Genomic DNA, 54,379 nt, shown 5'->3' on the forward strand with positions numbered 1-54,379 from the left:
GCGACTTGGTGCTGACCCGGACCAGCCCGACGAGCGCCACGATGCCTCCCGAACGTTCAGAAAACGTGTTCAACAACCGGTGTCGACACTACCAGTTGATGAACGGGTTTCCGAACATTTCGGCCTGCGGAAACGTTCGCGGATCCGGCGAGGTGTTCGGGTTCGGCAGACGATCGTTTGTCACCGAGCTCCCCGTGAGTAGGTGCGTCTGGTCGGTGGTGATCGGTTCTGCGCGGTGCCGATCGGTGGTGATCGGACCTGCTGACCTGCGTATTTGCTTGTGTTGGACTGGCTTTCGTTCTACTTCGAGCGAAACGGAGGATCAGTGATGTGGGCCGAGATCGGTAAGACAGTGCGCAAGGCGATGGACGGGTGGCCGGCGTTGTGGCGGTTCGTGGTGGTTGTGCTGGTGTTGACTGCCGCGGCGGTCGTGTTGGTGTCGGTGGGTGCGTGATGATCGGTGTATCGGTGAGGGGTCAGTGAGCGAAGATGGTGGTGATGATTGCCAGCGATCCCGGTGCGCGTGCCCGTTTGGCCGCCGACTTGAACGAGCTGAGGGCCCAGGTCGGTGGGCCGAGTTTTCGTGTGATGGCCGCGCTGCTGGTGAAGGCGCACAGGGACGCAGTGAGTGCGACCACGTTGCGTGATGCGGCGACAGCGGATGCTTCCGTGCCGCGGCCGGTGACGGTGTTCCAGTTCGTGACCGCGTGCCGTCTCCACGCCGGCACCGCCCGCCCCGATATCGATCCGGCGTGCTTCGACCTCGAGGACTGGTACGGGCGGTGGAAGAAGATCGGGGCCCCACCCGATCCCGCCGCGGCAGGCCAGCTGGCCTCCCTCGAATCTGTTGCCGGTGAACCGGATCGAGCCCAGGACACGGCCGGAGTCTCCTCGTATGCGGCGGCCGGCGTCCCGGGGGAGTCGGGGCGTGTGGTGGTGGGCCGGATCCCGCGCCGGGCACCGCATTTCGTGGACCGCACCCAACTCGAGGACCTGCGTGAGGCGTTGCGGACCGCCTCGGTGGCGGTGGTGGTGACCGGGATGCGTGGTGCCGGGAAGACACAGGTCGCGGCCGCCTATGCCCGGGAGGTGATCGCCGCCGGGGACACACCAGTGGTCGGCTGGATCAATGCCGAAACCCGCGACAGCCTCTACATCGGTCTCGTTGAGCTCGCCGCGCGTGTCGGGGTGGCTGACCCCGAGGGCGATTCCGCGGTGTCGGCGCGCAGGGTGCGCGAGTATCTCTCCGAGCGGCAGGCACCAGCGTTGCTGGTGTTGGACAATGCCACCGACCCCGACTTCCTCGACAACCTGCTCCCCTCGGGCGGGGCGACGCGGGTAGTGCTGACCAGTACCGATCGCGCGTTTGCCCAGTTCGGGGCATTGGTGGACGCCCGGCAGGGATTCGAGCGAGACGAATCGATCCGATACCTGGACGAGGCGACCGGCTTGCACGACCCGGACGGTGCCGACGGTGTGGCCGCGGATCTGGGTGATCTGCCGTTGGCGTTGTCCGCGGCCGCGGCCACCCTCACCGGCCGCAGGCTCGACTACGGCCGCTACCGCCACCTGCTGGCCGCCCAGCCGATGCCGCAGGCGCTGCCGCGCCGGCGCGGCAGCGCCCATCCGCTCGCGGTGGATCAGGCGTTGCTGCTTGCGATCGCGACCGCCGAAACCTCCAGCGGTGACCCGCAATCCGACCAGGTTCTGCGTTGGCTGCTGGGGGTGATGGCGATGCTGGCCCCCGACGGCATCGACTACACCCTGCTGCCCGCTCCCCACGACGACCCCTCAATGGTGGATGCGGCAGTCCAGCGGTGTGTGGAGGGATCGCTGCTGACCTGGTCCGGCACCGGGACCGTGGTGGTGATGCACCGGTTGCTGGCCCGCGTCGTCCGCGAACGCGCCCACGCCACACACACTTTCGGTCAGATCACCGCGGCGGCCGTCGCGGTGATCGCGTCATGGCAGTTCCCGGAGGATCAGGCATTCCAGCGACGTGTGGAAGGCTCACGCCTGATCGATCACATCGACGCCGTGTGGGCCACGATCAGCGGCACACTTGAGGACCTCAACACCACAATTCTCACCGACATACTGACCGCTCGCCGGTGGGCTACCCGGCAACTGATCAAAGCCTCAGACACCACACGATCGATAACCCTGGCCTACCACACTCTCTGCGACCATGAGCGAGTACTGGGCGCCGAGCATCCCAACATCCTGGCCTCCCGCAACAATCTGGCCTACGCCTATGAGTCGGCGGGCCGGTTACCCGAGGCGACCGCGTTGTACGAGCGCACCCTCACCGATCGCGAGCGAGTACTGGGCGCCGAGCACCCCGACACCCTGGCCTCCCGCAGCAACCTCGCCGGCGCCTATAGGTCAGCGGGCCGGTCACCCGAGGCGATCGCGTTGTTCGAGCGCACCCTGACCGATCTTGAAGAGGTACTGGGCACCGAGCACCCCTACACCCTGACCACCCGCAACAACCTGGCTGGCGCCTACAGGTCAGCGGGCCGGTTACCCGAGGCGACCGCGTTGTACGAGCGCACCCTCACCGATCGCGAGCGAGTACTGGGCGCCGAGCACCCCAACACCCTGACCACCCGCAACAACGTGGCCTACGCCTATGAGTCGGCGGGCCGGTTACTTGAGGCGATCGCATTGTACGAGCGCACCCTCACCGACAGTGAAGGGCTACTGGGCGCCGAGCACCCCAACACCCTGGCCTACCGCAACAATCTGGCCGGCGCCTATAGGTCGGCGGGCCGGTTACCCGAGGCGATCGCATTGTTCGAGCCCACCCTCACCGATCGCGAGCGAGTACTGGGCGCCGAGCACCCCGACACCCTGAACACCCGCAACAACCTGGCCAGCGCCTATGAGTCGGCGGGCCGGTTACCCGAGGCGACCGCGTTGTACGAGCGCACCCTCACCAACAGTGAAGGGCTACTGGGCGCCGAGCATCCCGACACGCTGACCTACCGCAACAATCTGGCCGGCGCCTATAGGTCGGCGGGCCGGTTACCCGAGGCGACCGCGTTGTACGAGCGCACCCTCACCGATCGCGAGCGAGTACTGGGCGCCGAGCACCCCGACACCCTGACCATCCGCAACAACCTGGCCGGCGCCTATGAGTCGGCGGGCCGGTTACCCGAGGCGACCGCGTTGTACGAGCGCACCCTCACCGATCTTGAAGGCCTACTGGGCGCCGAGCACCCCAACACCCTGACCACCCGCAACAACCTGGCTGGCGCCTATAGGTCGGCGGGCCGGTTACCCGAGGCGATCGCGTTGTTAGAGCGCAACCTCACCGACAGTGAAGAGGTACTGGGCGCCGAGCACCCCAACACCCTGACCTACCGCAACAACCTCGCCAGCGCCTACAGGTCAGCGGGCCGGTCACCTGAGGCGATCGCGTTGTTCGAGCGCACCCTCACCGACAGTGAACGAATACTCGGGCCAGACCATCCGACCACCAGTACAGTGCGCAGAAATCTGACTTCGGCTCGCAAAGGACGCTGACTCGCCGTAATTTTTCGGAGTCGTTCGTGGGTATCGCCGATTCTGTCTATCTGGGGTACACCCCATCACCACAAGCCCGACCGGGGCGGAATGCGTCAGATTGAAGTCGGTTTCCGAATTTCCTGACACATGTACGTTAGGATCTTAGAGTTCAATCTGACATTTCGAGCGTGAGAGAGGTCCTGTCATGCGGGTCGGCTATATCCGAGTGAGCTCGGTCGATCAGAACACCGTGCGGCAACTCGACGGGATCGAGGTCGAGCGCACCTTCATCGACAAGGCCTCCGGCAAGGACACCGCCCGGCCGAAGCTGGACGAGATGCTGGCCTTCGTCCGCGACGGCGACACCGTCCTCGTGCACTCGATGGACCGTCTCGCCCGCAATCTCGACGACCTGCGCCGGCTGGTCCGGTTGCTCACCGGCAAGGGCGTGCGGGTGGAGTTTGTGAAGGAAAGCTTGACCTTCACCGGCGAGGACTCACCGATGGCGACCCTGCTGCTGAGCGTGATGGGCGCCTTCGCCGAGTTCGAACGCTCGCTGATCCTGGAACGCCAGCGCGAAGGCATCGCCGCGGCCAAGGCCCGCGGCGCCTACACCGGTCGCAAGCCCGCGCTGACCGACGCCCAGGCCGGCCAGCTGCGCGAGCGTGCCGCAGCGGGTGAGTCGAAGTCGTTGCTGGCCAAGGAATTCGGCATCAGCCGCGAAACCGTCTACAGCTACCTGCGCGCCGACACCGTCACCGGCTGAGCCACGGGCACGCCACTGCTCGAAGCGCCTTCGGCGACGTGGCCGCGACGAAGGAGACGTTCGGGTTCGTCAGACGATCGTTTTTCGAACACAAGTTGTGCGCCTGCGGAGGCCAACTAGATGTGCCATCTCATGAGGTTGGTGGCGCCGGTCTGGTCGGAACACTTCACGCTCGCGCCGCGACGCTCAGGAACGCGCTCAATCGCGTGACCGACACCCTGCCTTCGACGACTGACCCGGCCAGATTGTTTCCGATACCGCCGAGTGCCCCTACCAGCAGGTCGGCGCAGGGTTACTCGGAAAGCCGAACGATCAGGGCTGATCGCGTCGCATGAACGCCAGCGTGTACGCGAAGTTGTTCTGCTCCTTGTCGCGATCGAGCATGCTCACCAGACTCCAACCTTGACGCTCCAGCCATTCGATGGCGTCCGTCATGGCCACGATCGGCCCGAAGAACGACTGATCGAAGTCGGCCATGAACGAAATGAACTTCTGCTGGAGCGGCGCCTTCGTGCTCAGTACCAGGTATCGCCGCGAATACAACCGCAAATCGAACGCGCCGTTCAGCAATGCGTAGACATCGACAATCGGCGATTGCGGGTGCGGAGTGGTCATGGCCCCATCCTGCATCACGATCTCTCGCCGGATGTGCGCGTTGGTTGGTGCGGCTCGGGGCCGCATGGGGTCGATCCTGCCAGGTACCCCCACGAGGCCAGCAGGCGACCGCCGTCGAGATTCACCGATGAGCGACATCTTGAGATCACCTTCGTGGAACCAGTGTCATGAGACACCACAACTAGACGGGGCCGCAACGGCCGGCGGCCAGTCTTGAGGTTCGACGTCGGGGGCGCCCTCGCTGGGCGGTTCTGTGGCCCTTTTGTCGTTGATATGTCGATAGATTTCCGATCTTGCAACCGTTCGATGTCAGTCGTGCCGGTCCAAGCGCTTCGTCTTTTACGGTGTCATTCCTGGTGGGAGCCGTTCTCGAAGCGAGGTGATCGGGATGGTTGCACGGAAGTCTGAAGTCTTTCCCGAGCGCGACAACACCGTCGCCCACGACTGCGACAACCCTGGTTATCGGGCATGGTGCGCCGGCCACGCCGCCGCGCTCGATGAGTTCCTCACCGTGGACGCCGCGGCCGTGGGCGCCCTCCCCGATCCCTGGACCCTGACCGGGCTGCAGGCCGCGATAGCGATGGCGCGCACCGGATTTCCCGACCGCGCTGCTGTGCTCGCTGACGAGAACCGCATGTCGATCGACAGATTGGGGCGCTTCGTCGGTGAGGTATTCGTCCGCCGATTCGACGGCTGCTGGTGCAACGTGCTCGACACCGCACCCGCCGAGACGGAGGTCTGGCCGATGATCCGCTGCCACGGCTACCTCGCCGGAATCAGCCCGCACTGCGAGGTGGAGCTGGCCATCGTGGAGGGCCGCTCCGGCGGCCCGGCCGCCACCCGGCGCGGCATCGTGGCCGAACTGTTCGTCAGCGTGGCGGCCAAACATCTGGCCTGGACCACCGCCGATCGACTCTCAAACCCGACAACAGCGTGCTGGTGAGCACGCGGGCGTACCGGTACCCGATGTCCTCGGTGCACGGCGGGAGCCCACCACCCACGAGACGTTCGCGAAGGTGCTGAAGTCCTACGGGCGTTTGACAGCTCATCGTTTTCCGAACACTCCCGCATCGTCTCGGACTCGGCACCTGACCCGCCCCGCCACACGCGTTGTGGCTCTTGCCGGTTGTATCGTCCGAGGTGAGGACATTTCGGTCGTAGGTTCGGTGCTTCGTGTCAGCCGCTCGTGCGCGCTCTGCGCGCGAGGAGCGGCAATGTCGGTGCGGTCTACGGATAGGAGTGTGCGATGGGGTCAGCCTTACCGACCAAGGCCGAGTCGCTCGGCGACAAGGTGAAGGTCAGTGGAATCGTCCGGAACAGAGAATCCACCACGGTGACCGTGGAGCTCTACGTCGCCGACGGCAACGGGGGTGGTACTGGTAAAGCCGAGCTCAAGGGGCTGAAGGTCGGCGACACCAGCAGCGACTGGTCACTGGTCGTGCCGTCCAACATCAGTCCCGGCCCCTTCCGCGAGGGCGGCGTGGTGATCGTGAGCACCACCATGCGCGACGCGGCTGGCGCAACCATGTACAACGAGACCGCTGAGTTCGAAATGGACAGGCCTAAGGCCCAAGCCGAGCGCGATGCCGCGGCCGTATTGCTGGCCCGCAACGCCGCCGCGCCTGCTAAGTGGGACGAATGGCGGCGCGCCGTCAGTGCGGAGTATGAGAAGCAGGCAGGCAAGGGCCTCACGACCGCCGACTTCAGCAAGTGGGACGATTCTGCACGCGACTGGACCTTGGATTGCTACAAGGAGTCCGGCCGGTTCCCCGATCCCGCGTGGGTGGCGAAGACCTATCTCTCCACCGGTCAGTGGCCAGCCGGCTGACGATCCCGATCGGCGTGACCGGCTCGGTCACGCCGATCGGTGACCGGCCAGTGGCACCGTCGGCCCGCGCACGCTGCGACTCGATCTCCATCGTTTTCCGAACGCCCCCGGAGGGTGCAAAGCGTGGCGTCGCTTACACGAGAGTTGGCGGCCATGCTTCAGGAAGGACATTGCTGGGATTCAGGGACACCTCCTGATCCCAATCGAACTGAGGCGGCGGATCCCACTCTCGGGGTTCTATGAACGACACGTCGTTCGTACCAAAGTCGGCGCGATGGAATTTCACTGCGCCAGAGAAGGTCGCCTTCCTGAAGCTCGTGTAGCCGGCGAAGGTTGCCTTCCCGAAGTTCGTGTTGCCGGAGAAGGTCGTGCCTATGAAGTTCGCGGTGCCGGAGAAGGCCGATGCTTCGAAGTGCATGGTGCCCTCGCAGCGCACATGGTTGAAGTCCGCGTCTTCTAGATAGGCGGTGCGGAAGTCGAAGGTGTTCTTGCGCCAGTCTGGGGTGCTGCTGTCACGTAGATGCTCGGCGATGACACGAACGATGGTCTTGCGGACCTCCCGGTCGTTCTGCCGATACTCGGTGGTTTCCTCCAGATCGACCTTTTCGTCCTGCTTGGTTTTGGTGACGAGCTTGGTGCGCCCGGACCCGCCGTGCGCGGTGTCATAGGGCAGGCGCATGTAACCGCACAGCACGTCGATGCACTGCTGCCGGTTGGATCCGGGGGATTCGTCGGCGACGCCAGCCATGGCGTAGACCCCGGCGATGCGGACCGCGACATCGGTCGAACCCAGCTGGGCGGCAGCGGCGCCGAAGCGCTCGACGAACCGGTTCTGCTCCAGATCCCGCTGACGGCGATAGGCCACCACCAGTGCGACCGCGCCACCGACACCACCCACTACGGTCAACGCCAACTTGGTGATATCGATCGGCGCGGCCTGGTTCTGATTGGTCACAATCACCCGCGACAGCAGCCACTGCGCCGCCACCGCGATCCCGGTGATCAGGGCCAGGGTGACCGCAGTGAACAACCGCACCCGCCCCACCCGGCGCCCCGCCCTCACGATCGACTTCTTCGTCCACACACCTGCGCGACGCACCCACCCGAACATGACCAGATTCTGCGGGAGACCGTCCGGCGACGCGGCCGAATCTGCCTGTACAAGCATCGTTTTCCGAACAGCCCGACCGCCATCGGAAGGGGCGCGGGTACCTCCACAAATCGCCGCCCAACCCCATGGAATTCGGGGCTCTCGGCGCACTGAATCCGCCGGATGTTTTGAAATGGAAATGATTAACTCTTCGCCGACGGGGCCGAGCGGTTCGGGCCCGCGCTCGACCGAAGGGTTCTCCTGCATGCGCACTTTCCTTGCGGCAGTCGGCATTGCCACCGCGCTGACCGTCGGAGCCGGGCAGGCGGTGGCCGCGCCGCCGGCCTTCGCCGACGCGCCAGCCCCGGTCGCGGAGACCGGTTCCTCCAGCGGGTCGGTCGGTCTCCTCAACCCCGTCCTCGCCCTCCTGCTGTGCTTGTTCTCGCCTACCGGTTGCACCGTCAACACGGACGGCGGCAACGTGTAGCACCGCCGGCGCGCCGCCCCGGATTCGGGTGGTCCGGGCGTCTGGCGGTGGGCCCCTCGGACGGCAACCAACTCGCTGTACTCACCGGACGCGACCCCGCCAGCGTCGAGCGCGTGCTCCGTAAACTCACCGCCGACGGTATCGGCCACTTCAGCTGATCACTTCGCGATCAGGTGACGCCGAACCGCACCGAGCCAGGGGTGCGGCGGCGCGCGGTACGCGCTGCGCCGAGCCGCTGGCCCGAGTAGCACAGGATGGGAGAGACGTCGAGGACGGCATCGTCCTCTGAGCATGTCGCGCCCTCGCGTTCACTCGGGAACGGCGGATCGCCGCCGTATCAACGGGTCCCCGAGCGGGTCGTTCAGCTCGAGGTCGCGCCGGGCCGGGATCGGAGGTCCGATACGAAATCTCCTCCGCCGCAGCCCGATACGCGGAGCCGTAGAAAAAGCAATCGAATTCGATCATCGAATTCGGGGGCGGAATGAAGATCAAATAGATTTACCTCGGCAAAATTCGCTGTTTGCCCATTGTTAACGGTGATTATTCGCACAGAACCAGGAGTGGTTTTGCGGGTTTCTTCTTCATAACATTTTGGTGTGCGTCGTGATGGCGTCGTTATCTGGACTGTGAAAGGAAGCTCCCTACATGTTCTCTCGCAAGATTGTTGCCGCCGCGACCCTCTCGGCCGCCGCCCTGTTCCTCGGCCCGGTCGCGGCGGCCTCCGCTGCCGGCTCTCCCGCCACCGGCGCGGGTACGGCAGGCTCGTCCTCTGGTTCGGCTGACGCCGGCTCGTCCTCGGGTTCGGCAGGCTCGTCCTCCGGTTCTGCCATGCTCGACTCCGGCAGCTCGGCACTCGACAACGGCAGCCACGCCATCATCAACATCCTCAGTCTGATCAACGGCACCGCGGGCCAGTCCAAGTCCGGCTCCTGATTCGGGGTGCGATGCCCGGCTCTGAGGTATCCGACGCACCCTTCAGCATGATGGTGGGCCGGGAGGGGTGCGCGACCTCCCGGCCCACCAGGTGCTCATGTCACGACCAAACCGATTGCTGTGTCGCTGATTTCGCGTAGCCGTCGGCGTGTCGCCGGATCGTCTGCCTCGCCAGCTTGGCGCGGCAGTAGGCGGTGTACGCGTCTCCACATACCGGCCGGAAGGTCTCAGGCCTGGCGGAAACTCCCGCTGCGGCGCGCGACCGAAGCGGTCGTCGTCGGATGGCTGCCCGGCCACGCCGGCGGCGAGGTGTTCGGATCCCTGCTCGTCGCCGCCCACGACCAGGACGGGCAGTTGGTGCTCCTCGGCGCGGTCGGGACCGGGTTCTCCGACTCCGCGCGCCGCTCGCTGCACCTCGAGCTGCTGGCACTGTCCACCGCGACGCCGCCGGTCGCCGGCACGGTACCGTCGTCGATCGCGGTCACCGCGCACTGGGTCACCCCGCGGCTGGTCGGCGATATCGCCTACCGCGAACGCACCGCCACCGGCCTGCGCCATCCATCCTGGCGCGGACTGCGATTCGACCGCGCACCCGAGGGCATCACCATCCCCGAGACCAACTGATCCACCCATCCACACGCCGCTGGCAATAGCCTTCCGAACGCCGTCGAATAGGCACCAGGACGCGCTCCACCCGGCATTTCAGTGCGTCCGGCCGGCCTCGGATCGGCTCGGCCTGTTGATCTTCGCCCCGCCCGCGCTGGCCGGTTCGGTCAGCGCGGTATGCGGCAATGTAGTGCGTTCGGCGAAGGACACAATCTGCAGAGTCGGGGTGGTGGGTCGGTGGGTCCCGCGACCCACCGCCTCAGCCCACCACCTCAGCCGACTGCCGAAACGACAGCGGTGTCACTGATTTCGAGCAGGCGACGGCGCGCCTTCGGATCGTCGGCCTGCGCGTGCGGATGACTCTGCCTGGTGCCGTCGAAATACCGGCCTGTCGTCTGCGACAGGCCCGGATCGCAGATCAGCCGGAGGGTCGCGTCCGCGCCTTCGGTGAGAGTGCTGAGCGGCGTCACACCGGCGTCCAGCACCATAGTCGTCGGCATGAGAGTGGCCGGGTGCAGGGCGTTCACGGTGACACCGGTTCCGTCGAGTTCCTCGGCGTACTCGATGGTCGCCATGATCATCGCCAGCTTGGCTCGGCAGTAGGCGGTGTACACGTCGTAGCCGTGCTCGGGGGTCGGATCGTCGAGGTTGATCTCCTGCTGCCCGGCGGAGGCCACGTTCACCACCCGCGCCGGTGTCGCTGCCTGCAGCAGCGGAAGCAAGCGCCGGGTCAGCCGATACGGAGCCAGATGGTTGACCGCCCACAGTAATTCGTTGCCATCGGCGCTGAGTTCGCGTTTCCCGTCCGACCGACCACCGGTGCCGGCATTGTTCACGAGAACATCCAATCGTGGAGTGCAGGCGATGATCTCGTCAGCCAGCCGGTCCACCTCCGCGAGTCGTGACAGGTCGGCCAGGATGATCAGCGGAGCGTGCCCGCTCGCGGCTGTCACCTCGGCCGCGACCGCTGCGGCCCGATCGGGGTTGCGGCCGTGCAGGATCAGCCGGGCACCTGCTGCGCCGAGCCGCACGGCGAGTTCGCGGCCGAGTCCGTCCGTCGCACCCGTGATCAGCACGGTGCGATCGTCCATGCGGTCGATATCGTTGTCGCTCATAGTTTTTCCTTGAAGTCTCATGTCCGGTCCTCGGTCCGGATACTGACCGAAGTTGCGGTCAGGTCGAGCGCGACATGTGTGCCGAGACGCGTGTGAACGACCCGCGGCTCGCCGGTGGCCGGCATCGGTATGCCGTTCACGATGACCTCGGCCCAGCGGACGATGGCGTCGCCGTCGCGCTGCGAGTGACGAATGATCTCGACATCACAGGGGATCGACTCGGTCATCGACAACGAATCCGCGTTGGCGGCGGAACCGGCGATTCGAACCGAATTCACTGCACTGTCTCCGCCGTGGTGACGAGCGTGGCTCGGCCCAGGATGTGGCCGGCGATGGCGAATCCGAGCAGTGCTGGCGTGGAGTCGGAGGCGATGCCGATGTCATCCACATCCAGAGCGTGCACGGTGACGAAATAGCGATGCTTACCGTGCCCTGCCGGCGGTGCCGCACCGATGTATCGAGGTAGGCGCGCGTCGTTCGGCAATTGGAAGGAGCCGACCGGCAAGCCGCTGCCCGCGTCGTCTCCGGCGCCCTCGGGAAGGGTCGTGGTCGTGGCCGGGATGTTGGCGACAGCCCAGTGCCAGAACCCGGAGCCGGTGGGGGCATCGGGGTCGTACACGGTAACCGCGTAGCTCTTGGTACCCGCTGGGGCGCCAGTCCAACTCAACTGCGGGGAAATGTCTTTACCGCCGGGGGCGCCGGAGGACCACTGCGCGGGTGGCCAGGCGGCACAGTCGCTCACTGTGGTGCTGGTGACCGTGAACGCGGCTGCCTCGGGGAGGCGTGCGAAGGGATCGTTTGCGCTCATCGTGTCGCGCCTTTCGAGTCGTACCGGATGTGCAAGATCGACGATAACAGAAATAATCGATGATTTGTCAAATCGTCTATGATCAAGTGATGACTCGGACAATCCCCAGCCCAACCCAGCCGGCGAAGCAGATGCTTTCCGAGCAGGTCTACGCACAACTGCGGAACGCGATCATGCGCGGCGAGTACGCGCCCAGTGACGCGCTCAAACCGCAGGATCTAGCCAAGCGACACGGTGTGAGCCTGGCTGTGGTGCGCGAGGCGCTGGTGCGGCTGGTTGGCGAGGGCCTGGCCGAACGGCTGACCAATCGCGGCTTCGCCGTACCAGCTCTTTCCGCTCACCGCTGGCAACAGATCGGGGAGGCCCGCCGGACCATCGAGCCAGTCCTGCTACGCATGTCGATCGAACGTGGTGACGTCAACTGGGAAGGAGACGTACGGGCTGCCCACCACCGCTTGGCGCGCACGCCGGTATTCACCCCGCAGAACGGCGAGTACTACAGCGAAGAATGGGCCGAGGCCCATCGGGCATTCCATCGCACGCTCTTGGAAGGGTGCGGCAATGCGGTGTTGCTGGAAACCTTCGACCGGCTGTGGGTCGCGAGCGAGCTGGCCCGCCGCTTGTCAGCACACCGTGACCTTGAGCGCGACGGCATTGACGAGCATCGCCGATTGGAGGAGGCGGCGCTGGCACGTGACACCGACACCGCCGCCGACATACTGACTCAACACCTCACCCTGACAACGGCCGCACTGACAGAGCAAGAAGGCTGACTCGTCCGACGAACAGACTCAATTCGGCATGTGCGGATGTTTGAGGCGTCATGTAGCCGATGCCATGGACGCGGTGGCCGTGTTCTTCCCCGAGGTCGGTCACGTCGCAGCGGCAGGCTTCGCTGATCCGCAAGCCGAGCAGTCCGAGCATGGCGACCAGCGCGAAGTCCGGCGGGTTGTCCGAGTCGCGGGCCGCGCACAGCAGCGCCTCGAACTGCAGATGCGAAAGCCCAAGCGTCGGTGACTCGTTCGATACCCGCGGTCGGCGCACGTACTCCGCCGGCGAGCGGTCCAGGACTCCGTCGATGACGCAGGTGCGGTAGAAGCCCGCGACCACTGCCAGGCGACGGGCGATGGTCGCGGGTTTGAAGCGGCGGACTTCCTGCATCCACCGCATGTACCGTTCGATCTCGGTTCGCGCGACCGCGAGCGGGGTCAGTTGGTGGTCGGTACACCACTGGAAGTACAGGCGTAGATCGGATTTCGTGTGGATCCGCGATACCGCGGAGAAGCGGGCGAGGTAAGCCAGGGCGGCCGGCCGGAGCACGAGGTCGTCACCGGCGAAGGTGACATCGAGGTCGGAGGAGGGAGCCATCCTTCACGATGCCGCGGTCCCGGCGAACCGCCCGAGCAGACGCGCGGGACGCGGCATGAGCGTGCGAACCTATAAGGGACCGTCCTTTGCCTGTCGGAGGTTTGCATGTCAGTTGTGCCTTCGGTGATCAGTGCAGTGGCGGCATCGCTAGCGGCTACGTTGGCGGGAATTACTCTGTATATTTCGGGCCGACGCGAGAACCGAAAGTGGCTGCGCGAGTCCTTGATTGATGCCTACGTGGACTACTTGGACGCCAGCTTTCGTAGCGGCGGCGCGTATGCGCGAATTGCCCGAGTCGAAGGCCACGACGCCAGCCTGTTCGCGGAGTTGCGAACGCGAACCGACGTGGCATACGACGCCCAAGGTGTTGTGCTCACTCGACTTCGCCTCATCGCACCAAGGAGTGTCGTGTCGGCTGCTGAGGAGCTCCACCTCGCCGACTATGGCGTCAGGCGCGCCACCTTCGACCGGCCACAGCCACCGACCGACGATGATGAATGGATCGCCGCCCGAAATGAGCAACACCGCTCTCGGGAAAACTTCATCCGCGTTGCCAGACAGTCGCTCCGGCTTGGGCAAGGTAGTGCCATCACAAGGGGATTCGAGTTTCCGGGTCCATGACGACCAGAACGGCCTCAGCGTCACGCTCATCGGCAGTAGCGGACGTTCCGCAGGCATCGGATCGGCTCTGCCGGTTGATCTTCCGCTACGCGCGCTGGCCGGTTCGGTCAGCGGGGTAGGCGGCATGTCAGTGCGCCGCAGCCGGACGACGGTAGACGCGGAGCGGTTCGGCGAGCAAGGAATATCGCGGCTGTGAACCGCACAGCATTCGGCATTATGGTGCGATCGATGGACACGCGGCAGCGCCCGCCTTTCCTGATCAGGCTGCGTCGCGGAGAGTGCGCCGCCTGCCCTGACGCAGGGCCAACACATCCCCTGCTCATGGAGCGGCTTCTCCACAGCCGGCACGCCCGCGGATTCCCTCCAAGCCGTGAGGTCGGTGATAGCGTGTCGCTACCGCGCTGACCAGCGAAGACCGCTCGAACCTGAGCCCCTTCGAGCGAATTCGACGACCAAGGAGGGCAGTATGGCCACCGGCACCGTGATCTTCTTCAACGCCGACAGGGGATTCGGAATGCTCTCGCAAGACGGAGGGGGCCCCGACGTCTACGTGCACTTCTCTGCCATCCTTGGGTTGGACCCCCGCCCGATCGAGGTTGGCCAGGCAGTGACCTTCGATGTGGTCCAGGGGCCGAAAGGTCCGCAAGCCGAGAACGTCATTCGTCGGTGAGGATTCTTGATCGGTCGAGCGCCCTGGAATCGGCAGTAGCGGATGTCTTTGGGTCGCAGTCGGTCTCGCTGCGGACCACACGCGCCGGCCGATCCTGTCAGCGCGGTACGCGGCATGTGCGGACATCCAGATCAGCGCCGCCTATCAAACACCCCTGCCAGCGCGTTACTCGCTACGAGATACCGTGCCCCGAATCTGAGGCGTGTCCGTTCTGCCGTAGTCGTCATAGATGTAGGTCGCCGAAACCACCCGGCTACCGCCGGTCTCACACTTCGGATCGCGTATGCGAGTAAACGCGAACCGGTTGCCTGTACCATCCCGAGACAGCAGCAATTCGGTTGCCGGCGGACCCGACCGAAATGGCAGCTCGTCTCGGAACGAGATCGCGGTCGGCGGGGTGGTTTCGACGCTGCCCATGCCGTTCCGCAGTGTGACCACGACCCCGAACCGAATGTCGGGCGTATCCTTCGGCGGATACGACTGTGTCGTCGCGTGGCCCTTGTAGACGGTCGCCCGTCCCTCGTCGGTCCAGTCCGACAAGTTCCTCCCGCAATTGGGATCGGTGACGAGCCCAGCCAGGACACCGGCCGGAGTGCCGGTGCCCGCGATCAGCGGCGGAATCGTAACCGCCGCACCGACGATAATGGCAACCACCAGCACTGCTCCGCCTCGCATCGAGGCGGCGCGCGTCCGACCGGATCGGTTGCTATACAAGTGCAAGAAAGCTGCGGCGAACGCTGCGGCAAGTGCGAAGCACGCCGCGACGAGGCTGATGTCGAGGTGTCCGGGTAACTCCGGCCTGTAGTCGGACAGGTACAGCTCGGTTCCCACCCACTGGGCGAACAAACTGGCAACTATCCCACCCGCGATGGTGCCGCCAGGCGCGAACCGGTATGGTATCAACCCGAAAATGGCAGTGACGGCCAACAGCGGGCTGATCACAAGCAGGAACGGCCCATAGACCATGAGGCTGGCCGCGAAGCGGCCGCCCGCTTCGAGATCGAACCGTGGATCGGCTGCCGGCTCCGAGTACAGTCCGAACGCGATCGCCGCCCATGCCACAGCCAGCGCGCCGACGGCAACACCCTGCAATATGTCCGCGAGAAGGTCCAAGCGATTCCACGGTGTATCACGAGTAGACACGCGGTCACCGTATCGACCAGTTGTGTCCGATCCGTCGACCAAGTGTGGAGAGATCGTGTGGGTCCGGTAGAGAATCCAAAGTCGCAGAGCCCCAACCCATTCAGAGGGGTGCCGCGAGCGCAGCAGGATCGGCGGCCTTAGGGCCGACCGAGTTCGGCGAGCACATCTGGATCGATGCGGCCACGGTTGCGGAGGCGGCAGACCGTATTGCTGACGCCACCGGCCTGCTACTCACCCCCAACATCGATGGGCGACTGCGGAACAGGCCTCGACGTATGGCCGTAACCTTGAGGCACGTCCGCGTCTAACGCTGGAGTCGTGCGGCATTCGGCAATAGCGGATGCTCTGCACCGCACGAGGTTCCGGCCGCCGCAGCGTCATCGGCGAATCCGACTGAAGCGCGGTATTGCCTCGCACCTGTTTGCAATGCTGGCGGCGGTGGCCGGTCCAGCGGATTCTGCGGTCACCTGGTTGCCGGTAGCGACCCTGCGAGCGCATGCACAACTCGGGTCAACTCGTCACACAGCGCGGTCTGTGTCCGGTCTTCGCTCAACCATGCCTCGAAGGTCAGTGTTCGCCCTCCCCTGTCGGGCTGATTGGCCTCGACCGGCAGTTCGAACATGAGGGCGCAGACGAGATTACTTTCGCGCCAACGCACTTGGACTCCGTGGCGGTCCCCGATGGTCACAGGCTTCGGCCCGACATAGGCCGAGTCTTCGTAGGCCGACCATTCGAAGGGGGCGACGCTGGAGGAGACCTGCAGGCGGTACCAGCCGCCACTCCACATGCACGCTGCTCTGGTACCGGAGTCGTCGGTACGACGTGCCGAACGCACGTCGAGTCCGGCGTCGGTGAGGCTGCCGTAGGAGATCTGGCAGGGATCCCATGCCGGTGCGGCAACCTTGGTCGTCGAGGGCGTGGGGGTGTGATGGATCAAGGAGGGTCTGGTCAGCATCGCTCTCGGCAGAGTCGACGGAGCTTGCCGGGCAATGGATTTCGCGATCGCTTCGGTGCCGGTGTGCAGGTCCGACCGCAACTCCGGTGAGTCGATGATCGGGTCCGTCTCGGGGACTCCGGACCAATCCTTGCCCCACGTGCCGACGGTGACGATGAGGTTGTCGATGCTGAACTTCACGCTGACCTGGGGAGGTTTCCCTGTGCTCTCATCGACCCAGGTGATCGCGGCGTCTCCGACACCGTCGATGGGTGTGGGTTGCGGACTGCCCTGCAGAGTCGATCCAGGCACATAGTCCATCAGGCGTCGAGCAGTCCTGCTCGTGCCGAAGGTTTCCAAAGACAGGTAGTAAGAAATCGAAACGTTGCGCCACATCGGTGTTCGGTACGCCGTGACGGGCTCACGCTGAATCGAGCTACCGAACTTCACGACACAGCCCAGATACTGACTGGCAGCCGTGGCATCTCGATCGGCGTCCGCCGATTCGACGAGGGAACCGTAGGCCTCGCCCGCGAACGTCTTCAGTTCTTGTTCGGCATGTTTCAACGCTTCCGAGCAGCGAGTGGGCAGCTCCGAGAACCCCACCGTGGACTGTTGCTTGGCGCCCGAAGAACAGCCGGTCACCCCGACCATCAGAAGTAGCGAAAGCAATACTGGCACAGCGCGACCGCGACGTATCCACATAATTGAAGGCCCTCCCCGGCTGAGCCGCCCCTGAGCGACAAGATGTCGAGTGTGTCTGGAGGCGAGGGGCCTGTCAAACCCGTTCGACCCCGGTCCTCGTCACGGCAGAGTGGTGTTGGCCCACCCTGTTTCAGTCGACGGCGGGAGGAATCATCGGTGTCGGCCGGTAGCCGGGGCGGCGACTGCCGCGCTGCTTCGTGAGCGCGGTGCGCCTGATCAGTCGCTGAGTTCCTGGATGAGATCCAGGGCCGGGTAGAGAACGGGGCGCAGTGGGCGGAGTCTCGACAACGCCACGATGCGTTCGACGAGGGGGGCGGTGCGGCGGATCAGCAGTCGGGTGCGTTGCTGGTCGGGGCTGCGGTCGTGGACCCAGAACAGGACGATGCCCATGTGGGCCAGCCACAGCAGATTCGGCAGCTCGGCCAGCAGGCGCTTGTCGCCCTTGACGTCCGTGCCGATGACCAGGTCGCCCATGATGGCGGTGGATGTCTGTCGGGCGGGCCGGCTCTCGTCGCTGAACGGGCTGAGTGGGCTGGTGGGTTCGGCGGCGATGGCGAAGAACTTGCCGCCGAATTCGTGGTAGGGCGCGGCTACGTCGACGAAGGCCGATTCCATCTCTTGCCATCGGTCGGCGAGGGAGTCGCTGCGGGGGGTCTGCTCGACCCGCTGCTGGTGGAGGGCCTGGATGTGCTGGTAGAACCCCTGGACCAGATGCTCTTTGGATGCGAAGTAGTAGTAGGCGTTGCCGACGCTGACACCGGCTTCGCCCGCGATCGCGCGCATGGTGGTCTTCGTGTAGCCGTTCTGCTCGAACAGGCGCAGGGCGGCGTCGATGATCTGCTGGCGAGTTTCCTCGCCGCGCGCGGTCGCGGGCTCGGGGCGGGGCATGGGGCTCAGGCTAGTTGGGCGGCGTCGAACGCAACCGGCGGGACACCGGCCTGCTGCTCCTTGTGCCGGCTGCGACGGATCTTGTTCAGGGCGATCAAGTTCGCGAAGTGCATGGCGCCGAGTACGAGCAGGACCCGGCCGAGTTTCATGGCGAGTTCCTCGATCGCGACGCGCGCGTCGTCGACCGGGACATCGATGCGCAAGGCCAGTGCCACGAATCCCGCGTTGACGAGCCAGAACCCGATGACCAGCAGATGATTCACGGCCTCGGCGAGGTCGGTGTCCCCATTCATGACATCCACCAGAAACCGCGCGCCGGTGCGATGCAGGACCCGTGCCACCCAGAAGGTGACCGCCAGACTGACGATCGTGTAGGTCGCGTATGTGACGACGACAAGGTTCATTTCCCCAGCTCCTCGCTGATTTGAACGTGTTCAACTACGAGGCTAGGTCATTTATTGAACGTGTTCAAGAGTGAGTGTCGCGACAAGGACGTAGGGTGGGTCCGTGGAGTCGGACGGCAAGCTGGAGGACTTACGGTCAGTGCTCTCATGCGTTTTCGAGAAGCTCGGCGCCGAGAGCCTCACCGAGCCCGACCGGGTCGAGTTGGTGGCTCGCGCCGAGATCGTTCAGGACCAGATCGACGCGATCCAGGACGTCATCGACGACGAGGAGGGGCTGCGATGATCCCGTCCATGGATGAGTCCGTCGACCCGCGGATCAGGGATGCGGCCCTGCCGTTCCTTCAAGGACGGACCTCGGTCTTCGATTTCCGCGGCGACTTCCGCGCTGCCGTGCAGGCCATCACGAAAGATCGCCCTCTGCGTGGACTCGAGATCGATCTGTTCGATGTGCTCGGGGAGTGGGAGGCGACGATCGTCGAACGTCGTCCGGATGTCGTCGATCGGATGCGCCGCATCGCGAGGGACGCGGCGGCAAGTCAGCACGAGGTTTGAGCCGTAAGCGGAATTGCCCACGTGGTCAGGCGTTCCACCATTCGGCAGTGCCGCAGCCGACTTCGAAGAACCACCATCCCTCTTCCACACCTCGGGTCAACAGCGTCTTGATCCCGGCAAAGTCGGCGGAGGAACTGACACGCCCGACGGCCCAGTGGAGCCCGTCCGAGTTCGTCACGAATCGCACGACGTCACCCTCCGCCACACCGTCCTGCAGGAAGGGGACATTCTGCACGAGGGCCGTATCCTCGCCGACCCGTATCGCCCACAGGCCCTCGGTGTCCTGCGGGAGCCATCCCTCACGAGGCGTGAATCGGAACCAGACCTTGATCTTGTCGACAGCACTGTCCATGAAGGTCATTACGACATCCCACACCCGGACGTGGGGGTCTACTCGGCTTCTGTGTATCGCTGGAGTGCCCGTGAGTACTCCGCCATGGAGTACTCCAAGTCGGTTCGCCCGGCATCGTCCGGGGCGAGTAGTGGCAGCTGTTGGGCGGCGAACTCGGTGACGGCTTGCCAGACAGCGTCCAGGACCTGCGTGGCGTCCGTGTCGGTGATCTCGACGCGGCGAGCGCGAACGCGCATCCTCCGTTTCATGAGGGTGAAGTTGAGTCGGAAACCCGAGGACATTGCCAGGTAGTCGAATCCGCCACGTCTCCGGTCCATCAGCGTGCACAGCTCGCCGAGCAGCATCGAGACAGACAGGAAGATCATCATGGACCCGGCGCCGTCGTCTCTGGACGAGGCATCACCCAGATCGCCGACGACGTCCATGTCGCCGAAGTCGAACCCGGTCGGCCCCAGTTCGTCGGGATCGTCTTCGTGGCGCGAGAACTCGAAGATGATCATTGAGCCCCTTACAAGTGGTGACCGGCCTGGTGGCCTGAGTCGGCGGCGGCTTACGGGTGGTCGAACTCGCCGTCTTTGACTCCCAGGGTGAAGGCATCCCATTGCCTCGGGCTGAAGGTCAGGGCAGGGCCGGTGGGGTTTTTGGAGTCGCGGACGCCGATGTTGCCGGAGTGGAGGAAGGCGACTTCGACGCATTCGCCCTGGGGCTGGCTGTAGCTGCTCTTGAACCAGTTCGGCACGGGTAGTTCACTATTCACGCTCGTACTCCTTTGCCAATCGCGTCACCAGGATCTGGCTTGCTTTGGCGTCGAGGCTTGCTTGGGTGATGGTGCTGTAGGCGCGTTCGTGGAACTCCACGTCGTCGGGCTTGCGGAGGTAGATCCCGCCGACCACATTCTCGAGGAATACCGTGCGCGGCTCAACGGGGGAGCCGTCGGTGGTCGTGCCGAAGTCGAGGATCACGAAGGGTGGCATGCTCGCGCCGCAGGGAAATCCCGCCTCGAAAGAGAGGATTCGCAGATTGATGTTGGGATGGAGTGCGCACATCTCGGTCAGGTGCCGAAGCTGAGCAGCCATGATCGCGGGGCTGCCGACTCGGTGGTGCAGTGCGGCTTGGCCGATGACGACGTCCATCGCGACAGGATCGGGGCGGGTCAGAATCGCCTTGCGGTGTGTCTTGATCTCGACGCGGCGTTCCCACTCGTCCGGCCCGGCGTTCGGTAGCGCCCGCTGGATGAGAGCCAGGACGTAGCTGGGAGTTTGGAGTAGGCCGGGGATCAGGTTGGGTTGGTGCGAGCTGATCGCCTCGGCCGCGGTTTCCTGCGCGACATAGACGTCGAACCCTTCAGGAATCAGGTCGCCGTACGCGTGCCACCACCAGTCCTTCTGGGCGGCCTGCATGGCGAGTCCGACCGCACCGTCGATGAGGTCGTCGTGAAGACCGTAGAGTTCGCAAATCGCCCTGACATCACGGGGATTCGGCTTCGCCTTCATCCCCTTCTCCAGTCGATACAGGGCGGTCTGACTCATTCCGGGCACCTTCGCAGCGGCCTTCTCCAGGCTGTAGCCGGCGTCCTCGCGCCATTGTCTGAGCCGTCGCCCGAGTTGATGGAGTGGCAGCGTCTGGCCCACGCTCGGCATGGTGCTTCCTTCCGTTTCGAAAGGGCGCTTGCTTCGTTCTGGAACGATGGTCGCACGTAAAACGGGAGGTGTCATGGGGTTTCGGAAGTTTCAGTTCGCATCTTCCGATATGCCGTGACTCTCGGTCGCCCGCGTCTCAAGCTTTGAGCACCGATCCGGAAACCTCTGGAGGTGTCGTAATGCATTGGGACATATGGGCGTTGTTGTCGATCCTCGGGCTCTGCCTCGGCGTCATCGCGTGGGCGGTCTGGGGCTTCTATCGCGATAGCCATCCGGGTGGTGGTACCCGGTTTCTTCGGGTCGCGCTGCTCGGAGGTGGAGGACACCTCGAGCTCCCGGCCAGGGGGCAGGCCGGATGGTGGCATCAGGGGAGGCATCGGGCGGCATGACTAGTGCGGAGTTCGCTGTGTTGAGGGTTTTGAGCGGAGCTGAGGGGCGGATGTCGGCTGTGGAGATTCAGCGGGCGGCGGCCCTGACCGGGTGGAGTACGCGGAATGCGCTGGCGCAGTTGGTGGCTCGCGGACTTGTCGTGCGTGGCGGTCGCCACGGTGTTTGGCTGATCAGTGAGCGTGGTCGGCTGGCGGTGGCTATCAAGCGGAGGCAGTTCGGGTGAATGTTCAGTGGGGAGAGGATTCGGCTACTCGGCGAGGAGCTGTTCGATCACCCATTGCGCCGCTTCGGGTTGCATGGGGAGGGTGGCGTGGCTGGACAGGCCCGCTTGGGGGTACAGGTCTTCGAAGTAGTCGTTTTCTACGCGGGGGTCGTTGATGAAGGAGGCTGGGCCGGGTGGGGTGAGGACTTGGTCGCCGTGGGTGGCGAGGACCGCGTAGATGACGCCGGGGACGGTTACTCCGTCGGCGAGGAGGGCTTGGGTGACTTGGGATCCGGCGAGGCAGTCGAGGGCGCCGGGGAGGTCGAGGGCGCCGATCGGGGTGGCGGCGGTTGTGCCTGTGGTGACCGGTGCGAGATACGTTGCGCGGTCGACGTGGGGGCCGCCATGGAGGAATTTCAGGTAGTAGTTCGCTACCAGGGCGCCCGAGGAATGGGCAACGATGTCGACGTGGGTCGCTCCGGTGGTGGCGAGCAGTTTCGTGACGAACGACTCCAGTTGGCTTGCTGACTCCGCTACGGGTGCCGCTGCCTGGATCGGGCCGATGATGCCGTAGCCGAAGATGAAGGGGCAGCCGCCGAGATCTCTTATGCCGGTGGTGATTCCGGACATTTGCGTTTCCAGTGTGCCGCCGATGTCTCCTACTGCCCCGAATCCGCCCAGCACCACAACGGGATTCGGTTGTTCCGGTGATGGAACACAGTCCAGTGCTGGTTCGAGTGTGGTCGAGGTCCGGGCGGCTCCGAGGCGATGTCGCGGCTCGGCGAGTTGCCCTGTCCCGCTGTGCTGGGCCGGCCCGGACATGATCACGTCGATCGGTGCGGGTCCGGGCGATGCCCCGGCGGGCGCGGTGCTCAGGCCGATCGCGGCCGCCGTGACCGCGACGGCGCCGACTCGAATCCACGTCTGTCTCGCTCTCGGCGCCCCGTTCGCTCTCGGCGCTGCCGGTCTCGCATTCCTCACCGAAATACTTCGGCGGGCGGCCGCGTTCGGACGACTGGTTCAGCGTGTCGGCGGCGTGCCCTACGCTCCCGGGGATCGGAAGGAGTGTGCGGTGAGCAAGCGCGGATGGCTGTTGTTCCTGGGTATGGGCGTTATCTGGGGCGTGCCGTACGCGATGATCCGGGTGGCGGTGGGGGAGTTCGATCCGGTGTTCGTGGCGTTCGGGCGGACCCTGCTGGGCGCGCTGGTGCTGCTGCCGGTCGCGCTGTTCACGAAGGTGCTGTGGCCCGTGTTGCGGGAGTGGCGGTGGGTGCTGGTCTACACGCTCGTCGAGATCACCGGGCCGTGGTTGCTGATCGGGCACGCGGAGACCCGGCTGACCAGTTCGACGGTGGGGCTGCTCATCGCCGCGGTCCCATTGATCGCGATCGTGATCACCACCCGCCTCGGGCACGAGGGTCTGGATCCGCGCCGGATCCTCGGCCTGGTGATCGGCTTCGCGGGTGTGACCGCACTGGTCGGTCTGGATATCGATATGTCGAATCTGGGCGCGCTGGCCGCCATCGGGGTGAGCGTGATCGGCTACGCCCTGGGCCCGATCATCATCGACCGCAAGCTGAAAGAGCTGCCGCCGATCGGCGTGGTCACCGCGTCGCTGGTCTTCGCGGCCACCCTGTACCTGCCGTTCACGCTGTGGCGCATGCCGTCCCATTTCCCGGCCGGCGCGACCTGGTCGGTGGTCGGGCTGGGACTGCTGTGCACCGCGCTGGCGTTCGTGGTCTTCTTCGCCCTCATCGGCGAGGTCGGCCCGTCCCGCGCGACCGTCATCACCTACATCAATCCGGCCGTGGCCCTGCTGATCGGCGTCTCGCTGCTGAACGAGCCGCTGACCGCCGGCATGGCGATCGGTTTCCCGCTGGTGATCCTGGGCTCGATCCTGGGCACCGCGCGGGCCAAGCGGCCCGAGGACGCCGTCCCGGTCCGCGCCTAGTCCTCGGACTCCTCGGAGTCCTTCGCCGCGGCCTCGTCCAGCTTGCGCTGCTTGCGCGCCCCGCCCTTCCGCTCGATCCGCGGATCCTCGCTGACCTCGTACCGCTTCACGTACTCCCCGAGGAACGCCTGCAAGGTGGCGGTCGCCGGAATGGCCAGCAGCGCGCCCACCGCCCCCAGCAGCGCCCCGCCCATGATCACCGACAGCAGCGCCACCGCCGGATTCACGTCCACCGTCCGCGCAGTGATCCGCGGCTGCAGCACATAGTCCTGAATCCACTGGTAGACCACCACGAACAGCAGAATCCACACCGCGTCGAGCGGTCTGATGGTGAGCGCCACCAGGATCGGCAGCACGCCCGCGATATAGGTTCCGATGGTCGGCACGAACGAGGCCACCACACCGAACCAGATGCCCAGCGCCAGCGCGTTCGGTATGCCGAGCAGCGCCAGGAACGCCCCGTGCGCGACCGCCGAGATGACCGCCAGCAACGCCCGCGAATACAAGTACCCACCGGTCTTGTCGATGGCCAGGTCCCAGGCATGCAGCACCGCACCCTGTTTCGCGGGTGGCAGCAGCGAGCACACCGAGCGCCGCAGTTTGGGCCCGTCAGCGGTCATGTACACGCTGAACAGTGCGATGGTGATGAACTGCGCCAGCCCGCCCAGCACCGTGCTCGACAGCCCCCACACATTGTTCGCCGCCCGCTCGGCATAGGAACTGATGATGTCCGAGTCCTTGAACAGCCGATCGCGCAACTGATCCAAGGTGAAATTCTGGTGGAATACGCGATTGACCCAATCCACCAATTCGCCGACCAGTCGCGGCAGTTCGCTCACCACATGGGAGACGGTCTCGACCAGGAGCACGCCCAGCGTCGCGAGGAATCCCGCGGTGCACGCGAACACGATGATGAACACCAGCCCGGTGGCCAGCCCGCGATTCACGCCGCGCCCGGCGAGCCCGTCCACCGCCGGCTCCATGGCGAGCGACACGAAGAACGCCACCGTCATCATGATCGCGATCCCGATGAGCTGGTGGGCCGCCCAATTGGCGAGTTCGAACAGTCCGAGCAGGGCCAGTGCGAGCACCATGGCGCGGGGGAGCCACGCGGGCATGGCGGTCCGCTGCGGCGAGTCTGGGTTGTCGGCGGCCACGGGGCCAGTCTCGGTTACCGGCGGGTCTTTCCGGTTACGACCCACCGAAGCAGGTCAAATCGAACAACGGGTGGCCAAATCAGACAAATCTGGACGGTCTGTTTACTTCTGGTGAACGGAAACGAGACCCATTCGGAGAGAAAGGTTTTCCCGCGATAGTGTGCAGGCATGCGGGAGGGCGGCCAAGATATGCGAGTGCGCACGAAATTCTCCAGCGAACTGATGGCGCTGACCGAGGAGCTCGCGCATATGGCGCAGCTGACACAGGAGGCCTCCGAGCGGGCCACGACAGCGCTCCTCGGCGCCGACCTGACGGCCGCGTACGAGGTGTTCGCGCTCGAGGAACAAGTGGAGATCGAGCACGCCAAATGCGAGGACCGGTCGGTCATCCTGCTGGCCCTGGAAGCCCCGGTGGCGCGTGACCTGCGCCAGGTCATCACCGCCATGCAGATCGCCGACGACCTGCTGGCCGTGAGCCGATCGCTGAGCCGCGTCGCCGACGTAGTGGTGCGCCGCTACCCGAACCCGGTGGCCCCCGAGCAGGTCCTGGACCTACTGGTGGAAATGTCCGGCGCGGTCACGCATCTCGCTGGCAGCTCGGTGAGAGTCATTGCGGCGCAGAACCCGCCGCGCGACCGGGTGCTGATTCCGCGCGACGAGAACCTGGAGCGCCTGCGCGGCCGCCTGGTGGAGCTCGCGGCCGACGACGGCTGGGCGCACGGCTCGGCCATGGCCATCGACATCGCCCTGCTGGCCCACCACTTCGAGCGCGCGGCCGACCACTGCGTGCGCATCGGCCGTCTCATTCGCTTCTTCCACACCGGCATTCCGCTCTACGCGCAAACGGAGGCGTAACCACCACCTCCTGTGAGGGGCCCCGATCGGCGGGAGTAAGCTGCCCGAATTGCTTCATGGCGAGGTCTTTTCGAGTAGCACCGCACGCACGGCAAGCCGAAATCCGACAAGGGCCCCAAACATGCCAAACAGCTCTACCCAGGCATCGGTATCCACCCCGTCGCGGGTGGCAGCACCGGTCCGGGTCGCACCGTCCATCGAGAAATCAGCGCCGAGCGAACCCTCGGCGCCGGCCGAGAGAACGCTCTCGCACCGCCAGATCATGACCATCCTGTCCGGTCTGCTGCTCGGGGTGTTCCTCGCGGCGCTGGACCAGAACATCGTCAGCGTGGCGATCGTCCGCATCGCCAACAGCCTGCACGGCTTCGACAAACAGGCCTGGGCCACCACCGCCTACCTGATCACCGCCACCATCTCGACGCCGCTCTACGGCAAGCTGGCCGACATCTACGGCCGGAAACCCTGCTACCTCATCGCCATCGGCGTCTTCGTACTCGGCTCGGTGGCCTGCACCTTCGCCACCTCCATGTACCAGCTGGCGGGATTCCGCGCGCTGCAGGGCGTCGGCGCGGGCGGGCTCATGTCGCTGGCCTTCACCATCATCGGCGATATCGTGCCGCCCCGCGAAAGGGTCAGGTACCAGGGCTATTTCATGATGGTCTTCGGCATCGCCACGGTGCTGGGCCCCGTCCTGGGCGGCTTCTTCTCCAACGCCGACCACATCCTCGGACTGTCCGGCTGGCGCTGGGTGTTCCTGGTGAACGTCCCGATCGGCGCGCTCGCGCTGGTGGTGGTCGGCAAGGTGCTCGACGTGCCGTTCGAACGGCACCGCCACCGCACCGACTGGCTCGGGGCGATAACCCTTGCGGCGGGCACGGTTCCGCTGCTCATCGTCGCGCAGCAGGGACGCGAATGGGGGTGGAGGTCGCAGCACGCGCTGCTCTGCTACGGCATCGCGGCCGCCGGGCTGACCGCCTTCCTCATCGTCGAACTGCTCATGAAGGACTCCGCGCTGATTCCCTTGCGGCTGTTCCGCAGTCGCACCTTCAGCATCGCCATCCTGGGCGGGTTCATCGTCGGCGTCGCCATGTTCGGCGCGATCGTGCTGGTGCCGTTGTACTTCCAGGTGGTGCGCGGATACTCGCCCACGCGCTCCGGTCTTTTCATGCTGCCGCTGGTGCTGGGCATCATGTTGGGCGCGCAACTGTCCGGGCTGGTCACCAAGTTCACCGGACGGTACAAGGCGCTGCCGATCCTGGGCTCGCTGATCATCGCCGCCGGATCGGTGCTGTTCGCGCTGGTCCGCTTCGACAGCCCGCTGTGGCAGCCGCTGCTATACTGCGGCGTCATCGGTTTCGGCCTGGGCGGCTGCATGCAGACGCTGATCATCGCCGCCCAGAACGCCGGACCGCGCGCCGACATGGGGGTGTCCACGGCGTCGGCCACGTTCTTCCGGCAGATGGGCGGCACCCTCGGGGTCGCGGTGTTCCTCACCATCCTGTTCAACCTGCTGCCGCGAAAGATCATGGCGGCCTTCGGCGGTCAGCTGCCGCCGGGCTTCGACGCTGCGCAACTCGGGCGGATCGAGGCCAATACCAGCGGCATCGCAGATCTGCCGGAGCAGGTGCGCACACCCATTCTGACCGGATTCACCCACGCCATGGGCGGGGTGTTCGCGGTAGCCGCCGCGGTCGCGGTGGTGGCGGCGGTCGTACTGCTGTTCATGAAAGAGATTCCGCTGCAGGACACTCCGGTACCGGTCGTGGTGCCCGAGGAGGAGTTGGTCGAGCCGGAGCTCGAGCCGGAGCCGGAGTTCGACGCGGAGCCGGAGTTCGTGCTCGAGGAGGCGCCGGGGCTGTCGGTGTCGGGCCGAGTGCACCGGGAGGACGGGCAGTCGGTGCCCGACACCGTGCTGACCCTGATCGACCAGCGCGGACGCCAGGTCTCGCGGGCCGTCGGCGACGCGGACGGGGAGTACCTGATCGGTGCGCCGCGGACGGGCGGGTACGTGCTGATCGTATCCGCCTACGGCTATCAGCCCGCCGCGGTGAGCATTTCGGTCGGCAACCGCCCGCATCGGCTCGATGTCGCCCTGCTCGGCTCCGGCGAGGTGTCGGGCGTGGTGCGGTCGGCGGGCCGGGGCGCGCCGCTCGGCGACGCGACCATCACCCTGACCGACCACTTCGGTGACGTTGTCGGCTCGGCCGTCACCACCGCCGACGGCGACTTCATCTGCCGCGGCGTGCTGGCCGGGACCTACACGCTGGTCGCGGTGGCCGAGCACATGCGGCCGTCCGCGGTCACCCTCACCGTGCCCGACAGCGGAATGCTGCGCCACGACATCGAACTCGCGCCGCGCGCGGTCCTGGCCGGATCGGCCTGCAACGAGCGCGGTGACGGCATCCCCGACGCCCAGATCACCGTGCTCGACGAGGCCGGAGACCTGATCGCCGTCACCCGCACCGACGACACCGGCCGCTACGTGGTGCCGGATCTCGTCGAGGGCCGCTACACCGTGATGGCCCGAGGCTATCCGGCCGCCTTCAGCCGGGTGACCGTGGCGGACGGCGAAGTGGCGCACGATGTCCTGCTCGGGTACGAGCGGATGGAGGCGGCCAGCGTCGACCGCCGGGAGATGGTGGGCGCGGACCTGCGGGAGGTGGCGGGCGCGGACCTGCGGGAGGTGGCGGACCGGGTTTGAGATTTCGGCGAGCAGGACGAGGGTCCAACTGCTAGGTTCCGCACTGAAAACAGTCCCCTCTTCGGTATTGGGACTGATCCAGGGGAGACCAGACATGAAGACCTCGCGCGCACTGCTCACCGCCGCCGCCCTCGCCGCCGTCCTGCCCGCGGGGGCCGGGTCCGCCGAACCACCCGCCACCACGGTCAACGAGTATGTGGCCCTGGGTGACTCCTGGGCCGCCGACGCCACCCTGAGCCAGCTCAGCACCGCGTTCACCCCCGCGCCCTGCGCGCAGAGCGCCCACAACTACGCCAAACAGGTGGCCGCGGCGCTGGCCGTGCCGGTCTTCCGCGACGCCACCTGCGGCGGTGCGGTCACCGCCAATATGACCCAGCCGCAGCAGACCGTGCTCGGGTCCAACGCGCCGCAGTTCGACTCGCTGACCGAATCCACCGACCTGGTCACCCTCGAAATCGGTGGCAACGACGCGAATCTGGCGGCCATCGTCACCGACTGCATCACCCTCGACCCCGCCATCAGCCCCTGCCTGAACTCGATGGTCGCCGACGGCGCCGACCGGATGTCGCAGAACATCGCCCGGACCGAGCCGCGCGTGACCGCCACCATCGCGGGCATTCGCGAACGCGCGCCGCACGCCCGCATCCTGCTGCTCGACTACTTCGAGGGCATCGGCCTCGACGGCGGCTGCTGGCCGGTCATCCCGATCTCCGACGGCGACGCGGTGTGGCTGGGGCAGAAGCTGATCGAACTACACACCATGCTCGAACGGGTCGCCTCGAGCACGGGAGTCGAATTCGTCGACACCTACGCGGGCAGCGCGGGCCACGACGCCTGCAAGCCCGTCGGCACCCGGTGGGTGGAGGGGCTGCTGCCGTTCTCCGGCAACCCGGTCGGGCTCGCCGTCCCCTTCCACCCCAACCAGCTGGGCGCGGACTATCAGGCCCGGCGGGTGCTGGAGCAGCTCGCCGCGTCCTGACCGCTCAGTTCCTAGGGCGGATCCACACCCGGTTGTCGTGGAAGACCGCGCCACCGCCGAAATCCGAATCCCGTTCGGCGACGGTGGCGTTGACGGTCGCGCCGCCGGAATGCTTGGCCCAGCGGCCCTTCGGGGTCGCGGCCACACCCGGGCGGACCATGTCCGAGACCTCGGCGAGGGCCTCGAAACTGCCGCGATCATTGCCGACCGTCACCGGATCACCGTCGGTGATACCGCGCGCGGCCGCGTCGTCCGGATGGATGGTGACGCGGAGCTCGCCTGCGCGGCGGCGTAATTCGGGATTCGAACCGAACCCGGTATTGAGGAAATAGTGTGACGCCGCCGAGATGAGCACCAGGCCGTCGCCGGGATCCGCGGGCGGGGTGTATCCGGCCACCGGATCGTGTCCCACCGCCGCCACCTGGTCCGAGACGAAGCGGAGCTTGCCGTCGGGCACCGGGCCCGGCTCGATCTTCAGGAACCCGTCCGCGCGCAGCCGGTCCACGTCGTACTGTTTCAGCAGCTGGTTCGCCAACTCCTCATCGGACTCGTAGAGCGCCGGCTCGGTCAGCCCCATGCGCCGGGCCAGCCGCCGGAAGGTCTCGGTGGTGGGCAGGCATTCGCCGGGCGGGGCCACGGCGGGCTCGTTCCAGACCAGATACAGATTGCCGTAGGCGGCCAGCACATCGAGGTGCTCGGGCTGCATGGTGGCCGGGAGGACGATATCGGCGTAGTCGACCGTGTCGGTCGGGAAGTGTTCCAGCACCACGGTGAACAGATCCTCGCGCGACAGGCCCTCGACCACCCGGCGCTGATCGGGGTTGGAGCCCACCGGATTCGCGCCGATCACGAACAACGCGTGCACCGGCGGACCGTCCGGGTCCAGCAGCGCCTCACCCATCCGGGTCATCGACAGCGTGCGCACGGGATGCGGCAGCAGATCGAAACGGGTCAGGGCGTCGATGTCCAGGCGGAAGTGGCCGCTGGTCGAATAGTGCAGCCCGCCACCGGGGATCGCCCAGTCGCCGGTGACGCCGGGCAGACAGGCCAGGGTGCGCAGCGCCATACCGCCGCCCGCGTGCCGCTGCATGCCCTGCGAGGCGCGGATGGCGGTGGGGCGAGTGGTGGCGATCCGTTCACCGAGCGCCATGATGCGCTCGACCGGCACGCCGGTGATGGCGGCGGCCCGCTCGGGCGGGTACTCGGCGATGCGGGCCCGGAATTCGGGCCAGCCCTCGGTGTGGTCGGCCAGGAACTCCTCGTCCTGCGCGCCCAGCCCGACGATCACGTGCATGAGGCCGAGCGCGAGCGCGGCATCGGTGCCAGGCAGCGGCGCCAGATGTTCGTCACAGCGTTCGGCGGTCTTGGTGCGCACCGGGTCGATGGCGACGGTGTACGCGCCGCTGTCCTGGATGAACTTCCACACATGATGGCCGGAGGTGAGCGGATTGGTGCCCCACAACAGGATCAGCTTCGACTTCGCCAGGTCCTCGGGATCCATGCCGCCCGACGTGCCCAGCGTGTACCGCAACCCGACCGTGCCCGCCACCGAGCAGATGGTCGGGTCGTGCCCGGACGCGCCCAGCGTATTGAAGAAGCGCCGCCCGGAAAGACCCTCCAGCCCTTGGATGAAACCGAGGCTGCCGGTGCCGTGGAACGGCCACACCGCCTCCCCGCCGTGCTCGGCGATGATCGCGGTGAGGCGGGTGGCGATCTCGTCGAGCGCCTCGTCCCAGCTGATCGGCTCGAAGCGGCCCTCGCCCTTGCGGCCGACGCGGCGCAGCGGACGGGTGAGACGTTCAGGGGAGTGGACCTGCTCGAGGTAGCGGTTCACCTTGACGCACAGCGCGCCCCGGGTGACCGGATGCTCCTTGTTGCCGCGCAGGCCGGCGGCCTTGCCGTCCTGGACGTCCACCACCCAGGAGCAGGCGTCGGGGCAGTCGAGGGGGCATGCTCCCAGTACCTTCACGTACTAGATCGTATGCAGGTGCTCCGACACCCGCGAAAGGCGAGGATACGGCCGGTTTTCCACTGCGACACGCCTATGCCGTCATGTGACGACACGCGGTCGAGCTGGGGTAGTCTCGGCCCGCGGCTAATCAGCCGCAACAGGAGTGCGGGGGCGGAAGTGCGCGGTGGAATGGGAGATTCATGATCACCCCCGGCCGAGGTCTAGTCGGTGTCGTGTCAGGATGCGCGGCGCTGCTGACCGGCTGCGCGCACGGCGGACACGGTGAACCCGCGCACGCGCACCAAGCCAATGCCGAGCAGTCGGTCGGCGATACCGCCGAAATGCAGCGCAGCGCCTTCGTCACCGCCTGCGCGGGCACCTCCGCGGGCTGGCAGGCGACCGCCGTGGTCAGTAACCGGGATGTGGTGGAGCACCGGTATCTGGTGGTGATCAGCTTCCAGACACCCGAGTCCGCGGATCTGGAACGCACGCGCACCGAGGTATTGGTGGCGCCCGGCGCGACCCAGGACTTCACCACCGAGACGCTGCTGGATCCGGTGGCCCGGCCACAGACCGTGCGGTGTGTGCTGCGCGGTGTCGAACAGTTCTGATCGATACTCGCTATTCGGGCGCGGGACGGATGGGTCCGTCACGAAAGTTGCGCGGGGACAGGGGCGGACGCCTAGGATCACCAGCGCCGGCCATGCTCCGTGGGCCGCACCAGTAGGAATAGCTGAAGGATCACTGACCGTGCGTGGGTGACCAGGCGCGTTCTCCGGATGTGGATTTGTCGGTGCCATGGTGCATGCTCTTGGCACGCAGCTGTCCGCCCAGTCCGCCCCGGAGTGCCCATGTCGACCCGTACCAAGCCACAGCCCTTGTCGGATACCGAAATTCGGGAGATCGCCGCGGAAATCGACGCTGGCAGACCGCCTATGGTGTGGTTCACCGCGGCGGCGGTCGGTGTCCCGGAAGGTCGTTCCGGCAAGGTGATGTCCCTCGGCGATCCGTCCGAGGGCGATTTCCTGCAGGTGAAGCCGACGGGCTCGAAGGACGTGCTGTCCTTCGGTCCCACCGAGGTGACCCTGTCCAAGCCGGCCCGGCAGAACCCGGCCAAACCGGCCGCCGCCAAACCGGCGAGTGCAACCCCCAGAACGGCAACCAGGAAGGAACCGACCGTGACGATGTCGTCCCCCGCGACGATGCCGGCCGCCGCGCCGAGCACCCCGCCCGCTCCGGAAGCCACCCCGCAGCCGGCGGCCGAGCCCGCCGCCGAGGCCAAGAAGGCCTCGCGCCCGGCCCGCAATGCCGCCGCCACCGCGTCGGCCGCCCGCAAGCCCAAGGCTCCCGAGGTGACGGTCACCCTCAGCGGCACCGCCGAGGGCGAGTGGACCCTCGATGTCGTCAACGGCAAGAAGCGCACCATCCGCGGCCTGGCCGTGCCCAGTTCGGCTGTCTCCCAGGCCGCCAAGATCCTGCACCCCGAGGTGTCGGAGGTCGTGGATTCCATCCTGGACTCGGTGCGTGCCTCCCAGCTCGCCAAGGTCGAGCAGCTGCAGGCCGAGCTGGAGTCGGCGCGTCGGTTACTGGAAGACCTGGCCTGAGGACGAGGCGTTCCAGCCTCAGGGCTGACGGCCCAACCCTTTTCGTGTGGGTTGGGCCACAACTCCTACCGCTTGCTCACACCGCGGATTCGCGTTGCCAGGTGCGAGGGCCCGCCTCCGGGCGGTTGCGGCGCAAGTCGTCGTGGAAGATGTAGCCGAGGGAGTATTCCTTGGCGTGGTACATGGCCGAATCCGCCTCGCGCAGTAGCTCGTAGACGGTGGTCTCGGTCTCGCGCGGTTTGGAGCACGCGATGCCGATGCTGGCCGCGATGCGCACCTCGGCCGCACTCAACTCGAACGGTTCGCCCAGCGTGGCCAGCAGGCGTTCGGCCAGCTGTAGAGCGTGCGGCCGGGCCAGCGGGGCCAGCACCACGAATTCGTCTCCGCCGTAGCGGGCGGCCGCGTCGTCGCGGCGGATCACCCGGCGGATCCGGGCCGCCGCATTGGCGATGAGCTCGTCACCCACCGCGTGCCCGTAGTTGTCGTTGACCCGCTTGAACCCGTCCAGGTCGATGAACAGCAGCGCCAGGGGCTGTCCGGCCCACCGGTCCCGATTACGATGCAGCGCCCGCAGCAGGGCGGCGCGGTTCAGGAGTCCGGTGAGCATGTCGTGGTCTGCCTGATACTGCGCGCGCCGCTCGCTGCGGGCGCTGCGTTCGATGGCGCGCTCGCTGCGTAGCAGCACTCCGGCTAGCAGTAGCGCGAACAGCGACGAGACCACGATGCGGTCCAGGGCGTCCAGGCTGGAGCCGACCACCGGCACCAGCGAGGCCACGATCATGACGATGGCGATGATGCTGGCCCGCTGCCGGGACCGGTGCGGGTGGATGTCGCGCGGCCCGCCGAGCACCACCATGCTGGGGTGCAGCGCGGCCGCGCCGATCAGCGTGAATCCCAGCTGCAGCGGCAGCAATTGGATCTGGCGGCCGATCACCGCCGAGCCCGCGGTCTCCAGGTTGTAGGCCAGGTCACCGGCGAGGATGACCAGCATGGCCAGATGCACCAGGCGCAGTGAGGTTTCCGAACGCGCCGAGGTGATCACGGAATGCACGATCACCGTGAGCAGCAGCGCGTCCACGATCGGGTCAGCGACGCAGGTGACGGTGGTGAAGTCCAGGTCCCGGGACATGTGCAGCACCGGCGAGATGAGGAAGGTCCACGACAGCAGCAGCGCGCCCAGTCCGATCAGCCCGGAATCGAGCAGCAGATCATGGTCGGTGCTGTTCTGGCGCGGGCGCAACCACAGCACCGCGGCCACCCCGACACAGCAATAGCCGCTGAGGGTGAACAGGTCGTCGAACGGGTGCCGCTGGGAGTCGGAGACATGACGCAGCGCGGTGCCGATGGCGAATTGCACGGCGGCCGCGGAGAGCAGGTACCACGGCAGCGGATGACGGGGCCGGAACTTGCGCACCCCCATGCCGATCATGGTGAGGCTGATGGCCACCGACACGAACAGCGTGCCCAGCGCCACCGCCTTGGAATTGATCACCAGGGGTAGGCCGAGAATCAGTACGCCGCAGATGAACAGGACCGTGCGCCAGCAGATGTTGAAGCGTCGCGGCCGTTCGGCCGGTTGTACTTCTGTTCCCACCAGCCCCCCTGTCCGAGCAGTACTCGAAAAGACACCGCCGATCATCAACCGTGTGTGTTGCGGTACGAGCATAGGTCCCCGCGCTGCGGTGGCAGAGTGCCCGGTCGAGAAAGGCGCTGCCACTTATTGGGCAACCGAACCGATCATGACATGAAAGCAGGCGGTCCGGATGGGAGTTCGGCGAACCCGCAGGGCCGCTTTCGGGAGACTCGCTATGCTCCCCGCAGATCGAACCGTACGCCCCGCACGCCCCGGTGAAGAGGAGCCCGACACGTGGAATCGATGGCGGGACGCTGGTGGGCACCCGGGCGGGTCAACCTGATCGGCGAGCACACCGACTACAACGACGGGTATGTCCTGCCTCTCGCGCTGCCGCTGGGTACGACCTGCACCGCGCGGGCCAGACCGGATGGCGTGCTGCGCCTGAGATCTGCGCAGGCGCCCGGTGACACGGTCGACACGACAACCGCGGACCTGTCCACCGCGGGCTGGTCCCATTTCCCGGCGTGGTCCCGCTACCCCTTGGGCGTGATCCGCGAATTCGAGCGCCGTGGCCACGAGATTCCCGGCCTGGACATCGACCTCGACAGCACCGTCCCGATCGGCGCGGGCCTGTCCTCCTCGGCCGCCCTGACCTGTTCGGTCGCCATCGCCGTGCGGGACCTGTTCGCCCCCAGCGTCTCCACCGCCGACCTCGTCGACATCACCCGCACCGCCGAGAACATCTACGCGGGCGTCCCCACCGGCGCCCTCGACCAATCCGCCTCCCTGCTCTGCATCCCCGGGCACCTCCTCTTCCTCGACACCCGCACCGGCAAGACCGAACACATCCCGTTCGACCTCGCCCGCTACGGCCTCACCCTGCTCATCGTCGACACCGGCGCCCCGCACCGCCTCATGGACAGCGCCTACGCCACCCGCCGCGCCGAATGCGCCGCCGCCGCAGCCCAACTGGACGTCCCCACCCTCCGCGACGTCCCCACCGCCGCCGAGATCGACCGCCTCCCCGACCCCGTCCTCCGCCGCCGCGCCCGCCACGTGATCACCGAAAACGCCCGTGTCCTGCGAATAGCCGAACAATTGCGCGCCGGAGCCGACCCCCGCACCATCGCCCCCCTCCTCACCGCCGGCCACACCTCCCTGCGAGACGACTTCGAAGTCTCCGCCCCACCCCTCGAAACAGCGGTGGCCGCAGCCCTCACCGCCGGCGCCCACGGCGCCCGCCTCACCGGCGCGGGCTTCGGCGGCAGCATCCTCGCCCTGATCGACGAAGACCGCGCCACCCCGGCGTCCCGCCTCATTCGAGAGTCGCTGACCGCCAAGGGATTCCCCACCCCGCTCATCTTCACCGCCACCGCCTCTGCCGGTGCCCACCGTCTGTCCTGACCGCGGTCCAGGCACCCCGCCCTCCGGCCGTGCAGCACCCGGACGGTGTGCCCGCCAGCCGATCCCTGATGCGGTGATCGGATGGCGGGCAGCGGTTTTCGGGTTACTTGGCGGGCTTGATCGACGGCTGGTTGATCGTCGTGAAGTACTGGACGGCGGCGGCGATGGCGAACGGGGCGGTGACGAAGACCTGGCCGGCAATGGTGCCGAGGAAGCCGACCGCGGCGGCGCCTGCGATGCAGCCGGCGAGGGGGCCCGCGCCGAACATGGTCAGCAGGGCGCCGGTGAGGGCGGTGCCGGCGACGCCGCCGATCAGGCAGCCCAGGGCCGCGCCGCCGAGACCGCCGGTCAGGGTGCCGATGGTGGCGCCCATGGACAGGGTGCTGGTCATGCGGCTCCAGGCGGCCTGCTCACGCTCGTAGTCGGTCTTCCACGGGGCGCTGTTCTCGAAGGGGAGGGCGACCGGCTTGTAGGTGGCGTGCGCGAGGTCGATCTGCGGCGTCAGGGTGGCGACACGGTCGTGGATCTCGGTGGCGATGGGGAAGACGAAATCGTCCACGCGGAGGGACAGTTCGGTTCCGGCGACGGTGGTGCCGTCAGCGGCCTTGATGGTGAACACGCCGTTCTCGACGCCCATGGAACCGGCGTCGGTGCGGATGACCACGTCCTTCTCACCGGCAGTGGCGGTGTAGTTGATGGCGGCGTCCGCGGGGGCGGGTGCGGCGTTCACGGTTCCGGCGGTGACACCCAGGGCGGTGGTCACGAGGGCGGCGGACACGGCGAACTTGTTGAGCTTCATCAGTTTTCGATCTTTCGTCGGTGCGGGTCAGAGGCCGCACGGGAGGCGCAGGTCGCGTTCGCGAGCGCTGCGAAAGGGTGTCAGGGGTCGGCGGCACGGCCCGGAGGCCGTGTCGCTCAGTGGATTTCGGTGACTAGGCGGTCTTGGCGCGCACGCGGGCTCCCACACCCACGAGCACATCGATCACCAGGAACTCCAGCAGCGGGAGGCCGATCATCGGCGCGAACCAGCCGACCACCGCGGCGGCGGCCGCCAGCGGCAGCAGCACGACCACCGGAGCCTGCGCGAACGCGCGGCGCGGAGCCTTGCCCACGGCGAGCTTCGATTCCTTGGTCGGGCGACGACGCCACCACATGAGGTAACCGCGCACGATCACCGTGCCCAGCCCGATCATCACGGCCAGCAGCAACAGCTGATTGACCAGACCGAACAGCAGGCCCATGTGGAACTGGATGCCCCAGTTGGTGAGCTTGGCCATCAGCGGCCAGTCGGCGTAGGGCAGCTTGGCGGTGACATTGCCGGTCGGGCCGTCCACCGCGATGGCGTCGCGGGTGTACTGGCCCGGCCGCCGCAGTTCCTGCGCGACGAAAGCCATGCCGTCCTTGGCCGGAATGCTGATCTCCAGCGGCCCGTTCAGACCGTTGGCACGGGCGACGCCGTACACGGTGTCGGCCAGCGCCGCCTTGCCCGCCGGGGGCGTCGCCGCGGGCGCGTTGCCGTGCCCGTCGTGCTCGCCGCCCGCGGGCTTGGCGGGACCGGTCGATCCCGGCAGCTTCGCGTTCACCGCGGGGGTCTGCCAGCTCATCGCCTTGCGCAGCTCGGTCACGTTCTCGCCCGCGTACTTCGACCAGGTCACACCGGTAGCCGACAGCAGCAGGATCACCGGCAGGATCCAGACGCCCACCACCGCATGCCAATTCAGCGTGCGCGCACGGGGCCGCGACCGATCCGGGCGCACCAGCCAACCGGCCGAGCGCTTCTCGCGCCGCGCCCGCACCCGCCGGTACCAGAGCACCAGTCCGGCCAGCGCGACCAGCCACATCCAGGAGGCCGCGATCTCGCTGTAGAAGCGGCCGACCTTGCCCAGGTGCAGGTCCTTGTGCAGCTTGTCGATCCAGGTGCGCATCGGCAGCGCGCCGGAGCTGCCGTACACGACATCATCGCCGACCGTCTGCGCGGTGACCGGATCGACGAAAACAGCACGACGCTCGGATTCTCCCAGCGACGGATCGCTGAAGATGACCCGTGTGGTGTCACCGGCGTTCTGGCCGGGAGCGACGGCCACCAGCGCCAGCGCAGGCTCGACCGCCTGCGCGGCCGCGATCTGCTCCTTCAACGGCTTGGCCGGGCCCGTCGAATCGGTATGCAGCAGACCGCTGGAGGTGATGTTCTCCAGCGTCGGCGAGATCGCGTACAGCGCGCCGGTCACGGCCGCGATCAGGATGAACGGCGCCACGAAGACGCCGGCATAGAAATGCAGCCGCAGCATGAGCGCCTGGAAGGCATTCCCCGCGCCGCGTTTCGGGGACTTCCCGGACGCCGGTTCCGGCGTCGGGGCAGGGGAGGGCGGCGGTGTCGTCTCGACACCGCTGTCAGTGATTGTCACCAGTGGTCTTTCGGGTTCGAGTGAACACCCGGGCTGCGGAGAACCTGGACACGTCGATGCGGCGCCGGTCCGGGCAGCCCATGACCCCCTCGTAGCGCGCACGCGACTGCCACCGCGGCGCACACCGGTCATGGGATACCGGGACGCGGATGTCATCACCGCGACGGTCGCGGGAACACAGCGATGTCACACGGACGCGAAAGTCCGTGTGCCCGGGTGAAAGTAAGGAATCAGCCTCGAACGAGCGCGGGTGGACCACGCGTACGGAAGACGTCGGCCGCGAAGATGCGCAGCACGACCAGATCCCGGTGCGGGATGGGCAGCAGCGGCGGCCCCGACAGCACCGGCAGTGAAACAGGCAGCGGCAGCACCCGGGCCAGCACCGTGGTGCCGATCCGATAGGCCGCCTCCGCACCGAGAATGACCACCGCCGCCACACACGCGGCCGTGATGTGCGCGGCCAGCATGGCCGGACTCCACATCGAGGCGGTGCGATGCATGTGGTGCATGCTCCCCGGCGAACCCCACATCATGGCGAAGTGCCCGAGCAGCTGTCCGCCGATCAACGCGACCACCAGGCCCGCGACGGTGGAGCGCAGCGCGTGCACGCTCGCCACCGCCGCGCCGACCGCGGCCGAGGCGGCGACCAGCAGCGTCAACGGCCCCGATTCCAGGGGCGCGGCCCCCGAGATCCAGCCGTGCGCGGCCATCGCGAGCGCCCCGGAAACCGAACCGGCCGCCGCACCGCGCAGCACCGCAGCGTCACTGCGGATTTGCGCCGTACGGCGGCCGGATTCGAAACTCACGCGCTGATAATAGCCACAGGATTCCCAGCGAATTCCCAGCCCCGGGCGAAAGCGGCCGGGGCGCGCGGGGATTCGGCTAGTTCTCTGTGACCTCCATCTCGATGAGCGGCTTGCGCAGCAGCTTGCCGGTGGCATTGCGCGGCAGCTCGTCGAGGAAGATGACCTCGCGCGGCACCTTGTACCGGGCCAGGTTCTCCTTCACGTAGTCCTTGATCTCCTGCACGTCGCGCTTGGACTCCGGGCCGGGGACCACGATGGCGCGCAGCCGCTTGCCGAAGTCGCGGTCGTCGACGCCGACCACGGCGGCCTCGAGGATGTCGTGCCGGTTGGACAGCAGGTTCTCTACCTCCTGCGGGAAGACGTTCTCGCCGCCGGAGACGATCATGTCGTCGTCGCGGCCGTCGATGAACAGCAGCCCGTCGGTGTCGAAGTGGCCGACGTCGCCGGAGGACATGAGGCCGTCGACGTACTCCTTGGTGCGGCCGTCGGTGTACTGCTTGAACGAGTGCCCGTTCTCGATGAAGATCGTGCCGGTCACGTTCGGGGCGCTGATGCGCTTGCGGTTCTCGTCGTACAGCGCGACGCGGATACCGACCGGCGCCTTGCCCGCGGTGGTCGGGGCCTTGCGCAGCTCGCTCGGGGTGGCCACGGTCATGACCGCGCACTCGGTGGAGCCGTACACGTTGTAGAGGGTCTCGCCGAAGTAGTCGAGGGTGCGGGTGACGACGTCCGGCGGGATGGCCGAGCCGGCGGCGAAGATCACGCGCAGGGTCCGCTTCGGGTCGTACTTGGCGAGGGTCTCCGGCGGCAGGTCGAGGATGCGCTGCAGCATGGTCGGCACCACGGTCAGGCCCTGCGCCCGGTACTTCACCAGGTTGGCGAGGGTGGTCTCCGGGTCGAAGCGGCGCTGCTGGAACACCACCCGGTTGCCCAGCGCGATCGACAGCGTGAACTGCGACAGGCCGGTGGCGTGGAAGATCGGGGCGGCCATCACCACGGTGCTGTTGCGCGGCAACGGGATTCGATCCAGGAACTGGGCCGTGATGAACGGCGACACCTTGTCGCGCGGCGCGCCCTTGGGGGTGCCGGTGGTGCCCGAGGTCAGGATGACCATGCCGCCCGGCTTCTCCGGCGGCGCCAGCGGCGCGGTGGACTGACCGGCCGCGACCGACTCGATGGTCGGGATCGACGGGTCGGCATCGTCCTTCTCGTCGACCCAGGTCAGGATGCGCGGAATCTCGGCCGGGATGGCCGACATGAGGTCGAAGAACTCGCTGTCGTGCAGTACCGCCTTGACGTTCTCGCGGGCGGCGACATCGGTGAACTGCGGCTTGGCGAAGCCGGTGTTCATCAGCACCGCGCGCACGCCCAGCTTGCCGGCGGCGACCAGGCTCAGCACCATGCCGCGGTGGTCGCGGGCCAGCACGCCGATGACGTCGCCGGGGCCCAGGCCCCGTGCGGCGAGGCCGCGGGCCAGCGCGGTCGACTGCTTGTCGAGCTGCTCGAAGGTGAGTTCGCCGCGCTCGTCGACGATGGCCGCGGACTTCGGATTGGTGTTGGCGGCGTGCACGACCGCGCCCGCGAAGGGGCCGAACTTCAACACGTTGATCGCCGAGCGCACCGCGTGATCGGGGCGCAGCGGATTGAACAGTCCCCCTCGGACCATCGCGTTGACGCTCAGTGCGGTATCGCCGGCCTTGCGTAGAACCGTGCCCGCCGATGGAAGTGACATGGGTACAACCTTCCGCGATCCCCCTGGCCGGACGAGTCCGCCGACGGACCACAACATCGAGATCCAGTGCGGTGCTAACCCTAGCAAGCACAGGCAGCGAGGATGTGGCCGAGGTCTCCGTTACTCGCGGTTACGAATAAACCTCGCAGCTCGTGGTGCGAATCCCAGGATTGCCACCGTGTCGCGGTGATCGGGACCGGGAAGGTGTGTGTAGGCGCCGCCCCTGATTCAGGCCGCGGGCGGCTCGTATTCGACCAGGACGCGGCGCAGCAGTTTGCCGGTCGCGTTGCGGGGGAGATCGTCGAGGAAGAAGACGTCGCGGGGCACCTTGTAGCGGGCCAGATTGCCCTTCACGTGCGCCTTGATCTCCTCGGCGTCGAGTCGCACGCCCGGCTCGGGAACCACGAACGCGCGCAGCCGCTTGCCGAACTCGACGTCGTCCACGCCGACCACGGCCGCGTCGAAGATGTCGGGCCGCTCCAGCAGCAGGTTCTCGACCTCCTGCGGGAAGACGTTCTCGCCGCCGGAGACGATCATGTCGTCGTCGCGGCCATCGATGAACAGCAGTCCGCGGTCGTCGAAGTGCCCGACGTCGCCGCTGGACATGTAGCCGTCGATGACCTCCTTCTTACGGCCGTCGGTGTAGCCCTTGAACGGGGAACCGGAGCGTATGAAGACGCGGCCGGTGACATTCTTGGCCAGCACGCGGCGGCCGTCGTCGTCGAACAACGCCACCTCGCAGGTGAGCGGGGCCTTCCCGGCGGTGCCCGGGGCCACGGTCAGATCCTCCGGCCGCGCCACCGACGCGATCGCGCACTCGGTGGAGCCGTAGAGGTTGTAGAGCACCGGGCCGAACACCTCGGCCGTGCGCGTCGACAGCTCCGGCGACAACGCCGACCCGGCCAGCACGATCCCCTTCAGCGAGGATGTGTCGTACTTCTGGCGAATCTCCTTGTCCAACTCCACCATTCGATGCAGCATGGTCGGCACCGCCACCAGCATGTCCGCCTTGTGCTCGGCGATCAGGCGCAGTGTGCGCTCGGCGTCGAAGCGGCGGGCGGTCACCACCTTGTTGCCGAACGCGCACCCGGTCAACCAGGTCGCGAAGCCGGTGGAATGGAAGATGGGGGAGACGATCACCATGGTGCCCCGCTGCGGGAAGTCGATGCGGTCCACCATCTGCACGGTCGACAGCGGCCCGGTGCGGTCGCGCGGCGCGCCCTTGGGCAGGCCGGTGGTGCCGGAGGTGAGGATGATGAAGCCGCCCGGTTTCTTCGGCGCGGGCAGCGGCGTCTTCGCGTTGGACTCGATCAGCTCGTCCAGAGTCTTTGCATCGGAAGGTATTTGGGCACCCTCGTCGACCCAGGTCAGGATGCGGGGCAGGTCCTCGGGCAGGGCGTCGAGCAGGCCGAGGAATTCGCTGTCGTGCAAGACGACTCGCACGTTCTCGCGCTCACACACCTGCGCGAACTGGGGTTTGGCGAAACCGGTGTTCATCAGCGCCAGCCGTGCCCCGAGTTTGCCCAGGGCGGCCATGGTGAGAATCAGTCCCCGGTGGTCGCGGGCCAGCACGCCCACCACGGTGCCCGGGCGGACGCCATTGCGCTGCAGGCCGCGGGCCAGCGCGTTGGACTGCTGATCCAGCTCGCGGTAGGTGAGCTCACCCCGCTCGTCGGCCAGGGCGGGCTGATCCGGGAACATGCGGGCCGCGCGGCGCACCGCCGTGGCGGGCGGACCGAAAACCCGTGCGTCCCTGAGCAATCGCACCGTCTCCACCGGATCCGACGGGTCGCTCAACCCCAATTCTCGCAACCGCCGCAATCCCCTGAGCGCCTCGCCGGTGTGCGCCATGCGCTGCCGAGTCGAATGCAGAACCGAGGCCATGCGGACCACCTCCGTTGACGAGACGCTCGCCGCCCACCCGACGACGGTAGCGTCACCGTAACAGGGGTATGTGACGCCGGTTACACATTTTCGGTCACATCGGGCATCGGTATGATTCGCGAAAGTCCCCGGATTGTTAACCCTGCCGTCGCGCGGACGTCACTCTCATCGCCCAGGCTGCGTGTTTCCCGCTCCCGAATTGATGAGGAACTCAAATGGAACTTCTCGCCGTGCTTGCCAACATCGTCACCGCCATGGGCACCGGGAGTGCCGCGCTGACCGCGCTGTAGGCAGAACGCATGAAACAGCCCGCCGAGGGGACCGGCGGGCTGTTCGCGTTTCCGGGGCGCTCAGGCCTCGTCGAAGGCGGTGTTCAGACCGAGCGCCGCGGTGGCGTCGAGTTCCACGGCGACGGTGGCCAGCTTGGCGCGGATCGCGCCCACGGCGTCCGGACCCAGGGCCAGGCGCAGCGGGGCGTCCGGCTGACCGACCGTGGCCAGCACCGCGGCCGCGGCCTTGGCCGGATCACCGGTCTGCTGCTGATCGGAGGCGGGCAGACCGTCGCGGATCGCGCCGACGGTCCCGGCGTAGTCGGGGATCGACGAGCCGAAGGTGAGGGCGGCGGGCCGGGCGAAACCGGTACGGAACTCACCCGGTTCGACGATCAGGACCTGGATGCCGAGCGGATTCACCTCGGCCGCCAGGGCTTCGCTGGCCAGCTCCAGCGCGCCCTTCGCGGCGCTGTACGCGCCCACGCCCGCGAAGGACATGAAGCCACCCATGCTGGTCAGCTGCACGATCGTGCCGGAGCGACGCTCCCGCAACTGCGGCAGCACTAGCTGGGTCAGGCGCAGCGGGCCGAAGAACATGACCTCCATGGCATCGCGCAGATCGGCCTCGCTGGTCTCCTCGATCGCGCCGACGATGCCGTACCCGGCATTGTTGACCAGTACGTCGATACGACCGGCCTCCTTGATCGCGCGCTCGGCGGCCTCGCCGTCGCGCACGTCCAGCGTCACCACCTGCACCTGATCCGGGTGCGCCGCAATGACTTCCGCCATCGTCTCGGGGCGGCGCACCGCGGCCACCACCTCGTCCCCGGCGGCCAGCACGGCCGCGGTGATGGCCGCGCCGAAACCACTGTTCGCGCCGGTGATCAGCCAGCGGCGGGGGTTCTGTGCACTCATTCCATTCCTTCGTCGCTGTGCCCCCGGCGAATTCACCGGGGGCGGTCGCGTCCAGTGTCGTGGCGCGCGGCATCGCCCGGTATGGCCCAAAGGTGGAAAATGGCTGGAGTGACTGGAGCCCTGCGCGATCCGCACCGCCGCCCCCGGCCGCTGCCCGACGGCGAACCGCTGACCGCCGAGGATCACCGGCGGCTGATCGGCGTTCTGGAGGCCGTCGATCGGGCCGTGGACCTGAGCGAGTTCCGGGAGCGGTTGGTGCTCGCCCTGCAGAGCTGGTTCGGGTTCGTCGGAGTCGCTGTGCTGCACGGGGATACGCTCGACGAGGCGATCCGTGAGGGCTGCGGCGTGCAGGGCGGATACACCGCGGAATTCATGGCCGACTACGCCGAACGCTGGGCGGCGGTGGACCCGCTGCGCAACCCGCTGGTCCCCGACCTGCTGCGCGCTCGCGGCGTCATTCGGCTCAGCGAGGTGCCCGGGTCCGACGCGTTCCGCGCGGAGTTCCTGCACCCCAACGGAATCACCGACAAAGCTGCCATGCTGGTCGATGGCGGACCCGCGGGGGTGCTGTGCGTGGGCATGGCGGTCGCGGAGTCGCCGAGCGTGCCCGAACGCGATGTGGCGCTGCTGCACGCGCTGCGCCGCCACCTCGCGCCGCTGGTCGGCGAACAGCTCGCCCGCGACCGCGAACGGCGGGCCGCCACCGCCACCTGGCAGCTCACCCCGCGCGAATGGGAGGTCGCCGACCTGGCCGCGCGCGGGCTGACCAACCGGCAGATCGCCGAACGGCTGTTCATCGGTGTGGATACCGTGAAGAAACACCTCAGCCGGGTGCTGGCCGAGACGGCGTGCACCAGCCGCACCCAACTGGCCGTCCGCTTCGCCGCCGCCTGACCGGACCGCGTGGTTCGCCTGGTCTCCGGCGTGGCGGTCGATGCCTGCGCCCGGATGTCGCCGCGTGTCGGCGCCCGGCGTCTCGGCGTCTCGGCCCGAACCGGTCGCGAGCCTGCATCGAACCGCGTGAACCCGACCCCGGGGCGGGGGAATCGCCGCAGAATCAGGAGATGAGCGACCTCTTCGATTACTCCGGCCAGACGGTATTCGTGGCCGGTGGCACCAGCGGTATCAATCTCGGCGTGGCTCGAGCGTTCGCGCGGGCGGGGGCCTCGGTCGGGGTGCTGTCGCGTTCACCGGACAAGGTGCGCGCCGCCGTCGACTCGATCGGGGAGAGCGGGGGCACCGTGCTCGGCTTCGCGGCGGACGTCCGCGACTACGAGGGGGTGGAGCAGGGGATCGCCGCCATCTGCGGGGAACTCGGGGAGCTGGACGTGCTGGTGTCCGGGGCCGCCGGGAACTTTCCCGCCGCGGCGGACACCATGTCGGCGGGCGCGTTCGCGGCGGTCGTGGACATCGATCTGAAGGGCACCTTCAATGTGCTGCGTGCCGGCCGCGAGCATCTGCGCGCGCCCGGGGCGTCGGTCATCACCATCTCCGCGCCGCAGTCGACCCTCCCGATGGCGATGCAGGCGCACGCGTGCGCGGCCAAGGCGGGCGTCGACATGCTCACCCGATGCGCGGCGCTCGAATGGGGGCACCACGGCATCCGGGTCAACGCGGTGGTGCCAGGGCCGATCGAGGACACCGAGGGCATGGCGCGGCTGGCGCCCACGCCCCAAATGGCGGACATGGTGACCGGATCGGTGCCCATGGGCCGCTACGGCACCGCCCAGGAGATCGCCGACTGCTGCCTGTGGCTGGCCTCGCCCTATGCCGCCTACGTCAATGGCGCGATCATCCCCGTCGACGGGGGCTGGTCCCTGGGCGGCGCGTCCGAGGTGTTCACCGCCATGCGAAACATGTTGGCGGGCTGAGTATCCCGCTCAGTGCCCGCCCGCCGCGATCTTCTTCGGATCGATGAACGACTGCAACGGCGACAGCTGCGTGTACGTGTCGAGCAGCGCCCGTCCCAGCGCGGCGTGCGCTTCCACCACCGGATTCGTGGCCCCGTAGTTGTCGGCGTCGGGAGCCTGATCGGCGAGGAACGAGAACACCGCCGACGGGGCCCCGGCCGGGTCGAACATGACGCCCGTTTCGTGCCGTTTGTCGTCGGACGCACCGTGTTTGACGGCGAAACGGGCCCGCTCGTCCGAGGACATATTGCGCCGGACACCGTCGGTGTAGCCGACCGAGGACCACGACATGATCCGCAGCACCGCCTGCGTCGACTCCTTCGACAGCAGCGTCCCCGAGGCCAGCCGGTACAGCAGGTCGTTGTTCTCGCGCGCCGTGGTGACGCCCAGATAGAAGCGGCTCTCCCCGGGCAGCGGCTCCACGCGGGTCTGCTTGAACCCCAGGCGATCCAGCGTCTCGTTGACCTGGTCACCTGATACGAACCGCGACAGCAGCCGCACCGCGGTGTTGTCCGACACCTGCAACATGGTGGTCAGCAGATTCGCGACGGTCAGCTGATCCCCGAACGCGGCCTGGTTCAGATACAGCCCGCTGCCCTCGGCGATGATATCGGCGTCCAGCGTCGTGGTGTCCGACAGCTTCACCCGACCCGCGTCGACCTCGCTCATGAGGGCCGTCATCACCGCCAGCTTCTGCACGCTGGCGCCCTCGATCACGAAGTCGGCGTCCTCCTCCACGACCGGCACCGGCGTCCCCGACCCCAGATCGGTCACCAGGCAATGCCAGCGCCCCCCGGCCACTCTGGTGATCGCCCGGTACTGCACGTCGAACGCGGGCCCCGCCACCGGCACCCCGGCCCGGCCGACCGCCGCCGGGAGCAACGCACCCGCCGTAAGAGCCCCCGCCCCCAATAGCATTCGCCTACTGAATCCGCGCACCGCCGAAACTTATCCGCGCAGATCATATTTCGGCAACCGACGCTCCGTGACCACCCCGCCCGCGCCGGCCGAATCAGCTGGTAGCCCACCCGTCGGCCAACCTCGAGAATTGCCTGTGATTCCCAGAATCCCAGCAGTATCCTGATCCTGCCGTCTCCGGGCGAGCGGCCATCGTGCGTGATCGACCAGGGGAGGCGCGCATGTCCGAACGGGCAGGCGTAGCGATCGCGGTAGCCGTCATCGGAGCCGCCGCCACCATCGCCGCGGCATTCATCGCGGCGGGAGCGTTCGGCAACATCCACTTCGGCACCGGTTCCGACAAGCTGGCGGACACCACCATCGTCGTAACCGGCAACGGCAATGAAACGGGATCGGGAAAAGACGTAGGCAAACAGGATTCGAAGGGTCCCTCCGCGGACCAGATGGCCAGCTTCATCCGCAGCTACTACGCCCAACTCCCGTCAGGCACCGAATCCGCTTGGGCTCAGCTCTCCTCGTCCTACCAATCCCAGAGTGGCGGCTACGCCGGATACACCAAATTCTGGTCCACCGTCACCACGGTCCAAGTCGGCTCCATCACCAACACCGACTACCGAACCAGCACCGCCACCCTCACCTACACCTATACGACCGGCAAAACCCAGACCGAGAAACGGTGGCTCCGAGTCGAGTACGTGAACTCGCAACTCCGAATCACCGGCTCCGGAATCTGATCACCCCTCGGCCGGCAGTCGGAACGAGATCGCCGAGGCGCTCGTTGGCGGGACATGCCCTCATCGACGAACACGGTACGGCTGATCACCGACGCCGACGTCCCCACCGCCGTGGACACCCTGGCCCGCGCGTTCGCCGACTACCCCTACACCCGGTACGTGATCGACGCCGACAACCACCTGGAACGAATCCGCCGCTACCAGGAACTATGCCTCACCCGCATAGCGATGCCCTACGGCAAGGTCTGGATCGCCGACGGCGGCCGCGCCGTCGCCGCCTGGTCCACCCCCGACCGGGACCCCGCCCCCGCGTTCGCCGACCTCGCCGCCGAACTGTCCGACCTCATCGGCAACCGATCCGAAGCAGCCGCAGCCTCCGAAGCCGCCATCGAGCCCTACCGCCCCCACGATCCGGCATGGATGCTCCACACCATCGCCGTAGCCCCCGAATGCCAGAGCCGAGGCCTCGGCACCGCCGTCCTCCGCCCCGGCCTCGAAGCAGCCGCCCGAGCCGGCTACCCGGCCTTCCTCGAAACCTCCAGCGAAGCCAACGTCCGCTTCTACCAACACCTGGGCTTCGAGGTAACCGCCGACATCATGCTCGCCGACAACGGCCTCCGCACCTGGTGCATGCGCCGAGACCCCCGTTAGGAGCGCCGATGGCGTCCGTCAGAACCATCCAGGTCACCTTCGACTGCGCGGACCCCGCGCGGCTCGCCCATTTCTGGTGCGCGGTACTGGGATACGAGTCGCAGGGTTCAGCCTGTGTCGACCCCGCAGGCGTAGGCCCGCGCCTGTACTTCCAACGTGTGCCCGAGGAAAAGGTCGTCAAGAATCGTCTTCACCTCGACGTGCGAGTCGGTACCGGCCTCGTGGGCGAGGAGCGCGTAGCCGCCCTCGAGGCCGAATGCGCACGACTGGTCGCCCTCGGCGCTCGACGTCTGCACTTGCTGCGCGCCGACGGCGTCAATGAGTCGTGCCTGGTCATGCAGGACATAGAGGGCAACGAGTTCTGCCTCGACTGAGCTTCGCGAGCGAAAGACCAGCCGTGGCTCCGCTCGCCGGGCTACCCGGCCGATGACCCGCGTGCGCTGGCGAACGAGTCGTGCGCATCCTGGCTGAACAGCACGAAACGCACTTCCCGCACCGCGGTGTCGGCCGCTCGCACCGTCTCGATCGCGATCCGGGCACCGTCATCCATCGGCCACCCGAAAATGCCGGTCGAGATAGCCGGGAACGCCACCGTCCGCGCACCCAGCTCATCGGCCACCCGAAGCGATTCGCGATAGCACGACGCCAGCAGCTCCGATCGGTCGTCCTGCGCCGACCACACCGGCCCCACCGTGTGAATCACCCACCGCGCCGGCAGATTCCCACCGGTCGTCGCAACAGCCGCCCCGGTCGCCAGCCCCTTCCCATACCGCGACGCCCGCAATTCCCGACACGCAGCGAGAATCGCCGGACCCCCCTTCCGATGAATGGCCCCGTCAACACCCCCACCCCCGAGCAGCGAAGAATTCGCCGCATTCACCACGGCATCAACCTCCTGCTCGGTGATATCCCCCCGAACCAGCACGAGTTCGACCATGCCCCCATTGTCCCCACCTCCACCGAGGCGGCAAGGGTCGATCAACGTGGCTGTGATTCGGATACAGGCCCACTGATGTCGTGACGTCAGTCAGTCATGACTTCGCGAGTGCAGACGAGCATTTGGGTTCCTAAGCGCTGGAATTCGTAGTCGACATCCTTTATCGCCGTTGTGATTCCGGCGTTGGTCAAGCTGTCGATCAGGGCGGGGAGTTCTCGGTAGGTGTGGGGAGCGCCCATGGGGGTGAGGGGGAAGATGCGGACCTCGCGGCGGCTTACTCGGATCAGCTCGAGGATCGCGCGCAGGTGGAAGTTCAGGTCGAAACGGTCTGCGTAGCTGAACAGGAAGTGGGAGCTGAGGACCAGATCGAAGCTGGCGTCGGCGAAGGGGAGGCTGGGGAGGGCGGCCGCGATGTAGCGGGCCGGGTGGGCGGCGATGTCGGTGCCGAAGCGGCGCGCGGCCTCGGAGCGGGACTGCCGATGATGGTCGGGGTCGGTGAAGAAGGTCCACGCGTACTGGTCGGCATGGCTGCGCAGGTATTGGTTCGCGCGGTCGATGTCCGAGAGCGCGAGCGCGGTAGTTTCCGCAGGGTCGCGCTCGGCGTAGACGGGATCGCACGCGAGCGCATCGCCTCCACGGGAATTGATTTCCGCCACGAATCCAGCGGCTCCGGCAGGGCAGTCCAGGATCGACGCGCGCAAGTCGGCGTCGGACAACCCGAACATGGCTTGGTACTCGGCGAGCGATCGGGAGGTCACCAGAATCTCGCCGATGGCGTTCGGCTCACCGCTCATGTCCGCTCCTCGACCCGGGAGGCTGCAACGCCTGCAGCGTTCGGAATCAACCTAGCCGACATGGCCCATCGCGCTGAAACGAAAAAACCGGTGCGGGCCACTTGCGTGGCGCGCACCGGTTTTCCGTTGTGCTGGAACTTACTTCAGCTTGTCGCTGGACAGCCCGAGGACGCGGCGGGCCACGATGAGCTGCTGGATCTGCTGGGTGCCTTCAAAGATGTCGAGGATCTCGCGGTCAATTTCGTTGACCTCCAGAAACATTCGAAAACCCGGTGTTGACCTGCGGAGTGGTCTCTCCCGACTTCTACCCAGTTCACTGTCGTTTGGGGACCGTGACGGCCTGTGGACGGCCTGGGGCTGTTGTCGATCTTCTGCTCCGGAGGCAGCCCGGGTCCGTCTGCCGGGATCGGATAGTGGTGGCTGAGCTGGCGAAAGACTGCGCTCGGGTCTGCGGCTGTCCGGGGTATCCGTGTCACATGTGACAGTGTGGTGACACCGAGGCGGTGCGACACACTCAGCTTAGGAATCAGAAGATCACGCGGGTCGGCGCTGCTGACCTGCGTTTCGCTGTGCCCGGTGCGTGCCACGAATGACCGTGGGTGACCGGGGTATCTGGCACGAATGAGGGACGATACACACAACCGGTTTTCTCCGGCGCCCTGTCGGGATCCCGCTCGGGGCGACTGAATTTCAACAAGTTGCAACCCACCACAACCAGAGGAACGTGATGCGCTGATGAGTCTCGGCCGTAACAGCTCCCGTGCCGTTGTGCAAGAACGCCGGTCTCGTATCCGGGAACTGCATGTGGCGCCGATCAACGCCCTCGCCGACGAGATCGCCGACCGCTACGACCTTCCCCGCGGCGCTGTCCCCTACCTCGACCCCGACCAGGGTGGTATCCACGCCCGCGCTCTGATCCTGCTCGACACCCCCGGCCCGAAAGCGAAGATGGACTCCGGGTCCGGACTGCTGAGTCTCGATAACGACGACCCCACCGCAGCCTGTCTGCGCAAGGAGTATGCCCTCCGTGGAGTGGACTGGAAGGATGTAGTGCACTGGAATGTGTGCCCGTTCCCCACGAGTGACCCCGACGGGCAGTCGACAACCGAGGAACGGCAGATCGGTGCGCAGTGGACGCGGCGGCTCGTCGCGCTGCTGCCGTATGTGCGGACAGTGTTGCCGCTGGGCGGGAACGCCCGCGACGGGTGGAAACGCGCCGGGATCACCGGTCTGTACGACTTCGCGGATCGGAGGGTGCCGCATCCCAGCCGGCGCGGGCTGGGTGGCGGCAGGCAGCCGATCTTCGAGGACGCGATCCTCGACCTCGCTGGAAGGCTCGGATGACGCTGACGTTGACCGTGACGGGGTTCATTCCGTTCTCGGAGTCGCCGGGCGCGGCTGTACCGCCGCCCCTTGATCCTGTATGGCGGAGTTCGGAACTGGAATGCGATGCAAAACGCTGGCGTGCGGATGGAGCTGGGGACTGTGGGCTGTCGCTAGCTTCGGGTTCCCGGATCGCTCGTGCATTCGAGCCTGCGGACTCCGGTGGTCGGAATGTCGATTGCCACCGCAGAGGGACCGCCGAGCTGCCAGTTGTAGGGCCACCGACGATACCGCAGAAGTCGAATGGGAAGCTGCCCAGATCCAGGTTGCGAAGCGCACAGGACGGCGAGAAGCGTGGCTTCGCCTGTTGCACATTTATGAGCGATTTCTCCGCCTTGCGCCGACGCTTCTGTCAGCTACACTAACTTTCGATTTGTGAACTGGCGCAACGTGTGTCGGTGATTTGGGGGGGCTTGAGTATGGCTGCACAGGATCAGAGTCCTGCCAGGAGGATCGCTAGTCTCGGGATTGTCGTGGTGTTGGTCGGCGCGCTGTTCTTGGGGCTCAGTTTCGCTGCGGCCCATAATGCGCAGCATCCGCGCTGTGATGGTCATCAGATGTCCTCGGGTGATACGTGTCTGTCGTCGCGTTCGGGCGCGCAGAGCCGTGACCAACGCGCCGCGTCTGCCGCGTCGGACGTCAATTGGATGCGGCCGCTCGGCTTGATCCTGATCGTCGGCGGGCTGGTGGTCGCCGGTGGTGGCATGGCCGCCGCCACGAGCCGCCGCTGAATGGAAATGGCTCGGTCAAGGGCCGCCGGTGACGGTGATCGGTCGACGGCTGCGCTATCGCCCGACGAAGGTGAAGTCTTTCGCTGCAACGGATTTCGAGGCCGCCTGACATGGCCACGTGGAAGATCGCTGGTACCGGCCGAAGCGGGATGGTGACGACAAGCTCGTTCTCAACGGCCGCGGGAAGCCGGTTATAGAGCCGACCGAGCTGTACGGCAAGGGACTTCGGTATCGAGTCCGCTGTATCAACCCCGAGGGTGATGAGCGGTCGAAGTCGTTCCCCGACAGGCAGAAGAAGCGTGCCGATGACTTTCTGATCGAAGTGGAGTCCGACAAGCGCGAGGGCAAGTACGTCGATCCTCGCGCCGCGCGGAAGACCTTTCGGCAACAAGGGGAAAGCTGGGTCAAGGCGCAGTCACCGGACCCGGCCACCCGATCGGCGCTCCGGAGTCGGCTGGGATCGAGGATCTATCCCACTTTCGGCCACCAGTCCATGGGTTGGATCGGGCCGGCGAAGATTCGGGACTGGGTCGACGGGCTCGATGTGCGGAAGTATTCCGAGAACTACAAGGCCATGCTGTTCAATATCGTGTCGGGCATTTTCGACTCGGCCGTGGACGACAAGCTGATTCGCGAGAACCCGTGCAAGGCAAAGTCGGTCCGGCGCCCGGTGAAGAAGAGTCCGAAGGTCGTGATCTGGCAGGACGAACGGGTACGGCAGATCCGTGGGGGATTGCACAAGCGGTACCGGATCGCTGCGCCGATGGGAGCCGGCCTGGGCTGTCAACAGAGCGAGATCCTGGCCCTCTCGCCCGAGCAGGATATCGACCGAGACGGCATGGTGGTCCACGTTCAACGCCAGGTGAAGTTGGTCGACGGCGTGCTGATGTTCGCGTTGCCCAAGGGTGGAAAGACCCGATTCGTGCCGTTGTCGCGGGCGACCTTGAACGACATCGACAGCTACGTCGAGGAGTTTCCGCTCACTGCGGTTACTTTGCCGTGGGGGAGTGCGGACGGTGAACTCGTGACGGTCCGAATCCTCATCACCAATCCGGCGGGCAACCCGTTCAGTGGGGACCTGTTCAGCAAGGTCGTGTGGCTGCCGGCCTTCGGTCGGGCGGGGCTGGTGTACCGCAAGCGGATCGACGGCATGCACGCGCTTCGGCATCTGTACGCCTCGACCTTGCTGGCCCGCGGGGTATCGATCAAAGAGCTCGCGGAGTACCTCGGGCATGCGGACCCGGGCTTCACGCTCCGCACCTACGTTCGTCTGCTCGACGACAGCCATGAACGGGCGCGTCTCGCCGTGGATGCCGCGGCCTCGGTGTGGGAACTGCTCGATGACAGCCTGACGGCGGCCTGAGGCACGGAAATGATCGAGGTGGGCTATCTGGAGACGAAGAACCGGTGCGAGGCAGGAGTACTGCTCGCACCGGTTTTCCGTTGTGCCGGAACTTACTTCAGCTTGTCGCTGCCCAGCCCGAGAACCCGGCGGGCCACGATGAGCTGTTGGATCTGCTGGGTGCCTTCGAAGATGTCGAGGATCTTCGAGTCGCGGCCCCACTTCTCCAGGAGGGTGCGCTGGGAGTAACCCGTGGCGCCGGCCAGCTCGACGGCCTTGAGGGTGACGTCGGTGCCCATGCGGCCGGCCTTGGCCTTGGACATCGAAGCCTCGAGGGAGTTGGGCTTCTTGTTGTCGGCCATCCACGCGGCGCGGAGGGAGAGGAGGTAGGCCGCTTCCCAGTCCGCTTCCAGGCGGAGGAATTCCGCGGCGGCGGCGTGCTGGTTGTTGGCGGGGGTGTCGTAGGAGATCTCGACGCCCGCGTCGGTCAGCACCGTGCGGAGTTCCTCGAGGGCGGCGCGGCCGACGCCGACCGCCATGGCGGCTACGAGGGGGCGGGTGTTGTCGAACGTCTGCATGACGCCCGCGAAACCCTTCTCCACGTTGACTTCCGGGGAACCGAGGATGTTGTCCTTCGGGATGCGGCAGTCCTCGAAGCGGATCTCGGCGGTGTCGGACGCCTTGATGCCGAGCTTGTGCTCGAGGCGGGACACGGTGAGGCCCTTGGCGTCGCGGGGAACCACGAAGGACTTGATGGCGGCGCGGCCCAGGGACCGGTCCACCGACGCCCACACCACGATGTGGGTGGCGCGCGAGCCGGCGGTCACGAAGATCTTGGTGCCGTTGAGGACCCACTCGTCACCGTCGAGGGTGGCGGTGGCGGTGACCGCCGCGGAGTCGGAGCCGAAGGACGGCTCGGTGATGGCCATGGCGGCCCACACCTTGCCGAAACGCGACAGCTGCTCGTCGGTGGCGACCGCGGCGATGGCGGCGTTGCCGAGACCCTGGTAGGGGATCGACAGCATCAGGCCGACGTCGCCCCAGGAGGTCTCGAGGGCATTCATCAGCGCGGACATATTGCCGCCGTTGGTGTTTCCGAGCAGCTCGGTGGCGTGCTTGTCGCCCTCGGTGGACTCGCCGGCCTTACGGCCGCCGGTGGC

59 protein-coding genes and 1 pseudogene (2 of these 60 running past the window's edge) are annotated in these 54,379 nt (G+C 66.7%); 29 read left to right on the top strand and 31 right to left on the bottom strand.

The genetic code is table 11. The features are described 5' to 3' along the window. Positions 1 to 40: the 5' end (the start) of a recombinase family protein gene (locus ACWEOI_RS21475; protein ID WP_452360733.1), read on the bottom strand. It extends 569 nt beyond the left edge of the window; only the first 40 of its 609 coding nucleotides appear in the window; the start codon lies at positions 38 to 40; the stop codon falls past the left edge of the window. Between the two features lie 288 nt (positions 41 to 328). On the opposite strand from ACWEOI_RS21475, the gene ACWEOI_RS21480 reads away from it, so the two are divergent. The 3 genes from ACWEOI_RS21480 to ACWEOI_RS21490 all read left to right on the top strand — a co-directional run bounded on the left by ACWEOI_RS21480 (position 329) and on the right by ACWEOI_RS21490 (position 4,276). Next, on the top strand, positions 329 to 454 hold the full coding sequence (locus ACWEOI_RS21480; protein ID WP_452360734.1) for a hypothetical protein: 126 nt from the start codon (positions 329 to 331) through the stop codon (positions 452 to 454). 35 nt (positions 455 to 489) lie between these two features. Continuing rightward, the gene (locus ACWEOI_RS21485) at positions 490 to 3,528 is read left to right on the top strand and encodes a tetratricopeptide repeat protein (protein WP_452360735.1); all 3,039 of its coding nucleotides are present in this window, start codon (positions 490 to 492) and stop codon (positions 3,526 to 3,528) included. A 187-nt stretch (positions 3,529 to 3,715) separates the two neighbouring features. After that, positions 3,716 to 4,276, top strand: coding sequence for a recombinase family protein (locus ACWEOI_RS21490; RefSeq protein WP_452360736.1), 561 nt, complete (start codon positions 3,716 to 3,718; stop codon positions 4,274 to 4,276). A 312-nt stretch (positions 4,277 to 4,588) separates the two neighbouring features. On the opposite strand, the gene ACWEOI_RS21495 is transcribed toward ACWEOI_RS21490, so the two are convergent. Next, positions 4,589 to 5,029 (bottom strand): hypothetical protein, encoded by a 441-nt coding sequence (locus ACWEOI_RS21495; protein WP_452360737.1) that lies wholly within the window; start codon positions 5,027 to 5,029, stop codon positions 4,589 to 4,591. A gap of 250 nt (positions 5,030 to 5,279) precedes the next feature. Here ACWEOI_RS21495 and ACWEOI_RS21500 point away from each other — a divergent pair, with 250 nt between their 5' ends. After that, entirely contained in the window at positions 5,280 to 5,834 is a 555-nt protein-coding gene (locus tag ACWEOI_RS21500; protein ID WP_452360738.1) for a hypothetical protein, read from the top strand. Positions 5,835 to 6,137: 303 nt separating this feature from the next. Continuing rightward, positions 6,138 to 6,719 carry a hypothetical protein gene (locus ACWEOI_RS21505; protein ID WP_452360739.1) on the top strand — a complete coding sequence of 194 codons (582 nt, stop codon included), beginning with the start codon at positions 6,138 to 6,140 and terminating at the stop codon, positions 6,717 to 6,719. 133 nt (positions 6,720 to 6,852) lie between these two features. On the opposite strand, the gene ACWEOI_RS21510 is transcribed toward ACWEOI_RS21505, so the two are convergent. Continuing rightward, positions 6,853 to 8,076, bottom strand: coding sequence for a pentapeptide repeat-containing protein (locus tag ACWEOI_RS21510; protein ID WP_452360740.1), 1,224 nt, complete (start codon positions 8,074 to 8,076; stop codon positions 6,853 to 6,855). Here ACWEOI_RS21510 and ACWEOI_RS21515 point away from each other — a divergent pair. From ACWEOI_RS21515 to ACWEOI_RS21525, 3 genes are all read left to right on the top strand, one after another. Then, entirely contained in the window at positions 8,075 to 8,296 is a 222-nt protein-coding gene (locus ACWEOI_RS21515; protein WP_452360741.1) for a hypothetical protein, read from the top strand. The genes ACWEOI_RS21510 and ACWEOI_RS21515 overlap by 2 nt on opposite strands. A gap of 645 nt (positions 8,297 to 8,941) precedes the next feature. After that, positions 8,942 to 9,229, top strand: a complete 288-nt coding sequence (locus ACWEOI_RS21520; RefSeq protein ID WP_433667546.1) for a hypothetical protein — start codon at positions 8,942 to 8,944, stop codon at positions 9,227 to 9,229. 309 nt (positions 9,230 to 9,538) lie between these two features. Then, positions 9,539 to 9,853 (top strand): ATP dependent DNA ligase, encoded by a 315-nt coding sequence (locus tag ACWEOI_RS21525; protein WP_452360742.1) that lies wholly within the window; start codon positions 9,539 to 9,541, stop codon positions 9,851 to 9,853. A gap of 254 nt (positions 9,854 to 10,107) precedes the next feature. Here ACWEOI_RS21525 and ACWEOI_RS21530 read toward each other — a convergent pair whose 3' ends face one another. The 3 genes from ACWEOI_RS21530 to ACWEOI_RS21540 are packed head-to-tail and all read right to left on the bottom strand — an operon-like array spanning position 10,108 to position 11,758. After that, entirely contained in the window at positions 10,108 to 10,950 is an 843-nt protein-coding gene (locus ACWEOI_RS21530; protein WP_433667540.1) for an SDR family NAD(P)-dependent oxidoreductase, read from the bottom strand. A gap of 17 nt (positions 10,951 to 10,967) precedes the next feature. Further along, positions 10,968 to 11,177, bottom strand: a complete 210-nt coding sequence (locus tag ACWEOI_RS21535) for a hypothetical protein (RefSeq protein WP_452360743.1) — start codon at positions 11,175 to 11,177, stop codon at positions 10,968 to 10,970. 47 nt (positions 11,178 to 11,224) lie between these two features. Next, positions 11,225 to 11,758, bottom strand: coding sequence for a YbhB/YbcL family Raf kinase inhibitor-like protein (locus ACWEOI_RS21540; protein WP_433667537.1), 534 nt, complete (start codon positions 11,756 to 11,758; stop codon positions 11,225 to 11,227). An 89-nt stretch (positions 11,759 to 11,847) separates the two neighbouring features. Here ACWEOI_RS21540 and ACWEOI_RS21545 point away from each other — a divergent pair, with 89 nt between their 5' ends. Continuing rightward, positions 11,848 to 12,531 (top strand): GntR family transcriptional regulator, encoded by a 684-nt coding sequence (locus tag ACWEOI_RS21545; RefSeq protein WP_452360744.1) that lies wholly within the window; start codon positions 11,848 to 11,850, stop codon positions 12,529 to 12,531. Here the strand turns inward: ACWEOI_RS21545 and ACWEOI_RS21550 are convergent. Then, positions 12,491 to 13,078 (bottom strand): tyrosine-type recombinase/integrase, encoded by a 588-nt coding sequence (locus tag ACWEOI_RS21550; protein WP_452360745.1) that lies wholly within the window; start codon positions 13,076 to 13,078, stop codon positions 12,491 to 12,493. The genes ACWEOI_RS21545 and ACWEOI_RS21550 overlap by 41 nt on opposite strands. Positions 13,079 to 13,231: 153 nt before the next feature. Here ACWEOI_RS21550 and ACWEOI_RS21555 point away from each other — a divergent pair, with 153 nt between their 5' ends. Together ACWEOI_RS21555 and ACWEOI_RS21560 are read left to right on the top strand one after the other, a co-directional pair. Next, positions 13,232 to 13,747 (top strand): hypothetical protein, encoded by a 516-nt coding sequence (locus ACWEOI_RS21555; protein ID WP_452360746.1) that lies wholly within the window; start codon positions 13,232 to 13,234, stop codon positions 13,745 to 13,747. A 466-nt stretch (positions 13,748 to 14,213) separates the two neighbouring features. After that, positions 14,214 to 14,417 carry a cold shock domain-containing protein gene (locus ACWEOI_RS21560; RefSeq protein WP_433667531.1) on the top strand — a complete coding sequence of 68 codons (204 nt, stop codon included), beginning with the start codon at positions 14,214 to 14,216 and terminating at the stop codon, positions 14,415 to 14,417. 165 nt (positions 14,418 to 14,582) lie between these two features. On the opposite strand, the gene ACWEOI_RS21565 is transcribed toward ACWEOI_RS21560, so the two are convergent. The 4 genes from ACWEOI_RS21565 to ACWEOI_RS21580 form a co-directional block, all read right to left on the bottom strand. After that, positions 14,583 to 15,530, bottom strand: a complete 948-nt coding sequence (locus tag ACWEOI_RS21565) for a hypothetical protein (protein WP_452360747.1) — start codon at positions 15,528 to 15,530, stop codon at positions 14,583 to 14,585. Positions 15,531 to 16,023: 493 nt separating this feature from the next. Continuing rightward, positions 16,024 to 17,175, bottom strand: a complete 1,152-nt coding sequence (locus ACWEOI_RS21570) for a hypothetical protein (RefSeq protein ID WP_452360748.1) — start codon at positions 17,173 to 17,175, stop codon at positions 16,024 to 16,026. Positions 17,176 to 17,415: 240 nt separating this feature from the next. Next, positions 17,416 to 18,087, bottom strand: coding sequence for a TetR family transcriptional regulator (locus tag ACWEOI_RS21575; RefSeq protein ID WP_452360749.1), 672 nt, complete (start codon positions 18,085 to 18,087; stop codon positions 17,416 to 17,418). Between the two features lie 5 nt (positions 18,088 to 18,092). Then, positions 18,093 to 18,491, bottom strand: a complete 399-nt coding sequence (locus ACWEOI_RS21580; RefSeq protein ID WP_452360750.1) for a hypothetical protein — start codon at positions 18,489 to 18,491, stop codon at positions 18,093 to 18,095. Between the two features lie 103 nt (positions 18,492 to 18,594). On the opposite strand from ACWEOI_RS21580, the gene ACWEOI_RS21585 reads away from it, so the two are divergent. Continuing rightward, complete coding sequence (locus ACWEOI_RS21585; RefSeq protein ID WP_433667524.1) at positions 18,595 to 18,774, top strand: hypothetical protein; 180 nt, start codon at positions 18,595 to 18,597, stop codon at positions 18,772 to 18,774. A gap of 8 nt (positions 18,775 to 18,782) precedes the next feature. Continuing rightward, entirely contained in the window at positions 18,783 to 19,043 is a 261-nt protein-coding gene (locus tag ACWEOI_RS21590; RefSeq protein WP_452360751.1) for a hypothetical protein, read from the top strand. 25 nt (positions 19,044 to 19,068) lie between these two features. On the opposite strand, the gene ACWEOI_RS21595 is transcribed toward ACWEOI_RS21590, so the two are convergent. Genes ACWEOI_RS21595 through ACWEOI_RS21610 form a run of 4 tightly spaced genes read right to left on the bottom strand, consistent with a single transcriptional unit; the run spans position 19,069 to position 21,026 of the window. Then, positions 19,069 to 19,404 carry a DUF4265 domain-containing protein gene (locus ACWEOI_RS21595; RefSeq protein WP_452360752.1) on the bottom strand — a complete coding sequence of 112 codons (336 nt, stop codon included), beginning with the start codon at positions 19,402 to 19,404 and terminating at the stop codon, positions 19,069 to 19,071. Positions 19,405 to 19,433: 29 nt separating this feature from the next. After that, positions 19,434 to 19,895, bottom strand: coding sequence for a hypothetical protein (locus tag ACWEOI_RS21600; protein ID WP_452360753.1), 462 nt, complete (start codon positions 19,893 to 19,895; stop codon positions 19,434 to 19,436). 50 nt (positions 19,896 to 19,945) lie between these two features. Further along, complete coding sequence (locus ACWEOI_RS21605; RefSeq protein ID WP_433667517.1) at positions 19,946 to 20,152, bottom strand: DUF397 domain-containing protein; 207 nt, start codon at positions 20,150 to 20,152, stop codon at positions 19,946 to 19,948. After that, on the bottom strand, positions 20,145 to 21,026 hold the full coding sequence (locus tag ACWEOI_RS21610) for a helix-turn-helix domain-containing protein (RefSeq protein WP_452360754.1): 882 nt from the start codon (positions 21,024 to 21,026) through the stop codon (positions 20,145 to 20,147). The genes ACWEOI_RS21605 and ACWEOI_RS21610 overlap by 8 nt, the downstream gene beginning before the upstream one ends. A gap of 394 nt (positions 21,027 to 21,420) precedes the next feature. Here ACWEOI_RS21610 and ACWEOI_RS21615 point away from each other — a divergent pair, with 394 nt between their 5' ends. After that, positions 21,421 to 21,648 carry a MarR family transcriptional regulator gene (locus ACWEOI_RS21615; protein ID WP_452360755.1) on the top strand — a complete coding sequence of 76 codons (228 nt, stop codon included), beginning with the start codon at positions 21,421 to 21,423 and terminating at the stop codon, positions 21,646 to 21,648. A 24-nt stretch (positions 21,649 to 21,672) separates the two neighbouring features. Here ACWEOI_RS21615 and ACWEOI_RS21620 read toward each other — a convergent pair whose 3' ends face one another. After that, positions 21,673 to 22,257, bottom strand: a complete 585-nt coding sequence (locus tag ACWEOI_RS21620; RefSeq protein ID WP_452360756.1) for an esterase/lipase family protein — start codon at positions 22,255 to 22,257, stop codon at positions 21,673 to 21,675. 442 nt (positions 22,258 to 22,699) lie between these two features. Between ACWEOI_RS21620 and ACWEOI_RS21625 the strand changes: the two genes are divergently transcribed. Then, the gene (locus ACWEOI_RS21625) at positions 22,700 to 23,578 is read left to right on the top strand and encodes a DMT family transporter (RefSeq protein ID WP_452360757.1); all 879 of its coding nucleotides are present in this window, start codon (positions 22,700 to 22,702) and stop codon (positions 23,576 to 23,578) included. Here ACWEOI_RS21625 and ACWEOI_RS21630 read toward each other — a convergent pair. Beyond that, entirely contained in the window at positions 23,575 to 24,735 is a 1,161-nt protein-coding gene (locus ACWEOI_RS21630) for an AI-2E family transporter (RefSeq protein WP_433667507.1), read from the bottom strand. The two genes, ACWEOI_RS21625 and ACWEOI_RS21630, sit on opposite strands and share 4 nt — an antisense overlap. 195 nt (positions 24,736 to 24,930) lie before the next feature. Here ACWEOI_RS21630 and ACWEOI_RS21635 point away from each other — a divergent pair, with 195 nt between their 5' ends. Continuing rightward, complete coding sequence (locus tag ACWEOI_RS21635) at positions 24,931 to 25,590, top strand: phosphate signaling complex PhoU family protein (RefSeq protein WP_452360758.1); 660 nt, start codon at positions 24,931 to 24,933, stop codon at positions 25,588 to 25,590. A 54-nt stretch (positions 25,591 to 25,644) separates the two neighbouring features. Here the strand turns inward: ACWEOI_RS21635 and ACWEOI_RS21640 are convergent, their stop codons facing one another. After that, the gene (locus tag ACWEOI_RS21640) at positions 25,645 to 25,860 is read right to left on the bottom strand and encodes a hypothetical protein (protein ID WP_433667504.1); all 216 of its coding nucleotides are present in this window, start codon (positions 25,858 to 25,860) and stop codon (positions 25,645 to 25,647) included. On the opposite strand from ACWEOI_RS21640, the gene ACWEOI_RS21645 reads away from it, so the two are divergent. Then, entirely contained in the window at positions 25,853 to 28,291 is a 2,439-nt protein-coding gene (locus ACWEOI_RS21645; protein WP_452360759.1) for an MFS transporter, read from the top strand. The genes ACWEOI_RS21640 and ACWEOI_RS21645 overlap by 8 nt on opposite strands. A gap of 94 nt (positions 28,292 to 28,385) precedes the next feature. Beyond that, positions 28,386 to 29,270, top strand: coding sequence for a GDSL-type esterase/lipase family protein (locus tag ACWEOI_RS21650; protein WP_433667500.1), 885 nt, complete (start codon positions 28,386 to 28,388; stop codon positions 29,268 to 29,270). A gap of 4 nt (positions 29,271 to 29,274) precedes the next feature. Here ACWEOI_RS21650 and ACWEOI_RS21655 read toward each other — a convergent pair whose 3' ends face one another. Then, positions 29,275 to 31,239 carry a molybdopterin-containing oxidoreductase family protein gene (locus ACWEOI_RS21655; RefSeq protein WP_452360760.1) on the bottom strand — a complete coding sequence of 655 codons (1,965 nt, stop codon included), beginning with the start codon at positions 31,237 to 31,239 and terminating at the stop codon, positions 29,275 to 29,277. A gap of 215 nt (positions 31,240 to 31,454) precedes the next feature. Between ACWEOI_RS21655 and ACWEOI_RS21660 the strand changes: the two genes are divergently transcribed. Beyond that, positions 31,455 to 31,832 carry a hypothetical protein gene (locus tag ACWEOI_RS21660; RefSeq protein WP_433667498.1) on the top strand — a complete coding sequence of 126 codons (378 nt, stop codon included), beginning with the start codon at positions 31,455 to 31,457 and terminating at the stop codon, positions 31,830 to 31,832. A gap of 324 nt (positions 31,833 to 32,156) precedes the next feature. Then, a complete protein-coding gene (locus tag ACWEOI_RS21665) occupies positions 32,157 to 32,825 on the top strand; it encodes a DUF6319 family protein (protein ID WP_433667496.1) in 669 nt (222 codons plus the stop codon). A 76-nt stretch (positions 32,826 to 32,901) separates the two neighbouring features. Here ACWEOI_RS21665 and ACWEOI_RS21670 read toward each other — a convergent pair whose 3' ends face one another. Beyond that, a complete protein-coding gene (locus ACWEOI_RS21670; RefSeq protein WP_452360761.1) occupies positions 32,902 to 34,419 on the bottom strand; it encodes a diguanylate cyclase domain-containing protein in 1,518 nt (505 codons plus the stop codon). Between the two features lie 282 nt (positions 34,420 to 34,701). On the opposite strand from ACWEOI_RS21670, the gene galK reads away from it, so the two are divergent. Beyond that, positions 34,702 to 35,805 carry a galactokinase gene (gene galK, locus ACWEOI_RS21675; RefSeq protein ID WP_452361059.1) on the top strand — a complete coding sequence of 368 codons (1,104 nt, stop codon included), beginning with the start codon at positions 34,702 to 34,704 and terminating at the stop codon, positions 35,803 to 35,805. Positions 35,806 to 35,908: 103 nt separating this feature from the next. On the opposite strand, the gene ACWEOI_RS21680 is transcribed toward galK, so the two are convergent. The 6 genes from ACWEOI_RS21680 to ACWEOI_RS21705 all read right to left on the bottom strand — a co-directional run bounded on the left by ACWEOI_RS21680 (position 35,909) and on the right by ACWEOI_RS21705 (position 43,819). Continuing rightward, positions 35,909 to 36,604 carry a hypothetical protein gene (locus tag ACWEOI_RS21680; RefSeq protein ID WP_452360762.1) on the bottom strand — a complete coding sequence of 232 codons (696 nt, stop codon included), beginning with the start codon at positions 36,602 to 36,604 and terminating at the stop codon, positions 35,909 to 35,911. 133 nt (positions 36,605 to 36,737) lie between these two features. Then, on the bottom strand, positions 36,738 to 38,210 hold the full coding sequence (locus ACWEOI_RS21685) for a PepSY-associated TM helix domain-containing protein (protein ID WP_452360763.1): 1,473 nt from the start codon (positions 38,208 to 38,210) through the stop codon (positions 36,738 to 36,740). Positions 38,211 to 38,440: 230 nt separating this feature from the next. After that, positions 38,441 to 39,016 carry a hypothetical protein gene (locus ACWEOI_RS21690; protein ID WP_452360764.1) on the bottom strand — a complete coding sequence of 192 codons (576 nt, stop codon included), beginning with the start codon at positions 39,014 to 39,016 and terminating at the stop codon, positions 38,441 to 38,443. A 76-nt stretch (positions 39,017 to 39,092) separates the two neighbouring features. Further along, positions 39,093 to 40,748, bottom strand: coding sequence for an acyl-CoA synthetase (locus ACWEOI_RS21695; protein WP_452360765.1), 1,656 nt, complete (start codon positions 40,746 to 40,748; stop codon positions 39,093 to 39,095). 228 nt (positions 40,749 to 40,976) lie between these two features. Next, entirely contained in the window at positions 40,977 to 42,632 is a 1,656-nt protein-coding gene (locus tag ACWEOI_RS21700; protein WP_452360766.1) for an acyl-CoA synthetase, read from the bottom strand. Positions 42,633 to 42,982: 350 nt separating this feature from the next. Then, entirely contained in the window at positions 42,983 to 43,819 is an 837-nt protein-coding gene (locus tag ACWEOI_RS21705; RefSeq protein ID WP_452360767.1) for an SDR family NAD(P)-dependent oxidoreductase, read from the bottom strand. Between the two features lie 99 nt (positions 43,820 to 43,918). On the opposite strand from ACWEOI_RS21705, the gene ACWEOI_RS21710 reads away from it, so the two are divergent. Next, positions 43,919 to 44,713 (top strand): LuxR C-terminal-related transcriptional regulator, encoded by a 795-nt coding sequence (locus ACWEOI_RS21710; protein WP_433667480.1) that lies wholly within the window; start codon positions 43,919 to 43,921, stop codon positions 44,711 to 44,713. 170 nt (positions 44,714 to 44,883) lie between these two features. Next, the gene (locus tag ACWEOI_RS21715; protein WP_433667478.1) at positions 44,884 to 45,690 is read left to right on the top strand and encodes an SDR family oxidoreductase; all 807 of its coding nucleotides are present in this window, start codon (positions 44,884 to 44,886) and stop codon (positions 45,688 to 45,690) included. Positions 45,691 to 45,699: 9 nt separating this feature from the next. On the opposite strand, the gene ACWEOI_RS21720 is transcribed toward ACWEOI_RS21715, so the two are convergent. Continuing rightward, positions 45,700 to 46,647 (bottom strand): serine hydrolase, encoded by a 948-nt coding sequence (locus ACWEOI_RS21720; protein ID WP_452360768.1) that lies wholly within the window; start codon positions 46,645 to 46,647, stop codon positions 45,700 to 45,702. Positions 46,648 to 46,868: 221 nt separating this feature from the next. Here ACWEOI_RS21720 and ACWEOI_RS21725 point away from each other — a divergent pair, with 221 nt between their 5' ends. From ACWEOI_RS21725 to ACWEOI_RS21735, 3 genes are read left to right on the top strand one after another with little or no spacing between them, the layout of a single operon-like run. Beyond that, a complete protein-coding gene (locus ACWEOI_RS21725; protein WP_452360769.1) occupies positions 46,869 to 47,381 on the top strand; it encodes a hypothetical protein in 513 nt (170 codons plus the stop codon). Between the two features lie 54 nt (positions 47,382 to 47,435). Continuing rightward, complete coding sequence (locus ACWEOI_RS21730; protein ID WP_452360770.1) at positions 47,436 to 48,032, top strand: GNAT family N-acetyltransferase; 597 nt, start codon at positions 47,436 to 47,438, stop codon at positions 48,030 to 48,032. Positions 48,033 to 48,040: 8 nt separating this feature from the next. After that, positions 48,041 to 48,406, top strand: a complete 366-nt coding sequence (locus ACWEOI_RS21735; RefSeq protein ID WP_452360771.1) for a VOC family protein — start codon at positions 48,041 to 48,043, stop codon at positions 48,404 to 48,406. A gap of 41 nt (positions 48,407 to 48,447) precedes the next feature. Here the strand turns inward: ACWEOI_RS21735 and ACWEOI_RS21740 are convergent, their stop codons facing one another. From ACWEOI_RS21740 to ACWEOI_RS21750, 3 genes and pseudogenes are all read right to left on the bottom strand, one after another. After that, positions 48,448 to 48,969 (bottom strand): O-acetyl-ADP-ribose deacetylase, encoded by a 522-nt coding sequence (locus ACWEOI_RS21740; RefSeq protein ID WP_433667470.1) that lies wholly within the window; start codon positions 48,967 to 48,969, stop codon positions 48,448 to 48,450. A gap of 86 nt (positions 48,970 to 49,055) precedes the next feature. Further along, on the bottom strand, positions 49,056 to 49,763 hold the full coding sequence (locus ACWEOI_RS21745; RefSeq protein ID WP_452360772.1) for a methyltransferase domain-containing protein: 708 nt from the start codon (positions 49,761 to 49,763) through the stop codon (positions 49,056 to 49,058). A gap of 138 nt (positions 49,764 to 49,901) precedes the next feature. Next, positions 49,902 to 50,000: pseudogene (locus ACWEOI_RS21750) on the bottom strand (hypothetical protein); the annotation flags it as partial. 567 nt (positions 50,001 to 50,567) lie between these two features. Here ACWEOI_RS21750 and ACWEOI_RS21755 point away from each other — a divergent pair. The 3 genes from ACWEOI_RS21755 to ACWEOI_RS21765 all read left to right on the top strand — a co-directional run bounded on the left by ACWEOI_RS21755 (position 50,568) and on the right by ACWEOI_RS21765 (position 53,240). Next, positions 50,568 to 51,107 carry a uracil-DNA glycosylase gene (locus tag ACWEOI_RS21755; RefSeq protein ID WP_433667466.1) on the top strand — a complete coding sequence of 180 codons (540 nt, stop codon included), beginning with the start codon at positions 50,568 to 50,570 and terminating at the stop codon, positions 51,105 to 51,107. Between the two features lie 512 nt (positions 51,108 to 51,619). Beyond that, a complete protein-coding gene (locus ACWEOI_RS21760; RefSeq protein ID WP_452360773.1) occupies positions 51,620 to 51,877 on the top strand; it encodes a hypothetical protein in 258 nt (85 codons plus the stop codon). A gap of 118 nt (positions 51,878 to 51,995) precedes the next feature. Beyond that, positions 51,996 to 53,240 carry a tyrosine-type recombinase/integrase gene (locus tag ACWEOI_RS21765; RefSeq protein ID WP_452360774.1) on the top strand — a complete coding sequence of 415 codons (1,245 nt, stop codon included), beginning with the start codon at positions 51,996 to 51,998 and terminating at the stop codon, positions 53,238 to 53,240. Positions 53,241 to 53,332: 92 nt separating this feature from the next. Here the strand turns inward: ACWEOI_RS21765 and ACWEOI_RS21770 are convergent, their stop codons facing one another. Then, on the bottom strand, positions 53,333 to 54,379 hold the 3' portion of the coding sequence (locus ACWEOI_RS21770; protein WP_357286757.1) for an acyl-CoA dehydrogenase family protein. 189 nt of this gene lie beyond the right edge of the window; the window shows 1,047 of its 1,236 coding nt (coding positions 190-1,236); the start codon falls outside the window, past its right edge; its stop codon occupies positions 53,333 to 53,335.

It is taken from the genome of Nocardia sp. NPDC004340 (assembly GCF_053602575.1).

What these genes read in the sequence shown, in the direction of transcription:
- ACWEOI_RS21480 (WP_452360734.1), top strand. Translation starts at nt 329, where the DNA reads ATGTGGGCCGAGATCGGTAAGACAGTGCGCAAGGCGATGGACGGGTGG.
- ACWEOI_RS21485 (WP_452360735.1), top strand. Translation starts at nt 490, where the DNA reads ATGGTGGTGATGATTGCCAGCGATCCCGGTGCGCGTGCCCGTTTGGCC.
- ACWEOI_RS21490 (WP_452360736.1), top strand. Translation starts at nt 3,716, where the DNA reads ATGCGGGTCGGCTATATCCGAGTGAGCTCGGTCGATCAGAACACCGTG.
- ACWEOI_RS21495 (WP_452360737.1), bottom strand. Translation starts at nt 5,029, where the DNA reads ATGTCGCTCATCGGTGAATCTCGACGGCGGTCGCCTGCTGGCCTCGTG.
- ACWEOI_RS21500 (WP_452360738.1), top strand. Translation starts at nt 5,280, where the DNA reads ATGGTTGCACGGAAGTCTGAAGTCTTTCCCGAGCGCGACAACACCGTC.
- ACWEOI_RS21505 (WP_452360739.1), top strand. Translation starts at nt 6,138, where the DNA reads ATGGGGTCAGCCTTACCGACCAAGGCCGAGTCGCTCGGCGACAAGGTG.
- ACWEOI_RS21515 (WP_452360741.1), top strand. Translation starts at nt 8,075, where the DNA reads ATGCGCACTTTCCTTGCGGCAGTCGGCATTGCCACCGCGCTGACCGTC.
- ACWEOI_RS21510 (WP_452360740.1), bottom strand. Translation starts at nt 8,076, where the DNA reads ATGCAGGAGAACCCTTCGGTCGAGCGCGGGCCCGAACCGCTCGGCCCC.
- ACWEOI_RS21520 (WP_433667546.1), top strand. Translation starts at nt 8,942, where the DNA reads ATGTTCTCTCGCAAGATTGTTGCCGCCGCGACCCTCTCGGCCGCCGCC.
- ACWEOI_RS21530 (WP_433667540.1), bottom strand. Translation starts at nt 10,950, where the DNA reads ATGAGCGACAACGATATCGACCGCATGGACGATCGCACCGTGCTGATC.
- ACWEOI_RS21535 (WP_452360743.1), bottom strand. Translation starts at nt 11,177, where the DNA reads ATGACCGAGTCGATCCCCTGTGATGTCGAGATCATTCGTCACTCGCAG.
- ACWEOI_RS21540 (WP_433667537.1), bottom strand. Translation starts at nt 11,758, where the DNA reads ATGAGCGCAAACGATCCCTTCGCACGCCTCCCCGAGGCAGCCGCGTTC.
- ACWEOI_RS21545 (WP_452360744.1), top strand. Translation starts at nt 11,848, where the DNA reads ATGACTCGGACAATCCCCAGCCCAACCCAGCCGGCGAAGCAGATGCTT.
- ACWEOI_RS21555 (WP_452360746.1), top strand. Translation starts at nt 13,232, where the DNA reads ATGTCAGTTGTGCCTTCGGTGATCAGTGCAGTGGCGGCATCGCTAGCG.
- ACWEOI_RS21560 (WP_433667531.1), top strand. Translation starts at nt 14,214, where the DNA reads ATGGCCACCGGCACCGTGATCTTCTTCAACGCCGACAGGGGATTCGGA.
- ACWEOI_RS21575 (WP_452360749.1), bottom strand. Translation starts at nt 18,087, where the DNA reads ATGCCCCGCCCCGAGCCCGCGACCGCGCGCGGCGAGGAAACTCGCCAG.
- ACWEOI_RS21580 (WP_452360750.1), bottom strand. Translation starts at nt 18,491, where the DNA reads ATGAACCTTGTCGTCGTCACATACGCGACCTACACGATCGTCAGTCTG.
- ACWEOI_RS21590 (WP_452360751.1), top strand. Translation starts at nt 18,783, where the DNA reads ATGGATGAGTCCGTCGACCCGCGGATCAGGGATGCGGCCCTGCCGTTC.
- ACWEOI_RS21595 (WP_452360752.1), bottom strand. Translation starts at nt 19,404, where the DNA reads ATGACCTTCATGGACAGTGCTGTCGACAAGATCAAGGTCTGGTTCCGA.
- ACWEOI_RS21600 (WP_452360753.1), bottom strand. Translation starts at nt 19,895, where the DNA reads ATGATCATCTTCGAGTTCTCGCGCCACGAAGACGATCCCGACGAACTG.
- ACWEOI_RS21615 (WP_452360755.1), top strand. Translation starts at nt 21,421, where the DNA reads ATGACTAGTGCGGAGTTCGCTGTGTTGAGGGTTTTGAGCGGAGCTGAG.
- ACWEOI_RS21620 (WP_452360756.1), bottom strand. Translation starts at nt 22,257, where the DNA reads ATGTCCGGAATCACCACCGGCATAAGAGATCTCGGCGGCTGCCCCTTC.
- ACWEOI_RS21645 (WP_452360759.1), top strand. Translation starts at nt 25,853, where the DNA reads ATGACCATCCTGTCCGGTCTGCTGCTCGGGGTGTTCCTCGCGGCGCTG.
- ACWEOI_RS21640 (WP_433667504.1), bottom strand. Translation starts at nt 25,860, where the DNA reads ATGGTCATGATCTGGCGGTGCGAGAGCGTTCTCTCGGCCGGCGCCGAG.
- ACWEOI_RS21650 (WP_433667500.1), top strand. Translation starts at nt 28,386, where the DNA reads ATGAAGACCTCGCGCGCACTGCTCACCGCCGCCGCCCTCGCCGCCGTC.
- ACWEOI_RS21665 (WP_433667496.1), top strand. Translation starts at nt 32,157, where the DNA reads ATGGTGTGGTTCACCGCGGCGGCGGTCGGTGTCCCGGAAGGTCGTTCC.
- galK (WP_452361059.1), top strand. Translation starts at nt 34,702, where the DNA reads ATGGCGGGACGCTGGTGGGCACCCGGGCGGGTCAACCTGATCGGCGAG.
- ACWEOI_RS21680 (WP_452360762.1), bottom strand. Translation starts at nt 36,604, where the DNA reads ATGAAGCTCAACAAGTTCGCCGTGTCCGCCGCCCTCGTGACCACCGCC.
- ACWEOI_RS21695 (WP_452360765.1), bottom strand. Translation starts at nt 40,748, where the DNA reads ATGTCACTTCCATCGGCGGGCACGGTTCTACGCAAGGCCGGCGATACC.
- ACWEOI_RS21700 (WP_452360766.1), bottom strand. Translation starts at nt 42,632, where the DNA reads ATGGCCTCGGTTCTGCATTCGACTCGGCAGCGCATGGCGCACACCGGC.
- ACWEOI_RS21705 (WP_452360767.1), bottom strand. Translation starts at nt 43,819, where the DNA reads ATGAGTGCACAGAACCCCCGCCGCTGGCTGATCACCGGCGCGAACAGT.
- ACWEOI_RS21710 (WP_433667480.1), top strand. Translation starts at nt 43,919, where the DNA reads ATGGCTGGAGTGACTGGAGCCCTGCGCGATCCGCACCGCCGCCCCCGG.
- ACWEOI_RS21715 (WP_433667478.1), top strand. Translation starts at nt 44,884, where the DNA reads ATGAGCGACCTCTTCGATTACTCCGGCCAGACGGTATTCGTGGCCGGT.
- ACWEOI_RS21720 (WP_452360768.1), bottom strand. Translation starts at nt 46,647, where the DNA reads ATGCTATTGGGGGCGGGGGCTCTTACGGCGGGTGCGTTGCTCCCGGCG.
- ACWEOI_RS21725 (WP_452360769.1), top strand. Translation starts at nt 46,869, where the DNA reads ATGTCCGAACGGGCAGGCGTAGCGATCGCGGTAGCCGTCATCGGAGCC.
- ACWEOI_RS21730 (WP_452360770.1), top strand. Translation starts at nt 47,436, where the DNA reads ATGCCCTCATCGACGAACACGGTACGGCTGATCACCGACGCCGACGTC.
- ACWEOI_RS21735 (WP_452360771.1), top strand. Translation starts at nt 48,041, where the DNA reads ATGGCGTCCGTCAGAACCATCCAGGTCACCTTCGACTGCGCGGACCCC.
- ACWEOI_RS21740 (WP_433667470.1), bottom strand. Translation starts at nt 48,969, where the DNA reads ATGGTCGAACTCGTGCTGGTTCGGGGGGATATCACCGAGCAGGAGGTT.
- ACWEOI_RS21745 (WP_452360772.1), bottom strand. Translation starts at nt 49,763, where the DNA reads ATGAGCGGTGAGCCGAACGCCATCGGCGAGATTCTGGTGACCTCCCGA.